Here is a 57,671-nt window from a genome sequence, read left to right on the forward strand (position 1 = left end):
GTACCTGTTCCCGTTTCTGTACCGGTATTTGTAGTTGTACCTGTTTCTGTACCTGTTCCCGTTTCTGTACCGGTATTTGTAGTTGTACCTGTTTCTGTACCTGTGTTTGGATTCTTATTTGGATCTTTGTTTGGATCTTTGTTCGGATCTTTGTTTGGATCTTTGTTCGGATCTTTGTTTGGATCCTTGTTTGGATCTTTGTTTGGATCTTTGTTTGGATCTTCGTTTGGATCCTTATTTGGATCTTTGCCTGGATCTACAACTGTTTCGTCCTTAATTTTTGTATTCGTAATGTCATAGCCTTTTACTTCTGATTTATATCCATCTACTGGCTGTTCTTTTACTTCATACTTATATGCTTTGCCGTTTGCATCGTACGCAGCTAAGTCTTTGAATTCATATTTCCAGCCTTTTTCCGCTGTTACTTCTTGCGTTGTAATCACTTGACCATTTTGTAGTAAGTCTACTTTGATTGTTTTCGGACGATCTGTCGCATTGTCGTCTTTCCACGTCTTTGTTCCTTCTACTTTTGTTTGACCTACTTTTGTGTTTGTAATGTCATAACCGTGTACTTCTGTTTTGTAACCATCTACTGGTTGTTCCTTTACTTCATACTTGTAAGCAGTGCCATCTGCATCGTATGCTGCTAAATCTTTGAATTCATATTTCCAACCGCTTGCTTCACTTACTTCTTGTGTGTTGATGACCTGACCATTTTGTAGTAAGTCTACTTTAATTGTGCTCGGACGATCTGTCGCATTGTCGTCTTTCCATGCTTTTGTTCCTTCTACTTTCGTTTCGCCTACTTTTGTATTTGTGATGTCATAACCTTTGACTTCAGATTGATATCCAGCTACTGGTTGTTCTTTCACTGTATACGTGTAAGCTATTCCATTCGCATCGTATGCTTGTAGATTTTCAAATGTGTACTTCCAATTTGTTGCCTCTGTTACTTCTTTTGTGTCTACTACTTTACCGTTTTGTAGTAAATCTACTTGAATCGAGCCTGGGCGATTTGTTGCATTGTTATCGTTCCAAGTCTTTGTTCCTTCTACTTTCATTTCGCCTACTTTTGTATTTGTGATGTCATAACCACTTACGCTGGATTGGTATCCCGCTACTAGTTGTTCTTTCACTTCATACTTGTACGCTACTCCATTCGCATCATATACTTCTAAATCCGCGAATATATATTTCCAACCCATTACTGCTAGTACGTCTTGTGTTTTGATCACATTTCCGTTTTGTAGTAAGTCTACTTTGATCATTGCCGGACGGTCTGTTGCATTTCCGTCTTTCCACGTCTTCGTTCCTTCTACTGTTAATTCCGCTATTTTTGTGTTTGTAATGTTGTAGCCATTTACTTCTGATTTATATCCTGCTACCGGTTGTTCTTTTACTTCATACTTATATGCTTTGCCGTCTGCATCATACGCAGCTAAGTCTTTGAATTCATATTTCCAGCCTTTTTCCGCTGTTACTTCTTGTGTCGTAATCACTTGACCATTTTGCAGTAAGTCTACTTGAATTGTGCTTGGACGATCTGTCGCATTGTCGTCTTTCCACGTCTTTGTTCCTTCTACTTTCGTTTGACCAACCTTTGTATTCGTGATGTCATAGCCATTTACTTCCGATTTGTATCCTGCTACCGGTTGTTCTTCTACTTCATACTTGTACGCTTTGCCGTTTGCATCGTACGCAGCTAAATCTTTGAATTCATATTTCCAACCGCTTGCTTCACTTACTTCTTGTGTATTGATGACCTGACCATTTTGTAGTAAGTCTACTTTAATCGTTTTCGGACGATCTGTCGCATTATCGTCTTTCCACGTTTTTGTTCCTTCTACTTTTGTTGTTTGGACCACTTTTGTATTTATAATGTCATAACCATTTACTTCTGATTTATATCCATCTACTGGTTGTTCTTTTACTTCATACTTATATGCTTTGCCGTTTGCATCATACGCAGCTAAATCTTTGAATTCATATTTCCAACCGCTTGCTTCACTTACTTCTTGTGTATTGATGACCTGATCATTTTGTAATAAGTCTACTTTGATTGTTTTCGGACGATCTGTCGCATTATCACCTTTCCATGTTTTTGTTCCTGTAATGGATGTAGATTTCACTTTATTCGAAATCGGTAATTTAACTCCGTTTACAGTATTTGATTTCACTTCAAAACTTACTTTTGTCTGAGGATCGAAATCAATATAGTCTGGAGCTGAAACTTCTTGCACATAGTATTTACCTGGTTGTAAATTAGGAATTTCAATTATCCCTTTTTCATCCGTTACATATACATCTCCAACTTGTTCACCTGACTCTTTATACAGCTTAAACGAGACATTCGATATTACTTTTTCTTCATCACCTTCAAGATGCTTAACAATTCTTAACGTTCCTTTAGGAGGTAAATCACCTTGAGCACCACCGTCAGATGTTATATTGTTGACTTTGGCACTACCCGACTCAGAAACCGGTTGTTTGTATAGAATTTGATAATCGATCTTATAATCATTATTAAAAGATTCTTGGCTCTTTCCGCTTTCCGTTATAGTACTCGTATAAGAAACAGTAAAAGATCTAGCACTTCCCATAGACCAGTTAATCACGACTTTAAATGAATGACCGTCGTCATTAAACTGAACATATCCATAACGTTGCTCTTCAAATTGTTTAATAGTTAAAGTTTCTCTGTCATTAACTGTTATCCGAAAACTATCTTTATTAAGTGTTTGACCTTCCTGTAAACTATCAGACACAACAATATCTCTATTTAAATATTCTTTGTTTAAGTTTATATTCAAGAACCAACGCACTTCATTAGTGTTGTTTGGTTGAATATCACCAGTTTTATAGAAAAACGGTTTAGAGCCTGTACCACCACCACTGGTTGGACCAGCAATCGTTACAGTTTGCTTATCTAAAGTTGTCCCTAAATTTGTTGCAACATCTTTCGTTTGATCCGTTCCTACATTACTAGCTTGAACTGTAAAATTAAAATGCCCTCTAATATTGTGAAGTTTCTCAACCATATCATTAAATGTGCATATCACATTACCTGTACTTACTTTACAAGTACCAAAATTATTACCTTGCTCATCATTTAATGGAATCGTCCCATTAAATCCTGTTAATTCCGGAGGCAGTGTTAACGTTAGTGTGTCTCCAGACTTCATCTTATTTCCAGATTTATCACTAAAAGTTACATTTATTTTAGCCTGTTCTCCGTATTTTAGTTTCGTTTTATCAATCGTAAAACTATCCACAAATCCTGTTGTACTTAACTCTTGTGCATTCGCTATTATAGGCATTAAACTCTGGCCTATAGTAAACATTAAAATCATTATAATTGAAAAAATCGAAAATACTTTTTTTGAATGTATATTCATAGCATCCTCCTGTAGGTTATATTTATAGTCATATCGCATTATCGCGATATTTAACTCAATTTGAATATTCCTTTTCTTCAACCAATCCATAAGGCTTCACGTAAGTCTGTATCACCTCTCTCAAAAGAACTATTGTGGTATTGAACTATTTATGTAATCTTCTTCTCAAATAATATACAGCTCATTTTTCATTATTGGAGCGAAGTTATTCCTATATTTGTAATTTTCTGTATTTTAAAAACATATTTCACTTGCTTAACCTAACAAATCTATTAGAATAATTAAGTAAAATCTTTATATGAACCTTGATTTACAAATTTTAAATTTTTTCATTAAATATAGAATAGTAATTTGGGAAATAACACCGTCTTCACTTTTAAACGGTATTTAATAATTATTATATATTACTTTAAAGAATAGTATAACGTAGCGTGGTAGAATATAATTTGATTCTATTTTACAAAAATGCATATGCTTTAAAGGCAATATTGTAGAATTTTCACTATTAAGCAAGAGGAGTATATATCGTGACTCGATAAAAACAATTATTAGTAGTGTCGCATTAACTTCAGAACAATATTATAAATTCCCATTTTCTGAATATAGATTTCAATTTAAGATATTTATAATATTATCACCTCGAATAAAAAACCAAGAATTTCATTATTTTCTCGACAAAATAATTACTATACATTAGAGGATATTTTTAATTTCACTGAATTTCTTCCCTTTACATTCTTCATCGATTACTATAATAGACAATAAAGAATGGAAATAACACACTTGATGATGTTAATATAAAGCCAATTCAAAGTCAATTCTTTCTGCTTTGTTTTTATAAAAAATGTATTAATCCAAAAGTTTTTTCGACATTTCACGACATTCTATGTACTTCCATTAATTATTAGATTAAAATGATGATACGTAAGGAAACATATTACACAACATGTACTATCAACTTCATGGAATATATATTTACTAGGGATCTATATAGAGTGCAATTACAAAAGAAAGTCCGACATTCCCTTTTGAAAACATAAAATTTTATTCAAGTATACTTCACCATCAAGACTTGTATTCGATATATAATAAAAAACATGCCAAGTGCTTTTCAGCATTTGGCATGTTTTTTTATTGACCTCGTTGACGGCCAAATAAGAATACTCCACAGACTAACAACAACATACCTACAAGTATCGAAATAACTTCCGTTGGTGTTCCCCCTGTTTTAGGAAGTAACGCTGTCGTTTTATCATTTTCTTTAGTAGGTGGAACTTTTGAATCGTTATTTGCACTTGTGTTTGTATGTGTGTTTGTATGTGTGTTTGAATCCTTGTTTACATCTGTGTTTGTATGTGTATTTGAATCCTTGTTTACATCTATGTTTGTATGTGTATTTGTGCTTGATTCTTTGATTGTAATTTTGTTTGTATTTGGATCTTTATTTGATTCTTTGTTTGAATCTTTGTTCGGATCTTTGTTTAGATCTTTGTTTAGATCTTTGTTTGGATTCGTGTTTGAATCTTTGTTCGGTTCTTTGTTTGGATCTTTGTTTGGATTCGTGTTTGAATCTTTGTTCGGATCTTTGTTTGAATCTTTGTTCGGATCTTTGTTTGGATTCGTGTTTGAATCTTTGTTCGGTTCTTTGTTTGGATCTTTGTTTGGATTCGTGTTTGAATCTTTGTTTGAATCTTTGTTTGAATCTTTGTTTGGATCTTTGTTCGGTTCTTTGTTTGGATCTTTGTTCGGATCCTTGTTTGGATCTTTGTTCGGTTCTTTGTTTGGATCTTTGTTCGGATCTTTGTTCGGATCCTTGTTTGGATCTTTATTTGGTTCTTTATTTGAATCTTTGTTCGGATCCTTGTTTGGATCTTTATTTGGTTCTTTATTTGAATCTTTGTTCGGATCCTTGTTTGGATCTTTATTTGGTTCTTTATTTGAATCTTTGTTCGGATCCTTGTTTGGATCTTTACCTGGATCTACAACTGTTCCATCCTTGATTTTTGTATTCGTGATATCATAACCTGTTACTTCGGATTGATATCCCGCTACTGGTTGTTCTTTCACTGTATACGTGTAAGCTACTCCATTCGCATCGTATGCCGCTAAATCTGCAAATGCATATTTCCAACCACTTGCCTCTGTTACTTCTTTCGTGTCAATCTTTTGACCATTTTGTAGTAAATCTACTTGAATCGTTTTCGGACGATTTGTCGCATTGTCGCCTTTCCACGTCTTTGTTCCTTCTACTGTTACTTTTCCTACTTTTGTATTCGTGATGTCATAACCTGTTACTTCGGATTGATATCCTGCTACTGGTTGTTCTTTCACTTCATATCTATAGGCTACTCCATTCGCATCATATTGTGATAAATCTGCAAATGTATATTTCCAATTGTTTGCTTCTGTTACTTCTTTCGTGTCAATCTTTTGACCATTTTGTAGTAAGTCTACTTGAATCGTTTTCGGACGATCTATCGCATTGTCGTCTTTCCATGTCTTTGTTCCTTCTACTGTTGTCTTTCCTACTTTTGTATTCGTAATGTCATAACCTGTTACTTCGGATTGATATCCTGCTACTGGTTGTTCTTTCACCTCATACTTATACGCTTTTCCATTCGCATCATATGCCGCTAAGTCTTTGAATTCATATTTCCAGCCATCTGCCGCTGTTACTTCTTTCGTGTCAATCTTTTGACCATTTTGTAGTAAGTCTACTTGAATCGTTTTTGGACGATCTGTCGCATTGTCGTCTTTCCACGTTTTTGTTCCTTCTACTGTTACTTTTCTTGTATTCGTAATGTTATAACCAGTTACTTCGGATTTATACCCATCTACTGGTTGTTCTTTTACTGTATACGTATAGGCATTACCGTCATTATCATACGCAGGTACATTTGCAAACGTATAGTTCCAACCATTTGCTGCTGTTACATCTTGCGTTTGGATTACGTTGCCATTTTGCAGTAAGTCTACCTTGATTGTGCTTGGATGATCTGTCGCATTGTTATCATTCCATGTTTTTGTGCCTGAAACAGATGTCGTTTTCACCTTATTCGGAATCTTAAGCTTTACACCTTTTTCAGCATTTGCATCAACTGTAAAGTTTATTTTTGTTTGAGGATCAAAATCCACATAATCTGGAGCTTTAATCTCTTGCACATAGTAATTTCCTGAATCTAGATTAGAAATTTCAGTAATACCTTGTGCACCTGTTGTATATGTATCTCCGATTTGCTCACCCGATTCCTTATACAACTTAAACGTAACATTTGGGATGAATTTTTCTGGGTTTCCTTCAATGTGCTTAACAATTCTTAACGTTCCTTTAGGTGGTAAATCACCTTGTGCACCGCCACCCGCGTTTATATTTTTAGCCATTGCATTCTTTGAAACGGTTACCGGCGGCTCATTTAAAATTTGGTAACTAATTGTATAATCATTATACAAATATTCTTCGTTCATTCCACTTTCAGTTATAACCGAGCTATAATGCATACCGAAATACTTCTTACTTACATAATCCTTATAGCCTCTAATATCGAAAGAGTTACCGTTAAACGCAATCGTTCCATAGCCTTTATCCATAAATTGTTGTGGTGTTAAACTCTCACTTCCAACAATTATAGTAAAGCCTTCCTGCTTAAGTGTTTGACCCGATCGTAAAGTATCAGTCAAAATAACATCAGAACTTAACTCTTTCGTACCAGTCGTGTTTACATTCAGCTGCCACTTAATTTCATTTGGACTATCTGGGTAAATTTGCCCTGTTTTGTAGGTAAATGTTGTTGTACCCGTTCCCCCAGTTGGACCTTTAATTGTTACCGTTTGTTTCTCTAAATCTGTACCTAGATTTGTATCAACTGTTATCATTTGATTCGTTCCTACATTATTAGTTGCTTTAAATTCAAAATACAAATAGCCTCTAATATTTTGAAGTTTCTCAACTGTATCATTAAATGTACATACAACATTAGTTGTCGTTACTTGGCAAGTACCAAAACTAACACCTGCATCGTTCTTTAAGTCAATCGTTCTACCATATCCCGCTAACTCTGCAGGTAACGTTAATGTTAGTGTGTCTCCAGCCTTCATTTGATTTCCAGATTTATCACTAAAATCAACTCTTATTCCCGATCGTTCCCCATAATCTAGAACCGTTTTGTCGAACGTGAAACTATCAACAAATCTACTTGTATTTAATTCTTGTGCTTTTGCTATTATAGGCAGCAAACTCTGGCCTATAGTAAACATAAAAATCATTATAATTGAAAAAATCGAAAATACTCTTTTTGAGTGTATATTCATGGCACCCTCCTGTAGATTATATTTAGTTAAACTGTATCATTAAAATATTTAACTTAATTTGAATACTCCTTTTCTTCAATCACTCAGTCTTTATCACCTCTCTCAAAAGAATCCTTGCAACATTTAATCATTTATATAATCCTCTTCCCCAATCATATACAGTCAATTTTTCATTATAGGAAAGAAACAATTATTGAATTTCTGATTTTTCTGTATTCTCAAAACCCAAAAATTCATCTTCTCAATCTATTACTAGATAATTAAGTAAAATCTTTATATGAATCTTGATTTACAAATCTTTAATTTTTTCATTAGGTATAGGATAGTTTTTCGAAAATAACACCACATTTACTTTTAAATAAAATCTAGTAATTATTATATTAAATTTTAAAGGATATCATAACGCAATATAGTGTAGTGCAATATAATTTCACTCTATTTTACTAAAAATGTATATGCTTTAAAGGTAATAGGGTTTTAACTATTAAGTAAGAGGAGTATGTAGCATGATGCGGTTAAAACAATTATTATAAATGCCGCATTAACTTTAGAAAACTTTTAAAATTTTTCATTTTAGGAATATATAATTCAATTTGAAGCATTCATAATATTATCACCTTGAATAAAAAAAGCAAGCTTTTTTTACTTTTTTTGACATTTTATGACAAATAATTCATTTTTATTCATTCTCTAATTAGAATTATTCTATCTAGATAATGATACTAATATAAATGCAATTCAAAGTCAATTCTTTCTGCTTTATTTTTATAAAAAATGCGTTAATTTATAATCTTTTTCGACATTTTTTGACAACTTATTTACTTTCACTTATTCTTTAATTATAATAATTATGTTTAAATAACCATACTACATAACATGTAATAACAACTTCATTGAATATATTTACAAGGAGAGAGAGATCTATATAGATTTCAATTTTTTGCACTTCTGACATATAAGAAAATCTCGTGGAATCCCTAATACAAACCGACAACCTTCTAAAGAGCCCCAAACTCCTTCTTCTTCATCCTACAATATCTTTTGCAACGAATACAAAACTGCCTTCTTCATATCTATATAAATACAAGTTAAAAAGCTGACCTAAAAATCCCTTTCTTTTTAGCATTTGCCATGCATGAAGCGGTCATGGTCTTTTTCTGTCGCCTGCTAGGATGAAAACAAAGGGAGAATGCGGGTGCAGGTCGTATTTTATGCTGCATCACAAAAACTTGTATTCCATATGTAATAAAAACATGCCAAGCGCTTGTCAGCACCTGGCATGTTTTTTTACTTAATGACTATAATACTAGTATCGTAGTACCATGAATGATTTATTTTTTTATTAACCTCGTTGACGACGGAATAAGATTACCCCAAAGACTAACAACAACATACCTACAGACATTGAAATAAATCCCGTTGGTGTTCCTCCTGTTTTAGGAAGTAATGCTGTCTTCTTATCGCTTCCTTTAGTCGGTGGAACTTTTGAATCGTTATTTGTATTTGTGTTCGATTCTTTATTTATCTCTGTGTTTGTACTTGTGTTTGATTCCTTGTTTATCTCTGTGTTTGTACTTGTGTTTGATTCCTTGTTTATCTCTGTGTTTGTACTTGTGTTTGATTCCTTGTTTATCTCTGTGTTTGTACTTGTGTTTGATTCTTTGTTTATCTCTGTGTTTGTACTTGTGTTTGATTCTTTGTTTATCTCTGTGTTTGTATCTGGTTTTGTATTTGTATTTGTATTTGTATTTGTATTTGTGTTTGAATCCGGTTTTGGATCTGGTTTTGGATCCGGTTTCGGATCTGGCTTTGGATCTGGTTTTGGATCTGGTTTTGGATCCGGTTTTGGATTTGGATCTGGCTTTGGATCCGGTTTTGGATCTACAACTGTTCCGTCCTTGATTTTTGTATTCGTGATATCATAACCTGTTACTTCGGATTTATAGCCCGCTACTGGTTGTTCTTTCACTTCATACTTGTAGTTAGCGCCATTCGCATCATATGCCGCTAAATCTTTGAATTCATATTTCCAACCATTTGTTGCTGTTACGTCTTGTGTGTTGATAACTTGACCATTTTGTAGTAAGTCTACTTTAATTGTGCTCGGACGATCTGTCGCATTATCGTCTTTCCACGTTTTTGTTCCTTCTACTGTTGTCTTTCCTACTTTTGTATTCGTGATGTCATAACCATGTACATCAGATTGGTATCCCGCTACTGGTTGTTCTTTCACTTCATACTGATAGGCTACTCCATTCGCATCGTATGCTTGTAGATTTTCAAATGCGTACTTCCACTTTGTTGCCTCTGTTACTTCTTTTGTGTCTACTACTTTACCGTTTTGGAGTAAGTCCACTTTAATCGAACTTGGACGATTTGTCGCATTGTTATCATTCCATGTTTTTGTTCCTTCTACTCTCGTCTCGCCTACTTTTGTATTTGTGATGTCATAACCGTTTACGCTGGATTGATATCCTGCTATCGGATGTTCTTTCACTTCATACTGATAGGCTACTCCGTTCGCATCATATGCTTCTAAATCTGTGAATATATATTTCCAACCCATTGCTGCTAGTACGTCTTGTGTTTTGATCACGTTTCCGTTTTGGAGTAAGTCTACTTTGATCATCGCCGGACGGTCTGTCGCATTTCCGTCTTTCCACGTCTTCGTTCCTTCTACTGTTAATTTCGCTACTTTTGTGTTTGTAATGTCATAACCGCTTACGCTGGATTGATATCCCGCTACCGGTTGTTCTTTCACTTCATACTTGTACGCTTTTCCATCTGCATCGTACGCAGCTAAGTCTTTGAATTCATATTTCCAGCCTTTTTCCGCTGTTACTTCTTGTGTCGTAATCACTTGACCATTTTGTAATAAGTCTACTTTGATTGTTTTCGGACGATCTGTCGCATTGTCGTCTTTCCACATTTTTGTTCCTTCTACTGTTGTCTTTCCTACTTTTGTATTTGTAATGTCATAACCTTTTACGTCAGATTGGTATCCCGCTACTGGCTGTTCTTTTACTTCATACTTGTAGGCAACACCATTCGCATCATATTGGGCTAAGTCTGCAAATGTATATTTCCAGCCTTTTGTCGCTGTTACTTCTTGTGTATTAATAACTTGACCATTTTGTAGTAAGTCTACTTTGATTGTGCTTGGACGATCTGTCGCATTGTCGTCTTTCCACGTCTTTGTTCCTTCTACTGTTGTTTTTCCTACTTTTGTATTCGTAATGTCATAACCGTTTACTTCGGATTGGTATCCTGCTACTGGCTGTTCTTTTACTTCATACGTATAGGCAACACCATTCGCATCATATTGGGCTAAGTCTGTAAATGTATATTTCCAACCGTTTGCTTCTGTTACTTCTTGTGTATTGATCACTTGACCATTTTGTAGTAAGTCTACTTTAATTGTGCTTGGACGATCTGTCGCATTGTCGTCTTTCCACGTTTTTGTTCCTTCTACTGTTGTCTTTCCTACTTTTGTATTTGTAATGTCATAACCGTTTACTTCGGATTGGTATCCTGTTACCGGTTGTTCTTTCACTGTATACGTATAGGCAGCACCACTTGTATCATATTGGGCTAAATCTGCAAATGTATATTTCCAACCGTTTGCTGCTGTTACGTCTTTCGTCTGGATGATGTTACCGTTTTGTAGTAAGTCTACTTTAATCATCGTCGGACGATCTGTCGCATTGTCGTCTTTCCATGTTTTTGTTCCTAAAACGGATATCATTTTTGCATCTTTTGTATTCGTAATGTTGTAGCCAGTTACTTCTGATTTGTATCCTGCTACTGGATGCTCTTTTACTGTATACGTATACGCGTTACCGTCATTATCATATGCAGGTATATTTGCAAACGTATAGTTCCAATTATTTGCCGCTGTTACGTCTTGTGTTTGGATTACATTTCCATTTCGTAACAAATCTACTTGGATCGTGCTTGGACGATCTGGTGTATTGTTATCATTCCATGTTTTTGTACCTGAAACGGATGTGGTTTTCACCTTATTTGGAATCATCAGCTTTACACCCTTTTGAGCATTTGCATCAACTGTAAAGCTTATTTTTGTTTGAGGGTCAAAATCCACATAGTCTGGCGCTTGAATCTCTTGCACATAGTAGTTTCCTGGATCTAAATTAGGAATTTCAGTAATACCTTGTGCACCTGTTGTATATGTATCTCCGATTTGCTCACCCGATTCCTTATACAACTTAAACGTAACATTTGGGATGAATTTTTCTGGATTTCCTTCAATGTGCTTAACAATTCTTAACGTTCCTTTAGGCGGTAAATCACCTTGCGCACCGCCACCCATGCTTATATTCTTAACCCATGTACTATTTTCATCTGATACTAGGGCTTCATTAACAATTTGGTAATTAATCTTATAATTATTAAAAAAAGATTCTTGAGTCTTTCCGCTTGCAGTTATAGCAGTTGTATAGCCAACCGTAAAAGAATTACCGCTTGCTTTATCCTTATAAATCAAGACATCAAATGAATTATCACCAGTAAAAGTAATCGTTCCATAGCCTTGATCTTGAAATTGTTGAAGTGTTAAATTTAAAGACGTAGTCCCATTATGAATTGCTATATAAAAACTATTCTTATTAAGTGTTTGCCCCGACTGTATGTTATCAGACAAAACAATATCAGTATTTAACTGCTGTTTTTTATTATTTATAGCCAAGAACCAACGTACTTCATCGGTGTTGCTTGGCTGAATATCGCCTGATTTGTAGAAAAACAATGTAGGTTCTGTACTACCAGTTGGGCCGCTAATCGTTACCGCTTGCTTTTCTAAACTTGTACCTAGATTTGTTTCGATTGTTCTTGTTTCTCCCGTCGGTACATTCATTCCTGAAACTGTAAAATTAAAATGTCCTCTAATATTTTGAAGTTTCTCAACCACGTCAGTAAATGTACATACGACATTGGTTGTCGTGATTTGACAAGTACCAAAATCAGTCCCTTCGTCATTTTTTAATGGAATCGTTCCACTAAATCCTACTAATTCCGGAGGTAACGTTAATGTTAGTGTGTCTCCGGCCTTCATTTTATTTCCGGATTTATCACTAAAATTTACATTTATTTTAGTCTGCTCTCCGTATTGTAGTTTTGTTTTCTCAATTGTAAAACTATCCACAAATCCTGTTGTATTTAATTCTTGTGCATTTGCTATTATAGGCAGCAAACTCTGGCCTATCGTAAACATAAAAATTATTATAATTGAAAAAATCGAAAATACTCTTTTTGAATGTATATTCATGGCATCCTCCTATAGATTATATTTAGTTAAACTAAATTATTAAGATATGCAACTTAAATACTCCTTTTCTTCTACCGATCAGTCTTTATCACCCCCTCTCAAAAGAATCCTTGCAATATTTAATCCCTTATGTGATTCTCTTCTCTAATCTTTTTCATTATAGGAAAGAAGTAATTATGCAATTTCTGATTTTTCTGTATTTTCCAGAGAACAAAATCCATTTGCTCAATCTTTCACTATATAATTAAGTAACATCTTTATATGAATCTTGATTTACAAATTTTAAATTATTTCATTAGATATAGAATAGTTATTGAGGAAATAATCCTACACTTACTTTTAAATGGATTTTAATAATTAATATATTTTATTTTAAAGGATAGCATAACGTAGTGTAGTGCAATATAATTTCATTCGATTAAAACAGCTATTATAAGTACCGCATTAACTTCAGAATACTTTTAAAAGTTTTCGTTTTATGAATATATAATTCAATTAGAATTATTCATAATATTACCACCTTAAATGGAAAAATCAAGCTTTTTTATTACTTTTTTCGACATTTTTTTCACTATCCATTAAAGTATATTTTCCAAAGGTTTTACTGAATTTCTTCCCTGTACATTTTTCATTGATTATTGTAATAAACTAGCGGAAAAATAGTACATAACACCCTCGAATAATACTCGTATAAACATAATTCAAAGTCAATTCTTCCTGCTGGGTTTTTATGAAAAATACGTTAATCTAGAGTTTTTTCGACATTTTACGACAAACTGTTTAATTTTATCCATTCTTTTTTTATAATAATTCTATATAAATAATGATAATAATATAAATCTAATTTAAATCAAAGTCAATTCTTTCTGCTAGGTTTTTATAAAAAATGTGTTAATTTAGACTCTTTTTTGATATTTCATGACAACTTATTTACTTTTATTCATTCTTTAATTAAAATAATCATATTTAAAGAACGATACTACACAACATGTAATAATAACTTCATTGAATATATACGAAGAGAGCTATATAGATTTTAATTAAAACAGATAGCTTATTCTATATAAGTACAAATTGAAAAATCGACATAAAACCTTTCTTTTTAGGTGGGAGGGAGAATCCGGCCATGCATAGAAGCGGTCAGTTCCTTTTCCTGCCCCATGCCAAGTAAAAACAAAGAGAGAAAACGAGTGTAGATCACCCTTTGTTCTTCATAGCCGTGACTTATATGTTGGAAAATCAAAATGGATATATATATATAAAGGGAGAGAGCTTAATGAAAAAACCAGAAGAAAGTATTCATACATCAGATAACAACAAAGATAATATCGTTACGTTATATATTACTAGACACGGTAAAACAATGTTAAATGCTAGTAATCGTGTGCAAGGGTGGGCAGATTCTCCATTAGTAGAAACAGGTGTTGAAGTTGCTAAAGGTTTAGGGAATGGATTAAAAGATATTCATTTTGTTGATGCTTATAGTAGCGATAGTGGTCGCGCAATTGAAACTGCTAACTTGGTATTACAATATAGTGGACAATCAAATTTAAAACTTGAACAAAGGAAAGACTTACGTGAATTGAATTTTGGTTTTTTTGAAGGCGATAAGGTTGAAAACATGTGGAAAGCTATTAGTTCATCTGCTGGTATTAAATCAGCAGATGAACTAATGAAGTTATCTATTGAAGAAATTGTTAACTTCATTGCAGCGACAGACCATACGAAACAGGCTGAAGATTGGAAAACTCTTTCAGCCCGTATAAAAAAAGAGATTGATACAATTAGTGAAGCGGCTGCCAAAAATGGAGGGGGTAACGTTTTAATTGTATCTCATGGACTTACGATCACTGTATTAGTAGAAATACTTGATAGTAGTAAAATAAAATTGGGATTGGAAAATGCAAGTGTAACTAAAATTCTCTATAAGAATGGACAATATAAAGTCGAATCTGTTGGTGATATGAGTTATGCTGAAAAGGGAAAAGAAAGTGTAAAATTATAATGGGATGTATAAGTAATAGAATGAGAAAAAGGCGGATTCCTTACGAGGGACTGCCTTTTCATTCATATATTCATAACATTGATTGTGTGAATAAGAACCTTCTATATATACATCAATTAAAAAAACGATATAAAACCCTTCTTTTCAGGTGAGAGAGAGCATCTGGCCATGCATAGAAACGATCAGTTCCTTTTTCTGCCCCATGCGAAGTAAAAACAGAACGAGCAAACGAGTGTAGGTTACTTTTTATTCTGCATAGCAAGGATTTAGATGTCGAAAAATTAAAATGAATTTATATAGATACATGGAATTCTAATAAGTGGAATTACAGCAATAAAAAAAATGTCGAATTTATAGAAAATTTGTTTTTTTTTGTTGTTTTATTTTATTTTTAATGTTAAACTCATAATTACAAAGAAAGAGTAACAAAAAAATACCCTTTAGCGATTGAGAATTTTCTGAATCTTTAATTTTCTTAAAGATTCACCCTATTCCACTTGATTGACATTTTGCGTGTTCTCCGCTCTTTCTTTGTTGTACCCTATGGAAAAAAGCCTAGAGAAAAACAACTTGTTCTTATGCAAGTTGTTTTTTTCTGTGAAAATTTAATTTTTCAACATATCAGTTGCTGCTATGCAAAATAAAATATGATCTGCGTTGCGCTCACTTTTCCCCTTTGTTTTCACCCTTACATGTGGCAGGAAAAGGCACTGACCGCTTCTATGCATGGCCAGATGCTCTCGTCCCCCCTAAAAAGAAAGGGGTTTTTTATGTCGGTTTTTCAACTTGTATTTATCTACCTTCTAATCGGTAACACAATCTCAACCGTAGTTCCAACCCCAACTTCACTCTTAAATTGTATTGTACCTTGATGTTCTTCAATAATCTTGTATGTAACCATTAATCCTAAGCCAGTTCCATCTTCTTTCGTTGTATAAAAGGCTTCACTAAGCTTTGGAATCTTATCTTTTTGTATGCCGCATCCTTCATCTGTAATACGAATGATCATTACATCTTGAAAAGTTACTTGAATGGTAATTGTTCCTCCTGATGGCATAGCTTCAATTGCATTTTTTATTAGATTTACAAATACTTGTTTTAATCGTTTTTCATCACATTTAATAAGCGGGATATTCTCATCATAATCCGCATATACGTTAACACCACTTTGCTTAGCAAATTCACCAATTACGACTTGTACATATGAAATAATATCTCTTATATCATGATTCTGATGTTCTTTTTCCCTTGAATTTCCGAGTATCATTAAATCATTTGCGATAATATCAATTCTTTCAATTTCTTTCATCATAATCTCACTATATACTTTATTCTCATCCTCTGGATATTTTTCTTGCTGATTTTGGACAAGTTTCCTTAAGACTATTAGAGGTTTACGTATTTTATCTCCAATAACTGTTGCCATCCTTCCAACTATAGCCACCTTTTCTTTCTGCTTCCATTCTTGATGCATCATTTCGATTGTTCGAATATACGATTGAAATCTCAATAAAATAATCCAACTTATAATTGAAAACAAACTACAAAGAATGATAGGAATAAGAACAATCAACGACTTCACAACGATTCCCATTAAAACATACTTAAGAATCGTTCCTCCCGCCACAAACCAAAAATAACGCTTATTCACAAAAATCGGTGCAAAAAGAAAGAAAAAGCCCTCGACTATATTTCCTCCATCAAACTCTAAACCTGTTTCATAGTAAAGTATAAAATTATGAATGAAATCTAATATGCTATATCCTATGAAAATAATGTATTTCACAGTATACGGATTCTTTCGTTTCATCACGTATATGCTTACAAATACTAATATCATCATACAAATATACGACCATACTCCTAAGCCCCTCTCTAGAATAGGAATACCACTTGCTCCTTCTAACTTAGGCATAACATAATAACATGCAATATCGTATACGAAACAAGCCACAAAAAATAAACTTAAAAAAAGGTTTAACGTTCGAACTTCTTCCTTTGTTAATGTATAAATACTGCTCATGTAGCAAACCCCTTTATTTCCAAAAGCCATATTACTCCCCATTCTGCTCTTTAGGTAAAATAATGTCGACTTTTGTTCCTACATTTCTTTCACTTGTAATGTGGATTTTCCCTTGATGTTCTTCAATAAGCTTACGAGCTACAGTAAGTCCTAAACCAATCCCATCTTTCTTCGTCGTATAGAAAGCCTCTGTTATACGACTTAAATTCTCTTCCTGTATTCCACATCCACTATCAATAATACTTACTATTACATAGTCTTCATCTTGCTCTTTTATCTGTACCCAAAGCGTTCCACCATGTTCCATTGATTCAATCGCATTTTTTAGTACATATAAAAATCCTTCTTTTAACTTTCGATTATCACACTCTATTTTTATTTGATCAGATTCAGTATCATAAATGAGCTGTAGCTGTTTTCTTTTTATGTCTTGCTCCATTTCTTTCATTACACTCGATACAACTTCTCCTATAAATTGACTACTATAAATAGAGTGCTTACAAGAAGCAATCGCCATGAGTTTACTTACCATATTATTTATATGCTCAATTTCATCAATCATATATTCGTAGGTTTTATCATCTGCATGTTTTTCTTTCTGCAATTGCGTAAATCCTTTTAATGATGAAAGAGGGTTTCGAATCTCATGTCCAACAGATGCCGCCATCTTTCCAATCACCATCGATTTTTCAGACTCCCTCGTCGCTGTCATTACATCATTTATAGTAGAAAGATACTGTGAAAATCGGTTTAATAGAAGATATGATACAAATAATAAAAGACTATACATGATTAATGACATAAATGCTTGCTTGTCTCCTAAAACAACAAATAACATGATATACTTTCCCATAATAATTGAAGATAACCATAGGAAATATCGTTTACTCATAAAAATTGATACAAAGAAAATGAAAACAAATTCCAGTACATTTCCATCATCAAATGCTACTTTGTTATGCATCGCATACCAGTATAAATTAAAACTTTCCGCACACATATACGCTATCAAATAGACATGCTTAATGCGATCCGCCTTCTGTTTTTTCATTAAATACACACTAAATCCTATTAATCCTACTCCGTACACAAACTTTGGAATAAGAACGTATAGCCTTACAAACGCACCAGAATCTTTTAGTATGATTGAATACACAATTTCATATGAAATCCACACAATATTAAACACCCACAAAAAGAGATGGGCATTTTTCTTTTCTTCTTGAAACAGGATAAAGTTTTCTTTCACTTTAGCACTTCCTCAAAAGCCATATACTTTTCATAATCTTGCTACTAACTTTCATTATTATAATAAACGCTTACAACGTTTTACCACAAAAATATCGAATAATAAGGAAAAGTTAACTTCATTTATCCAATTTCATTATAAAATAAAAAGAATTTGCCTCCTCAGCAAATTCTTTTTATTTTATTTATCACAAGCAATCCCATCTCCATCACGATCTAACTTAGCAGAATATGCCGGATGTCCCTTTGGAATGTTTGAAAACCCAGCAGCTTTTGCTTCTTTACAACTTTTGAATTGACCGCTTTCTTGTGGTAAGTTTTCATTAGGTTGTTGCTGTACAGGTTGTTTTTGTTCCTGCTTTTGTTCTGGTTTCGGTTGCACCGGTTGTTGCTGTTCTTGCTTCGGCGCAGTGGCTACAGCTTCCTGCTTTTTCTCAGCTGGCTTTGGTGCCTTGCTTTTGTCAAAGCCACTATCAGTTGCGTAATTTTCAACGCTCCAAATTCCTTTTTTAGCAGCTTGTGCTTTTTTCTGTGCTTCTCTTAAATAATCTATATACTTCGTATTTGGTGCATATACATATGCAACACGAGCCAATCCTTGATCAATTAGCATACGATTTAACATTTGCCCATCTACCCATACATACGCTAATAAACGACCGTACTTTTCACGCTCACTTACATCTAATTCAAGCTGAATTTGCTTGCCTACACTTGCATATTTTTTTGTAAATGCGCTTGCTTCAGGCCCAAATGGTTGTACACCTAAACGGGGATGTTTTGTTTCAGGTGTATCAACAAGAAGAAAACGTACTGTTTCTTCTTTACCGTTTTCTAATTTCACCTTTAATGTGTCGCCATCTATATTTTTCACAACAGTTGCATTTACAACACGATTTTGATTCATTTTACGCTTCTCATCTGCAACTTGTGTACTCGCATCATTAACTAATGCAGCGTTCTGTACTTTATTTTCAGTCGCATTTGGCGTATAGTTCTCACGCTCTTCTACAGGAATTTCCTCATATGTACTGCTCTCTTGTTGTTTCTTTAATTCTTCTGCTTTCTTTGCTTCTTCCTCTTGTTTTGCTTTTTCTGCCTGCTTAACTTCTTCTGCTTTTTTAACATCTTCTTTTTGTTCTGTCTTCTCTGTTGCTTTTGCTTGATTATCCGCACCTTTGCATGCTGTTAAACTCACTGCACATAAGCTGCTCAGCAAAAGTAAAAATAGCTTTTTTGACATGTAAAATCCTCCCTATATAGCTGTTAAACATAACGAACTTACCTAGGATAACAGATATATAGATATCTAATTGTCGAATTTTGCCGAATCACTACTCTATTTTATCCCGAATACAAAATCATCTGTAATTATAAAAAAGATTGACCATTCCAAAATTCACATAATTCTCACAAATAGATTGATAAAACGGTTACAATTTGGTTTATACTAAATTTACAAGTAATACTCCCTGATTGATCCAGCTTGTCTAGTTATACCCCGTTATGAATATACTGAAAAAAGAACTTGTAGCCTATCTACAAGTTCTTTTTATATACACAATATTCTGCCAGAATAACATCTCTTTACTATATTGCTTTCCTACCAATAAATCATATTGAAGTAGTTTATATTGACTCAACATTTCTTTTTGCTTTTTGCTTGTCGCTTAAATTTTTTATTACTTTTCCATCTTGATTTATCTTTAGTTCATCTCTGAGTACTGGGATTTCTTGATGTAACTTCGATAAGAATTGATAAAACGGTGATTTATTTAATCCCGCATAATCAAACACAAGGTTTGAGAAATAGATAGGACTTACCATTTCGTCTCCATACGCGCCTCTATTATACATATGGCTTCTTAAGTATTCCTTAAAATATGGTTGAAATTTGTTTCACAGGGCATTACTGTAAAACCTCGCTGATGGAAGTTTCACTTTATGATATAATGCAATTATGTTTTGGATAGGCTTAATGATGTTAGGACTTTATCACGAAATAAATACAAAAGTAATGAACAAAGGAGATGCTTATTTTTGTTAGCCAAGTTTAAAAGTTTGCCTAAAGCGGTATATGTAATTTTGGCGCTTTCTTTTCTCCTGCACGTTTTTTGTTTAGTAAAACAACCAGGATTAGATGGAGAGCTAGTAAAAGTAACATATGGCGCGAACGATGCATTTAACTATTCGTTAACAGCTGAACAGTTATTAAAACATGGTGTATTTGGTTATGTATATTTAGAGCCTAGTGAAGTACCTGGGAAAAATGCATACATAACACCTGGTCAACCGCTATTATTAGCTGGCGCAATGATCATTTCTGACGTAACACATATTCCTTACTACTACGTAGCAACTATCATTAACATGTTGCTCAATCTCGGTACAGTACTATTAGTATTTTTAATCGGAAAAGAGTTATTTGAAAAGAATATTTATGGAATTGTTGCAAGTATTTTATACGCTATTTATCCAAGTAACTATACATACTTCCGTACATTATTAACAGAAGTTCCTTCGATGTTCCTCTTGTGCTTAAGTGTGTATGTATTTGTTCTTGCGTGGAAGTACAATAAAGTGAAATTCCATATATGGTTCGGAGTTGTTGTATCTATTTTACTCATGTTCCGTCCAAATCCGGCTCCGATGCTGCTGATTCCTGTTCTTGTTGTCTTGTTTACATATGGATTCAAGGACTCTATTAAAATCGGCCTGTTATGGTTTATTGGGCCATTCTTTATCATTGGTGCATGGGTCGTTCGTAACTATTTAGCACTCCATCAATTTATTTTGTTCTCAACACAAGGTGCTGACCCATTAATTGCCGGCGCAGATCCATTTAACAAAATTGGTTACGAAAACGTAGTAAACCAAATGAAAGCAAATGGATTTACAGATAAAGGTGCGTATGCGAAAGAATTAATCAAAAATGGATTTAAGACAGATTTCACGTATTGGTTCTCTTGGTTTACTCTCGGGAAAACAATCGAGTTATTCAAAACGGCTCCTGCTGTAGATCAATACCGCATTCATAACTTTATGCAGCTTTGTCATAGAGTCTTTATTATCGGTACATTCTTAAGTAGTTTCTGCTTCATGCTGAACTCATTTAAACATAAGCGCGTAATGATGTTAGTAGCTAGTTGTGTTATCTACATCATATTCTCAAATTTATTCCTAGCGATTAACCGCTACGGATTCTTCATTAATCCTCTTATGTGCTTAATTCTTGCATACGGATTAGTTTATGTTACAACAAAGCTTCCATTTTTAGGAACAAACCGCGCGTAATATATGAATTCAAAAGAGGTTGTCCATTTCCGGACAACCTCTTTTTACGATAATTTCATTTTTTATATGTAATAGAATATATTATGTTCAGTCTCATTTTCCCCATGCTATGCATAGCATGAGGAAAATGAGACAAACTTCAATAAGGGAATACATCCTTTTCATTGTTCCAAAGGATGTATTTCCTTATTAGACTTAACTGTAGTTGTAGAAAATCTATTTTTACGAGAGTGCTCTAAGCTCGCTTTCATATTTTCACCGCTAAAGATACCATTTAAAGACTGTGTTAACAGGTCCATATTATAAATTGAGGGGAAAATATAAGCCATGAACTCTAGTGCATCCTGTAATTCTTCAATGAAGGGGAAAAATGATAGGATGTTTCATACTATATAAATCCATTTTAATTTTTCGACACCTAAATCCCTGCTATGCAGAATAAAAGGTAACCTACATACACTCGTTTGCTCTTTCTGTTTTTACTTCGCATGTGGTAGAAAAAGGCCCTGATGGCCAGATGTTCTCTCCCACCTAAAAAGGGGGTTTTATATCGTTTTTTTAATTGATGTATATAGTAACTAGTTAAAAGTAGTTTGGATAACTTAAACTTTTTTACTGCTATCCACTATTGAATGAGAGGAAGAAGCCAAATTTTCCATATGATGCATACAATCACGATGAATGTATAATCACCAAAATCTAATTTAGGGCCTTTCTTTATATGCATATCTAACCAAATATGCATAAGTTTCATTTCCTTATATTTATGGATATTCTTCTTTGCGAAGCGGTAAGAAAGGGACTGTAATATCATACAGCCTATTACAAATATAAGTAACAAAATCAGAAAATCGCCCACGAAACGCCTCCCTATTTCTGCATTGTCTTTTCTAATATACGGTGCTTCAAAAGCCATTCTTCAAACTTAGCACTGCCAAATTCCCAGCTTAAATCATTAGCATGTACAGAAAAAACACGATACCCGGAATAGTCATCCATCCATTCATTTTCCTGCACCCCAGTTGGCGTAATCCCATAAAAAGCAAAGTTGAAAAAGACATCCCATACATCTTCTTGTTTTCTTTTATACGCAATCGATTCCACATCGTACTCATCTCCGAAATAATCGAGATGTAAATGCATGTCATCATATTCATACTTCATTTTTATCACCCCTTATATTTGTACTTCTTTATGATCCAAAAAATTCCTTCTATGTCCACTCACATCTAGGCACTTACCTACATATTATGTCAGTAGATTGATTTCTAGGAGGTGTCTTGTATTGAAAAAATTCATAGCTGTTTTCTGTATACTTGTACTTACTGTTTTTACGTTTGTCGCTTGTAGTAAAAAGGAGAACACAAAGCAGCAAACACAAAAAATTCACATTGGTGAAGTAACACATTCCCTCTTTTACGCACCGTTATATGTTGGGATTGAGAAAGGATTTTTTAAAGATGAAGGTCTAGACATTGACTTACAAACAACAGCTGGTGGCGATAAAACGATGACTGCACTGTTATCTGGCGGAATTGATATTGCACTCGTCGGTTCTGAAACATCCATTTATGTTCACCAGCAAGGAGCAAAAGATCCGGTTATTAATTTTGCACAGCTTACACAAACAGATGGTACCTTTTTAGTTTCACGTAAAAAATTAGACTCTTTTAATTGGAACGATGTCAAAGGCGTTACTTTCCTTGGTCAGCGTAAAGGCGGTATGCCGCAAATGGTTGGAGAATACGTTTTGAAGAAAAATGGAATTGATCCTCATAAGGATACAAATTTAATTCAAAACATCGAGTTTGCGAATATTGCCAATGCCTTTGCATCCGGCACAGGAGAGTTTGTTCAGCTCTTTGAACCAACAGCGAGCATCTTTGAAAAAGAAGGAAAAGGTTATATCGTTGCTTCTTTTGGGATGCAATCAGGAACTGTTCCTTACACAACATTTATGGCAAAAGAAAGCTTTTTGAAGAAAGATAAAGCTGCGGCTGAAAAATTTACACGTGCCTTATATAAATCACAACAATGGGTCGATACACATAGCCCAGAAGAAATTGCCGACGCTGTTACCCCGCTTTTTAAAGACACTTCAAAAGATATTACGGTAAAAGTAATTGATCGCTACAAAAAACAGCATTCTTATGCAACAAATCCACTATTAGATGAGGAAGAATGGAAACAATTGCAAACAATTATGAAAGAAGCTGGAGAATTACAAAAAGAAGTTCCACACGATGCACTCGTCAATACAAAAATCGCTGAAAGCGTTATCAAGAAATAGAGGCGAATACGATGAGTTTCTTACAAATACGTAACGTTTCCCACTGCTTTTTTGCAAAGGACGATGCTCGGCTCGTTTTAAAGGATATGAACTTACACGTAGAAGAAGGAGAATTTGTTTCCTTTCTTGGCCCAAGTGGCTGCGGAAAAACAACGCTTCTTTCTATTATCGCAGGACTGTTAAAACCAATTGAAGGCATCGTCTTTTTAGAAGATGAGCCAGTGAAAAAATCGACTTCTTCCATGGGGTATATGCTCCAGCAAGATTACTTGTTTCCTTGGAAAACAATTGAAGAAAATATCATGCTGGGACTGCACATTACAAAAATGTACAGAGAAGAAACGAAAGAATATACATTACAGCTTTTAAAACAAGTTGGTTTACAAGGGGTGGAAAAACAATCCCCACGTGAACTCTCTGGTGGTATGCGCCAGCGCGCTGCACTCGTTCGAACACTCGCAACAAATCCGAAAATCCTTTTGCTGGATGAACCATTTTCAGCACTTGATTATCAAACGAAATTAAAATTAGAAGAGCTCGTCTTCTCATTATTACAAACGTATAAGAAAACATCGCTACTCGTTACACATGATATGGAAGAGGCCATTGCGATGAGTGATCGGATTTACTTGCTTCAAGCTAACCCTGGAAAAATTGCGAAGACTTTTATCGTCCCAGAAAGTATTCGCTCCTTATCTCCATTAGCAGCACGGCATCATCCTGACTTTCCAGCCCTTTTTCAAGACATATGGAAGGAGCTGGAACGCCTTGGATAATATAAAACAATTACACGCACAGTTTCGAAAAAAAGAACGACAGCGCACATGGATTGCTCGGCTCTTACAATTGCTGCTTCTTATTCTCTTCTTTGCATTATGGGAAATCTCTAGTAAGCAAGAATGGATTGATCCTTTACTCTTTAGCTCTCCTTCTAGCATTTGGGGATTGTTTCTAAGTAAATGGGGAGACGGATCTCTTTGGATTCACATCTGGACGACACTGCTTGAAACAGGGGGCGGCTTTATCCTCGGCACAGTCCTTGGAACAATCATCGCAACCATTCTTTGGTGGGTACCTCTCTTAGCTCGCGTATTAGACCCATACCTTGTTGTCCTAAATGCCATGCCAAAAGTAGCACTCGGCCCAATTATTATCGTTATTTTTGGTCCAAACATTTCATCTTCTATCGCAATGGGTGTAATTATCTCCATTATCATTACCATTCTCGTTATTTACAGTGCCTTTCAAGAAGTTGATTCTAACTATTTAAAAGTAATGGATACGTTTGGTGCAAATAAATGGCAGTGCTATAGGCAAGTTATTTTACCATCTTCCTTCCCAGCAATTATTTCAACACTAAAGGTAAACGTTGGATTATCCTGGGTTGGAGTTATTTTCGGAGAACTCCTCGTCTCTAAACAAGGGCTTGGTTATTTAATTAGCTACGGATTTCAAGTCTTTAACTTTACACTCGTACTGCTGAGTGTGCTACTGACATGTGTCCTTGCCACTCTTATGTATGTATTTGTGGAAGGATTTGAGAAACTAATGATAGGAAAACGAAAAAAAAGCTGACTCCAAACAGCATGCCAGGGGTCAGCTTCTTTTTCAACTTACTATTCTTTTACTTTCTTTGAAATCTCATATAATCCAGATAATACTTCTGCTCTCATTTTTACAAGCTCAGGAAATTGATAGAAGAAAGCAATTTTTTTATACTTCAGTTCTGTTCCTTCTTTCACTTTCTTTGAATCTTGTAAAATGAATGCTGTAAATGTATCTGCAATATCTTCTGCTACATTCGTTGTTCCGTACTCAGAAACAAATTGATCGTGCTTCTCTTCAAAAAATTGTATTTGTGCATCTTCATTTGTTTCAATTTGTTTTTCTTTCCATTCCTGCTCAATTGGTTTCCAGAAAGAATCATAAAATTGATTAATATATGAATCTGCCTTCGCGCACCCTTCTTGTAAGAAAAGGGTTTTACATTTACTTTGATAAGATGAAATATCTTTCTCCTCTTCAAATGCCTGTAAATACTTTTTATCGACTGGAATTTGTTTATCACTAAGCGTCAATACGTGAGCCGTCTCATGAATTAACGTCTTTATCACTTCATCTATATTCACACTTGAATCAAGCGTATCTAAACTTAACACCCAATCTTTTGGATTATCCATATTAGGAGTCACATGGGCAACAATTCCATCATATCCATCTGTCACAATATCAAACTCTGTTATATTCTGTCGGTACTTAGATGGCATTAACGTACGATAAATGTCCCATAAGGTTTTGTGATAATCTATATCCTCATGCTGCTTAATGATTTCTTTCTTTGCTTCTTGATCATCAGCGAACACTTTATTTAAACGCTTCTTATCTAGTTTTTCAAAATAAGGATCTATAATATCTTCATCATTAATATAATAGGACGCTAAAAAGAAATAGTTTTCCTCATCATTTTTCTTTTTTTCAGCTTCCTCTATATTGTCTACATTTGCAGAATTCCCTTCAGTGCTTTCTTCTGATCCTTCTACATTTCCCTCTGGTTCCTCAAGCTGAGACAGACTTTTCATCTTTTTATGTACCTTTTGAATCATCTTATCCCCAATTCTCGTACATTCTTCTTCTGTTTCACATACGTCTTTCCTTTCGGCGACTTCTACCTCTTTACTGCATCCCGCTATAAAACTAATCGCCATAATAAAACATACTAACTTTCCATACCGCTTCCCCATAACAACCTCCGCCATTCTATTCTACAAAGATATCATAAGCATTTTCTTAAAAATATGCGATACTTATTTCTAGGAAGGGTTTTTATTTATAGAAGGGAGAGAAAGTATGATTCGTGCTGCACTATTTAATTTAGATGGAACTTTGTTAGATCGGCGGTAATCTTTGGAGAGATTTTGAGTATCCTCATGTGGTTGAGGATTTGATAGAGGTACTATCTCATATATAAAAAGAGGACATATTCATAAGATATGTCCTCTCTTCATTCATACACCGTAAACTGCGGTTTACTTGGGTGATCAATAACCATCGCATCATTCGGGAATTTTAATAATTTTTGATATAAGACTAAGTCTCCTATACAACCCGCCGTTAATAACACACCAAGAAACGATAAAGCTGGAAAATTCAACACAACTCCAATGACTAATGGCAAAATCCCTGTTGGTACAAGCGGAAGCAATAAAGCCTTTTTCATATGCTCCACTGTAATCGGCTTTTTAGAATGAGCGTAAGCAACACCTAATTTTAAATTTATACCCCACGCTAATTCACTCCAGGGCACTCCTCCAATATAACGAAATCCGATTAAATGTAGTGCTTCATGAATACAAATAAGAACAATCATTGCAACAATTAAAAAAATCATTATAGGTAACGTAATGGTTAAGTTAAGCTCTTTAAAAAGAAACACATGCAAAAAACCAACTCCAAGTATCATTGCAATTGTTAAAATTAATAAATAAATATTTAACTTTACCATTGAAATGGAGACGATCGTTTCTTTTGATTGTGTCATATTCTTCCCCCTATAAAAGTAAAGATATCTTTACATCGAATTGTATATGGCTCTCCAAAAAATGTAAAGATATACTTACACCTTAATTTAGAAAAATATCCAAAAGTTGTTTTAAACAATGAAAATATTTATGACTTCGCATGATAAGATTCATGTAATGCATCACACTCGTTGAAAATCGATCAATTGCGTTATAGGCTCCTTGTATCATTCCGCCAATGACTTTTGGATTTACGACATGTTTCATCGGCTGAAAGGTAGCTATTGCTTCCTTACCAAATTTCACTAATTTTGAACCTTTGGCTATAAATTTTAATAGTCCGGTAAATGTGAGCCCCATCATTCCGACGCCCCATAAACGGTCGCTCCAGCCTACTTTTTCTCCTGTTGCCGGATCCTATTCTGTGCAAATACGTATGAAGTCATCTCCCTCGATACTTTCACTGAATTTTGAGGTGGGAGTATTATTGCCCGCGAATAGCAAGATAAGTCTTCATGCGTAATAAATAAAACAGAAATTCACATAGCAATGCCTTAGAGAATTAACGCCCAATATGCAATTTATATATGTCACTATGTAATTTATATGTTACAATAAAGTTGAGGAGAGATCATATAGGTGAGAAATAAAGTAAAGATAGCTCGTGTTCAAGCAGACTTAACACAACAACAATTGGCCGAAAAAGTAGGTGTCACTCGGCAGACCATTAGCTTGATTGAAAAAGGCACATATAATCCCACGCTAAAATTGTGCTTAGAGATTTGTTATGTAGTGAATAAGACGTTGGATGAAATATTTTGGATTGGCAAGGAGGAGTAGATATATGAAGAAGATTAAAGATGAACGATTGCAAATGCAAAATTTGAAAAACATTCGGATTGCCTTTATTGTTCAAACGATAGGGATATTTGCCATTTTACTTTATGAGGTGATAACAAAAGGAATTATGGAAGCTAGAACTAATCCATTATGGGAAGTACTTATGCTTACTGTTGTTGTTTTTACTTGGCTGAATCTCAAAATTAACGTTGATGTGTATGATAATGCACATCACCAGAAAAAGCCAGGTCCCTATTACCGAATTGTCATCCTTACAGCATTGGTTGGCACTGTTTTTGCACTTCTGGCAAAGTTCGGTCCAGATCACAGTAGTAATAGTGAAGCCTTACTCGCAGGAAGTGTGGTTTTTGTTTGTTTTCTCATCCCTTTTTCTTTTGTTTACTATTTACGAAAAAAACGCTTAGAGGATAATGACGTATAATATGAAATTCTTCTATGGTAACTGATGAGTTATTTTTATAGTTCAACTTTATATTTTTTTATAAAAATTGGCTTAAAGATGTTCCAAAAGAATTGTTTCCCTATTTTAAAGCACTAATTAAATCCATTACCAATTGGGAAGAAGAGATATTCAATTACTTTAATTTTCCTATCACGACTGCCTATATGGAATCTGTACTCTAACAATTCCAATATAGGCATCTTTTCTTTTACATCGCTAAACAAAAAGAAATCGGCCACTTTATTTCGTAAAACAGCCGATTTCTTCTATATGTTTCATCGTACGCGCTAATACATCATCGCGCATAATAAAGCTAAATTTCCTATCGTTTTTAATGTTAGCTGGAATCTCTTCTAATAAAACAGACCCTTTCGTTTCCTCATAGTGTGTATGTTCTTCAACTGCACTAATTGTTGCGAAATAAATGTTTTTAATGATTATTTTGTCTTTTCCAGATACTTTATATTGTCCTAAGTAAGTTAAATTAGAAACAATCCCGCCAGTTTCTTCATGAACCTCTCGAACTGCCGCTTCTTCCGGTGTTTCCCCAATTTCTACTTTACCACCTGGAAATTCAAGACCGCGGCGCAAATGATGCGTTAATAACCATTGATCCCCGTACCGGCATACAACCCAAACATGCTTTGGCTCAGGAGAAAATGGATAACGTTCAAACGATAATTGTACAGTATTGTGGTAATAATCTTTAAATTTGTACATGCCATTACTCCCCTATTGATGGTTACAAGTTTTTCCTACCACAAATTGTAGCATATTCTCGCTTTTCTGCCTAATGTTATCCAACTATAATCCATTGATTATTCCCATTTGCGCGACTAATTCTTTCGTTTCATGATTTCCTAAATCATAAATCATCTTATATGCTTTCTGCAGTTGTTCATCGTAACGGTCATTATTAGAATCATGATGATACTCAACAAACGGAACATGAGAACGCACAAAAGAGCCGAGATCTTCACGGTATGCTTGATCAAAATACTCCCGAAGCTGAATAATTTCCTCATCATTCGCGTGGATTTCAAAGTTATATGTATCCGCCGTTTTCACCTGCGAAATTTGACCGTTTCCTACTGATATATAGTAAGTTTTCTTATTATCCATATAGCGCCCTTCTTTCACCCTTTTACTTTCTATTGTTTTCAACAATTACAAAATTATGTAAAATAAAGAAGTGGACACTCCTTGCATAACAAATAAAAGGAGGAATACAATGTTAGCTAGATTAAGTATTTTCTTCGTTCTTCTCACTCTCGCCCTTTGTATCTATTCTCTGTCTACCAATAACTTCGCGCTCATTCCTTACATACAACTTGGTTTAAGCTGTACATTTATCCTTATCGGGATGAATGAGATAAAAGCAGGACGAAAGTCAATGAGCATTCCGTATTTTGGTATTTCTGCTCTTATGTTTTTCATTATGATATCGAATATTGTTGCTAAATAGGAACAATACTCCCATATTTACTCATTTATTGACCAAATTGTTTAGGAAGCTCTCTAATATGCTTAGGATCTTCACGCCAATCATACGTTTCGTTCTTTGAAATATGTAACGTTTGATCCCCAATTCTAACTCTATCATTATCTATCCATTCAATATAGGGATCTGTATCTGGATAATTCCAATATATATTTTTTGCAGAATTTGAATGGAGGTTAACTAATTCACCCCTAACAGCATCCGCACTTAATGATCCCGCATTATGAAAATATGTTTTAATGAGGTGTTTTCCATCTGGAGATTTCACAGTGTGAATCAACTCTCCTTTTGGAACACCTTGCAAACTAAAAAATTTCCAATATCCAAAACCAATTATAATTACAAGTACAGAAAGCAATAGTATAGCTACTTTTGTTTTTTTTGTTTTCCTCCTTGTATATATAGTACTCATTTACATCCTCCTCATCCTTTTAACAAAATCACAAAACCATATTATACCATTTAAAAAAGCAAATTCTCATCTAATAGGCTATAATCGCGCACCTGTCTTAATAAAAAATCCCCTGTTTCAGTTCAATAAACAGGGGTTCCTCGTTTCTTACATATTGCACAATTTCTTTTGCAATTTCATCAATTACCTTTCTATTTTCTTATCCTAATTTCAATGTTTAAAAAATGACTTGTTACGATATCCACTTATTACTGAAGGTCTAAAAATACTGTCAAGTTCCTTGGTACTTTTATGGTTGAAAATAAACAAAAGATTAAAATTCAAAAAAATGAAAATTAAATTACATGTCATTTCATATTTATAATAGAGGATTCGAAAATTTCAAACTATCACGATAACGTAAAAATAAGTGTGGGGGTGTCAAATGGGAGTAATACTTTTCTTTTTAGGGATGGTACTCTTAATAACATGGCATTTAGTAAGCCACAGAAGAATAGATTCAACCAAAAAGAAGTTGTATTTTATAAGCCTGATTTTTGCTATTGTTTTTGCCTTTATACCTACAACAGGAGAAAATAATGATGATTTTCTTCACTTCGGTATACCTGCAGAAAATTTCACTTATTATGGTAGATGGGAATTTTGGTTTAATCCATTGGGTTTTTTCTTCAACTTTTTTGTGTTTTATTGGTTTTTTAAACTAATACTAAAAATGTGGGGAAACTCTGTCAAAAAAAAAACGAAGGATTAACAGAATATGTATTATAGCGGAGCAATAAATTTGAAACGATATTAAAGGAGAGAATGAGTTTTGCCAAATATCAACGCTTCGATACCATATAACATGTACAACGACTAAAAAAGCTACCCTTTCACAGGCAGCTTCCTCATCTTTTATCCAAATACTTTTTCAAGATCATCTTTATCCTGGCTTAACCAGAAGTTCATCAAGCGTTTCGCTCCTTCTAAATCATGAAGCTTCGCTTGACCGCACTGCGTTTCGTTTGCAGCTGGAATTTCTGTAATTTGAACCGCATCTTTTAATGTAAGCTCTAATAAATCAATTACTTCACGAACTGTTGGTGTTCCACTTACAACAAGGTAATACCCTGTTTGACAGCCCATTGGTGAAATATCGATAATATCAAAATGCGGATAACGATCAATATATTTACGTAAATTAAATGCTAATAAATGTTCTAACGTATGAATGACATCTGGTTTCATCGCTTGTTTGTTTGGTTGGCAAAAACGAATATCGAATTTATTAACAATACCGTCACTACCTACTTTATGAACACCACAATGTCTTACATAAGGTGCCTTTACAATCGTATGATCTAATTCAAAGCTTTCTACTGATGGCATAAAACATCTCTCCCGCTTTAATTTTAATTCCGTTATATCCAATATGATATAACGGAATTCCACATTAGTAAAGTATTATGTGCGTTCGTGCTATAATAATAGAAGAATATGCTGAGAAGGAGACCGTTATGAAACAGATTTTTATTGGCATCATACGCTTTTATCAAAAGTTTATTTCCCCGATGACGCCACCTACATGTCGCTTCCATCCAACATGCTCACATTATGGATTAGAAGCATTCCAGAAGCACGGTGCTTTCAAAGGATTTTGGCTCACATTAAAACGCATATTAAAATGTCATCCTTTTCATCCAGGAGGATTCGATCCCGTCCCGGAGAAAAAGGAAAAAGAGCATAAGCATTAAGCTTCGTAGCCATTCATAACTAGATCTAATTTTCCTGTCTCAGGATGAATAACAAGACCATGAACAGGTACTTCTGCTGGAAGTAACGGATGGTTACGAAGTATTGAAACGCTGTGCTCTACACTTTCTTCAACGCTAGAGAATCCTTGTAAAAATCTTTCTAAATTGATTCCAGAATAGCGAAGTGTATCTAATTTCTCTTCCGTTACACCGCGCTCTTTCATTTTTTCAATTGTACTGCTCGCCTCTATTTTTGCCATACCGCAGTCATGATGACCAACAACGCATACTTCATCTGCACCAAGTTCATATACAGCAACTAAAATACTACGCATAATACTACCAAATGGATGGGAAATAACAGCGCCTGCTACTTTAATAATTTTCACATCGCCATTACGCATATTCATTGCCTTTGGCAGTAATTCAACAAGGCGAGTATCCATACAGGAAATAATCACCATTTTTTTGTTTGGAAATTTCCCTGCTTCATACTCCTCATATTTTTTCTCTTCAACGAATTTTTCATTGTACTGCAAAATCTCTTCTAATGACTTCATAGTAAAAAACCTCTTTTCTCTCATTTACGTTATACATTCAGTGTATCAAACTCTAAAAAATACCAAAAGTATATTACTTTATCGTAATTTTATATTTTTCAGACAACCGACATAATTCTTTCATAATATACACACAGCTCTGTAACAACTCTCCCATACTTTTCTCACGTTTCCACTATAAACTAAATGTAGATAATGTTAAAAAGGAGTGAAACTTTATTATGTCCGACGTTCTGTTACTGAGTCGTTTTCAATTTGCAATTACTGTTTTTTATCACTTTTTATTTGTACCTTTGACAATCGGACTTGTTATTTTAGTAGCGTGTATGGAAACACAATACGCACGTACATTAAATCCGACTTATCGGAAAATGGCGAATTTCTGGGGTAAGCTATTTACGATAAACTTCGTAATGGGTATCATAACCGGTATTACAATGGAGTTCCAATTTGGGACAAACTGGTCAGAGTACTCAAAATATATGGGGGATATCTTCGGATCACCACTCGCAATAGAAGCACTTGTTGCTTTCTTCTTAGAATCTACTTTCATGGGAATTTGGTTATTCGGTAAAGATAAAATCTCACCAAAGTTCCGTGCTTTTTCTATGTGGATGGTTGCACTTGGAACAAACATTTCCGCTCTTTGGATTATTACAGCGAACGGTTTCATGCAAAACCCAGTTGGCTACGTGGTACGTAACGGCCGTGCTGAATTAAATGACTTTTGGGCACTAATTACAAATCCATACGCATGGCATATGTTCTTCCATACTGTTGTTGCTTGTTATATCGTTGGTTCATTCTTCGTTATGGCAATTAGCGCTTACCATTTATTACGCAAAAACGATGTAGAATTCTTCAAAAAATCATTTAAGTTTGGTTTAATACTTGGTTTATTCGCAGCAACGGCCACACCTTTCATCGGTCACGAATCCGGTGCTTTCGCAGCGAAAATGCAACCTGCAAAAGGTGCAGCAATGGAAGCTGTTTGGGAAACTGGGGAAGGAAAAGGGTTCTCCATTATTCAATTCCCTGATGTAAAAAATGAGAAGAACTTCGAAGCATTAACAATTCCAAAACTCGGCAGCTTCTTCTATACAAATTCATTTGATGGAAAAATCGTCGGTTTAAAAGATATTCCAAAGGACGAACGTCCAAACGTAAATCTAGTTTATTACAGCTTCCGTTTAATGGTTGTACTTGGCACATTCTTTATGGCACTTACATGGTTTGGTTTCTATTTAAGCCGTAAAGGAAAACTAGAAAACTCAAAACGTTTCTTAAAAATTACAATGTGGTCTGTATTACTTCCATACATTGCGATTAACGCTGGATGGATCGTTGCTGAAGCTGGTCGTCAGCCATGGACAGTATACAAATTGATGCGTACAGCTGAATCTGTCTCACCGATTTCTGTACCGCAAATTTGGTTCTCATTACTTAGTTTAGTATTGTTCTATACATTGCTTTTAATTGCCGATGTATACCTGATGCTGAAGTTTGCTAAAAAAGGACCAGCAGCTTTAGAAGAACCTACTAAGGGAGGTGCAGCTCATGTCTCATGATATGCTTGCAGTCATTTGGTTTGGTTTATGGGGCGTGATTTGGACGGTTTACTTTATTCTCGACGGTTATGCACTTGGTAACGGAATGATTTTCCCGTTCGTTACGAAAGACCGAAAAGAACGAAATCAAATGCAAGAAGCAATCGGCCCATTCTGGGGCGGTAACGAAGTATGGTTAATTACAGCGGGCGGTGCAACATTCGCTGCCTTCCCAATCACATATGCAAATATGTTTAGCTACTTATATACACCGTTATTTTTAGTATTACTTGCTCTTTTCGCTCGTGCAGCTGGGCTTGAATTTATGCATAAGGATGATTCACCAATTTGGCAAAGTGTTTGTAAATGGGCATTTTCAATTGGTAGCTTCCTGATCGCCTTCTTATTCGGTGTTACATTTGCAAACCTATACTATGGACTGCAAATCGGAAAAGATGGTTATGAAGGAACATTACTTAGCTTATTAAATCATTATGGTATTTTAGGCGGTCTCTTCTTCACAGCAATCTTCGTCGTATCCGGTGCACTTTGGGTTATGATTAAAACGACTGGTGAAGTATCCGATCGTGCTTATAAAATTGCAAAACCATTTTCTATGGTAGCTGCTATTATTTTAGCTATCTTCTATGTGGCAACTGCAAACCGTACAAACTTATTCCAAAACTTTACGGAATATCCAGTACTATTTATCATTCCTGCACTTGCAATGTTGATGAGTGTTGTAGCAATCGTTATGGTATACAAACATAAAATCGGTTTCGCATTTACATCTGTCTGCTTAACAATTGCTCTGTTTATGGCAACTGGATTTGCAGGCATGTTCCCAAGAATGCTGCCATCACGTATTAACGACGCTTATAGTACAACGTTATACCAAGCAGCAGGTAGTGAATTAAACTTAAAAATTATGTTCTTTGTGGCAATGGTCATGGTACCAATCGTTATTGGATATCAACTATGGAGCTACACAATCTTTAAAGATAAAATTCATAAAGACTCTGCTAAAGGGTATCACTAGAATGAAAAAAGACACTCCTAAACGAGTGTCTTTTTTTGCTTACACGTATGTTTTTCGATAAGATGTTAAGTTTCCAATTTAACATCTGTGACAAAGAAGAATTACTAGCAGCTTTCATCAAGATTGTATCATATAACATATACACAAATTCTATGCAATTTTACATATTGAGCTTATAACGAAAACTGGATTCCTTGATCATTCCCATCGTTGTCATTCACATCTGCCGTACTAATCCCATTAAAGGCATTCACAGTAAATCCTGTATTGCCTGCTCCAGAACCGGCATATGTTTTCGCTGCCGATATCGGATGTACATTGTATTTATCCCCTAAATTAGCCATTCCATTACAGTTTTCAATAATTATCCCCTCAATAACTGCAGGCATCGTATCACTCACTTTCATTATGTTATTTTCAGTTTATGAAGAGTTCCTAAAAAAATAGCCTGTTTCGTAAAAAAAGAAAAAGCACTCAAATGAGTGCCTTTCCTTACTTGTTACGTCCTTTATTTCGCTCACAGGCTATTCCGTCACCATCTTTATCTAAATGGGAACCGTAAGCCGGGCTATCTGGTGTAATATCATAATATCCAGCAGCATTTGCCTCTTTACAGTTAGCAAAATATTTTTTTTCTGGCTTAACTTCAGGCTTCGTTTCTGGTGTAGCTCCTGGTCTTTCTTCCAAAGGTAACGTTGCATTATACAAGAATTGAACATATTGCTCACGGCTTACATGCATCTTAGGTGAAAACATACCATTTCCTGTTCCAGCAGTAATATAATTAGACTGTACTGCACTAATTGCAGTATTTGCCCATGATTTTCTATCTACATCTGAAAAAGTGTTTTCTGATTTTGCTTCTAGTTGAAATGCTCTTGTTAAAATTTGCGCCATTTCTTCACGAGTTAAAGAATCTTTCGGTCTAAAAGCACCTGTATCGTCTCCCGCAAAAATCCCCATTTCCGTTAAAGCCAAAATTTCTTTCTTAAACATAGTTGAATGATCATTAACATCTGTATAAGGATTGTTATAATCCTCTTTTAAAGCTGGTTTAAAATGACGGAACATAAGAGCTGCAACTTGCTCACGAGTAACATCGTCTCCTAAACCAAAGATTCCATTTCCATATCCAGCAACAATGTTTTTATTTGCTAAATCCATAATCGCTTTAGACGCCCAATGGTGATTTGGAACATCCTTGAATTGGTTGATTTCTGCTTGTACATTTCCAAGAGAAGTGAATGTTGTTGTCGCGACAATTGCACCTGTCATGATTATTTTTTTGAAATTCATTGCTAAGTCTCCTTTATTTATAAGTTGCTATTCGTTTTTTTCTTACATAATAACAAATTATATATATCAATTTTGTCATATGTTGTCGAAATGAAAAAAAGACACTCCACAGAGTGTCCCAAACCATTTTACTTTTAATAATATCGCTTTAAATATATTTTACCATATTTATCTATATTTTTCGTTGAGAAAATTTAAAATTTTACTTTATTTGTTTTTATAGACATTTTTTATCAATATTAAAAAATATCATATATAATGAAACAGAACTTATTAAACCAGTAAAAATCATATACAAATTGAGGTGCTTACAGAAGTTATGTTTTTCGAAATCATTACACTTATTTTACTTGCTATTTTTCTGTTCTTTTATTTAAAAGATCCTCGAAGTTTAATAGTCGGATTTTTATTTAACCTATTCTTTTACTCATTTCTTATTCTTTCCCTTTATCTAGGTTTCAGCTCAAATTATACGATATTTAGAATTATTGCCATTATACCATTTTTAATCATTTTCTTTATGTTAACCTTTGGTATGTTCGCTTTAATGATTGGATTGTTTCTTAATGCAAGAACTTTGATGAGAAAAGAAGGTCGACGTCTTTCTAACTGTTTAACTTTGATTGCTGGACTAGGTATTTTACTCAGTATCATATTCCCACTCTTTGACCCATTACGATTTTTATCTCCTCATTTACGGCCGATTTTTACAGGAGTCTTTTTGATTATGATCTATTTCTTTTTCCACTTATCAACTTTCTTAACAGCTTATTTTCTATATCAATTCAATAGACCAAGACGCAATCAAGACTTCATTATCGTTCTTGGCAGTGGATTAATTAATGATAAAGTGCCACCACTTTTAGCGAGTAGAATTAATAAAGCAATCGACTTTTATTGGAAACAAGCGGCTGTTACTTCTCCGCCTACAATCATTTTCTCCGGTGGACAAGGCCCAGATGAGAATCTTCCTGAAGCGGAAGCGATGCAAATGTATGCTGTTGAAAAAGGGATTCCTATCGAACATACAATACAAGAAAATCGTTCTGTAAACACGTACCAGAACATGCTCTTCTCAAAACAAATTATGGATTCATTAAAAGACAAATACAAGAGCATCTTTACAACAAACAATTTCCACCTGTTCCGTGCTGGCTTATATGCAAAACAAGCTGGTCTCAATAGCCAAGGGATTGGTTCAAAAACCGCTTTCTACTACTGGCCAAATGCGATGATTCGAGAGTATATTGCGATCGTTGTGATGGGGCGTAAGCGTCATATTAAAGTAGTAGGCATTATTTTAGGGTTCGCTGTAATTTTAACAGGGATTAGTTTTTTTATTAGTTAATTTAAATAAACAAAAAAGAAAGTGGCTTTCCTAAAATAGTACTTTTGGGTCAGCCACTTTCTTTCTAGCTATGCAGAATCATAATTTCTTTCATTTCCTTAACCATTGGTAGGGGAATTCCCACCCTTTGTTCAATTGCCAAAGGGTGATTCGTCGGTTCTATATAAATCCATTTTAATTTTTCAACATCTAAATCCCTGCGATGCAGAATAAAAAGTAACTCACACTCGTTTGCTCTTTCTGTTTTTACTTCGCATGTGGCAGAAAAAGGCACTGACCGATTCTATGCATGGCCAGATGCTCTCTCCCTCCTAAAAAGAGGGGTTTTAATCGATGTATATATAATTAGATAAGAGATCAATCCATTTCTTATACAATCCTAGGACTAAATCGACAATTGATTACATGTTAAAAAGGCATCAATTATCGGCGAACGTTCTTTAAACGCTAAATGAATGTGCCGATATTGTTTCTGCTTTAATTTTTTTATTTCAATATTTTTATGTGATCTAAAAAATAACTCAGGCCCCATTGTAATCCCAATATTTTGCGAAACCATATTAACAATCGTTTCGCAATTCAATACTTCTAATATAATATTCGGACGTACTTGGTAATCAGCTAAATTTTTTATTACTAACGGCTGGTACGGACCTTTCGGCATGATAAAATCCATTCCATCGATTTGCTGAACATCCACCATTTTTTGATTCGTTAACGGATGATTTTTCGGTAATCCTAATACGATTTCATCTTTGCTAACTGGGATTGATTTTATTTGTTTATTTGTATTTGCTTCTAAAACAAATCCTATATCAACTGTACCGTTATCAATCCATTCCACTACTTCCTTGTATGTCCCCTCAAACAATAAAACTTTAATACCCGAGTAACTCTGTTTAAGTTCTAATAACATAGACGGTAATATTTGTGCTGCTGCACTTGTAAATGCCCCGATTTTCAATGTGCCTTCCAATCGATTATTCTGCATAGATACTTCTTGTTTAATAGCCGCTTCACTCTTCAATACATTTTGAATATGAGGGGAAATACGATTTGCAAACTCAGTTTTTCTAATTTCAGATTGCTTATTTCGGTGCAACAAAGGATATCCCAACTCTTTTTCTAAACTAGCAATCGCATGACTAACAGCTGATTGCGTCATATTCAATTGTTCTGCCGCTCTCGTAAAATTACCTAACTCTACTACCTTTTGAAAAATTTCATATCTAGCTATCGTCATGAATTTTACTCATACCTCTCATGTAAAATATGAATTTCATTAATTTCATTATACCCGTTACGATAAAAAGAGAACAATTCATCAAAAGGAGGATTCACATTGAATAAAATATTTTTATTAACATTCGGGATGTTCGCACTAGGAGTAGATGCTTATATAATGGCAGGAATCTTACCTCAAATCGCTGATGATTTTCATGTTTCGATTGGGACTGCTGGTCAAACCGTTAGCATCTTCACAATCTGTTATGCCATTGCTGCACCTTTGTTTGCTACATGTATGAGAAGAACAAATACGAAACATACATTACTAGCGGCATTATTCCTTTTCACAGTCTCTAACTTCCTAACTGCTATGACTCATCATTTTATGATTTTATTAATTTCTAGAGGCTTAGCCGGTATAGGTGCTGGCCTATACTCACCATTGGCGGCAGCTGCTGCTGTTACATTCGTTTCTGAAAAACGACGAGGAAGAGCACTCAGCACCGTTTTGCTTGGAATGAGTGCTGGAACCGTAATTGGCGTTCCATTCGGTATATATATTGCTTCCATTTATAAATGGCGCATAGCGATGTGGTTTATCGTCGCAATTGGAGTAATCGGGATATTTGCTCTCTTCGCTAAGTTCCCTACGATAGAATCTAGCCCTTTGCCAACATTAAAAGAGCGGCTAAGTATGTTCAAAAACAAAAAAATTTCTCTTGTCATGTTTATTACAATGATATTAAGCTTTTGTAGCTTAGGCTTGTATACATACTTAGATTCCATCATTATTGCATATGGATTCCAAAAATCTATCATGTTTATTTGGATGTGGGGAATCGGTGGAATTGCTGGAAGTTTTATCATTGGATTTATAATGGACTTTTATAAGAAGCCAAAGATTATATTACTGTACTTAATGGGAATCATGTTTTTCTCATTTATATGTATGGGAATTTTTCATGAAACTGCGTTATTGTTAGCCGTCTGTTTAATTCTTTGGGGAAGTACAGGATGGGCGGCACTAGCTACCCAGCAAAAAACACTCTTAGAAATGAGTCCAGATCATGCTACTATTTCCATTGCTTTACTTAGCTCTATTAATTATTTTTCAGGTTCCATTGGGACAATGACAAATGGAATATTTTTAGAAAAAGGAATAGACCCTATCACTTTGCCTTATATAATAGCTGGTATACTGGTTTTGGCTATCGGAGGACAATTCCTATTTATAGGTGAAAAAATTGTAAAAGTACGTGAATCTCACTAAATTACTATTCACATAATCTCTTATGCTCTTCCCCACTTTCCACATACTTATGGAACATGGGTATTTTAATTTTTCGACATCTAAATCTCTGCTATGTAGAATAAAAAGTAACCTGCACTCGTTTGCTCTTTCTGTTTTCACTTCGCATGTGGCAGAAAAAGGCCCTGACCGCTTCTATGCATGGCTAGATGCTCTCTCCCACCTAAAAAGAGAGGTTTTATGTCGGTTTTTAAATTGAAACGGAATATACAAGAAAAGAAGGTATAGCGGTATATAAGTAATTTTATTTGTTACTTATATCATCATGCTCACAAAAAAGCCCAAGAAGCATCTACTCTGCTCCTTGGGCTTTCTTTTACTTTCTCTTCGTAACTTTCCCTGAACCACCAACACTTGTTTTAGGGGGAGAGGTATTCTTTGGCGGTGTTTTAATTGATGATTTTGGCTGTACATCAGAACCGCTGGAACCACCCGGTGATTTAATGATTTTCCCTTTATCTTCCGTAGATGGTGAAACCGGTTTACTTCCTTTTTCTGTGATTTTCCCTGTATCACCTACAGATGTGTTTGGATCAACCTTATCGCTTCTTTTAATAATAGAGCCTTTACCTTGTTTTGTAATAGGCGGCGGTGTTTTCTTTTCTTCTTTTGTAGGTGGTCGTTCTGGGGTAACCGATTTATGATTTTGTCTGTCGTTATATCCACGATAATCACCATGATATGATTTTCGTGAGTCAAATATATCGTTTAATATACTCGCCATAATATATCCTTCTAAAAAGGATGGTTGATAATTTTGGCGAACATACTCATTATTACTTATTTCAATTAATGTATCAGATGGCTTCTCCTTATCCTTTTGAATATTATATAGTTTATCAGGATAGACAAGGAACATCTGGTTTTCATCTTTTTTAGACGATTGCTTTGGCTCTTTCTCATCAATCAGTTCCTTCGCAACATCTGGAACTGACCGATTGGCGGCCCTATACACATATGATTCTTGCTTACCATCTTTTGCAACAGATTCTAATGGGTAGCGGTCTTGAATAGACTGTTCATTTCCCCCTCCCAATAATATATAACCAGCAACTAGAAGTATCCCAACGATAACAAAAATAGCGATACCGAGCGATTTAATCATGGTAAACAATCGGTTTGACATGATTATCGCCTCCTTATGTTGCCCTTATAATTTGTACATCCGCAGAAAGAATTGTTTCTCCCTCATACATCATTGTGCGTCCATCTTGCCATTCGATACGAAGCAATTTTCGATTATCTGATTGAAATTCCCACACGTACTGTTCATCTGAAACAGCAAACGGTGTTTTTCCCGTCACAACAACACGTCCGTTATATTGTTCCTCCATATGGTACTCTATATTATCCATTTCAATCGTTGTTGGAATCTCATTTATAGAATCCAATCGCCCATCAATTGGTGTATATAGCTTATAGTAAGTGCTTTCACGGTTTTCGATTTTTAAGTAGCGAATTGTTTTCCCGTCTCGTAATGTTAAAACTATTTCATTACGAGAGTGCATACTTGTTTTTCCGATCAATTCATACATCACTAATGAAACTTCGATCATATCCCCAGGTGCTAACGTTAATAGGCTCTTCTCTGGTTTAACAGGCTCTGGGCTTTTCATTATATTTTTAATACGTTTGAATAAACTCATAGTCTACCCCTCCTTTTTTCGTTATAGACAAGCTGCTAAAATGAAGGCTCCGACAATATGTAACGAGCCAGCTAACAAAGCATGTGCGACATGTCCTTCCTTTGTTCCCTCTTCTAAATCTACTCCAACTGCTTTTTTCAAAACCAGTTCAACAAACATTTGGACAACTAATAAAATAACGAATGAAACAGCCGACGCAAGGAGTGCCTGCCATAAGTCATTTGATTTCGTAATCGATTGTGACAAAATATAACCTTGCGCAAATAACTTCATAGTAAAGCGCGTTGTCACAGCCATATTTCCTTTTTTAATTTCTGCTAAATCGTTGTATTTTGTAAAAATAGAATCAATCCACATAAGTACAAATAAAAGAACAGCACTTGCTCCTGTCCATACAAGCATGGCTAACACATTCATCCATGTCATTATGTAACCTCCTCTAAAAGATAATAGAAAACCGACATGATTGGTTTCCAGACATGTCGGTTCCTTTGTCTATTCTATATTATTTCTCATACTGCTTCATAATACGGGCTAATTCATCATCCACAGCTGAATTTTTATTTAAGCTTGCAAATTCGTCATCTAATGATTTTTCTTTTTTGTAGATTTCGCCGCTTGCCTCTGCTTCAGCTTCTAATTGAAGTGCTTTTTCTTCCATACGGCTTAGGCCAGCTTTCGCTGTATTTGCATCAAATCCAGACATTGCCTGATTAATATTCTTTTGTGCTTTCGCTGCATTTACACGCGCTACAAGTGTTTCACGTTTATTACGTAATTCTGTTAATTGCTTACGCATTTCTTCTAGTTTTGCACGAAGGTTATCAGCAGCAGCTTTATTTTGCTCATAGCTTGCTTTATACTCATTCATCTTTTGCTCTGCACTTTGTTTCTCTTCTAGAGCACGGCGAGCAAGGTCAATGTTATTTGCTTGAACTGCCATATGCGCTTGTTCTTCACGTTTCTTTACAAGTGCTTCTTGCTCTTCAAACAATAATTTGAATTTTTTCTCAAGAGCGATTTGAGCTGCTACGCTTTTCTCCGCTTCTTGTACATCCTCTTGCATATCACGTAAATATTGATCCGTCATCTTAACTGGATCTTCCGCCTTTTCAATTAATGCATACACATTTGACATCGTTAAATCTCTTAATCGTTTAAATACAGACATTTAAATTCCTCCTATAAACTGCTTCATATTTCAAATTCAGTAACTGGGAATCTCAAAAAATTTCCTTTACAGTAAGAATATTCATTTCTAAAACCTATGTGTACATTATATCAAAAATAAAACGCTCTTACATCTTGTTTTTCAAATATACAAGCGATAATCTGACATTCCCAGCACAACATCTATCTATACTATATACTTACTTTCGATTCCCTCTAAATCCTCTCCCTTTTATCAAATTTTTAACTCTTTTCACTAAATTACATCATTGTAATGTTACTGTAAGCGAACTCGATAGTTTGAAGAACATTATTCTTATAAAATAAAATCAGAAGCGGAGGTTAAAACATAGACACTTTCACTTCGCTAAATTTTAAAAATAATACAGTGTATTTACTATAAAAAGGAGAAAAGAAAATGAAAAGATTAGTAGGAATCGGGTTAGCAGCAGCAATTTCATTCGGAGCATTATCAGGTTGTTCTTTATTAGGAGAAAAAGCAAATGGCTTAGTATTATACGGAACTGAGCAACAAGTTCAACAAATAGCGGATAAGAACAAAAATGATGTAAAAGAAAAAAATGTATATAAAATGAAACTTGCAACATTAGAAGATAAAAAAGTACTTGTCATGGATAAGAAAACTGGTGAAGAACTAGTGAAAAAAGAGCTACTAAAGAAAGTAGAAAATGATGATAATACAAAAGCAATTGAGAAATTACCAGCTGTAACAGCGGATCAAGGTGTATTATTTGCGAAAGAAAAAGTAGAAAATGCGAAAATTGATGGAACAAAATTAAAATATGAAGGTAATACCATCATTGGTGATGGACGTCGATATGTGGATATGTTTGCAATCGTTGATGATACTGCATATGGAAACGTGAAGGGTGAAGAAAAATCTGTAGGTGTACTGAAATTTGATAAGGACCCTAGCAAAGAATTACCTGGAAAAAATGGGGTAGAAGCATCACAACTTGTTAAAATTAAAAAGTAATCCATAAAAAAAGCTTTGCGAATTTCGCAAAGCTTTTTTCTACTTATTCACGACTTGTTCCATATCAGGGCTACAAGTATTTGACTGACACGATTTACTTAAGGCACATGCTGCACATTTACCTTTTTTACTTCTCTTTACAAAATTAATTAACGTATATCCTGCATATCCAAAAATGACAGCTCCAATTACAATATTGACTATCATTATGATACATCTCCTTCTAGAATCCGAGTAAGGATCCAACTTGATATATAATGAGTGTTAATACATACGCAATAATAAGCGGATAAACAACAGAGAAAATTGTCCATTTTACAGAACCTGTTTCACGGCGAATTACAGCTACTGTCGCTAAACATGGAACGTATAATAAAATGAAGAACATAAACGCATATGCTGATAACGCAGTATAGTGCGCCCCCATTATATTTCCTAACGCATCTTCTTTCACCGCATAAATAATTGCCATTGTGGAAACAACAACTTCTTTTGCTAAAAACCCTGTTAAAAGCGATGCTGCTGCTTGCCATGTTCCAAAACCAAGCGGTGCTAATATTGGTGCAACAAAGCCACCAATCATCGCTAAGAAACTATCTCCCATACCTACGCCAAATCCAGATGGACCAGCATAGTTGAGTAACCAAATCACAACGGAACCACCGAAGATAAATGTACCTGCTTTACGAACAAAGCCTTTTCCTTTTTCCCATGTACTAAGCCATAACGTTTTCGCTTGCGGTATACGGTAAGGCGGAAGCTCAATTACAAAAATAGATTTTTCTTCTTTTAAAACTGTAAGAGACATTACTTTTGTAACTAAAAGTGCAAGCACAATCCCTACAATGTATAAAGAAAACACAACCAGCGCTTGACTATGAGGGAAAAAGACTCCTGCAAATAATGCATATACAGGCAAACGTGCTGAACAAGACATAAATGGTGTTACTAACACAGTAAGTAATCTTTCCTTCTCTTGTTCAATCGTTCTTGCTGCCATAATTCCTGGCACATTACAACCGAAACCGATAATCATTGGAATAAATGCCTTCCCGTTTAATCCAAAGAACTCCATAACACGGTCCATAACAACCGCAATTCGGGCCATATACCCTGAGTCTTCTAATAACGAAATAAAGAAGAACAATGCAAAAATTTGCGGAACGAATACTAATACCGCACCAACGCCGGCAATAATCCCTTCCGTAATAAGTGCCTGTATAAAATCAGATGCACCCATACTTGTAAGGCCTGCTGTCACCCAATCCGTAAACTGTCCACCAATAAATGCATCAAACAGATCCGATAAAGGTGTCCCAATCCACGTAAACGTAACCTGAAAAATAAAAAACATAACAGCTAAAAAGATCGGAAGACCTAAAATTTTATGTGTAATTAACTTATCGATTTTTTCTGAGAATGGAATTTTCCCTTCTTTTTCATACTGAATAACACTTGTTTTTAACTTTTCAATATACGCTGCACGTGCATTGTAAATATGCTGTTCTAGCGTGCCATCAATTGCTGCTTCTAAAGTAGAACGAATTGCTACTAGATCCTTATAGATTGGTAATTGTTTTACCTCTTGCTCTACTACTTCGTTATTGCTTAAAAATTGAAGTGCTAGCCATCTTGGATGCTCATAGTTTTCCTTAATGAGAAGCTCCATAATGTCTGCAATTCCCGCATCTACTTGTTCACCATATGAAAGAATGAACGGCTTTTTCTCTTTCTTTTCACTCTCATGAAGAGCAGCAAGTAACTCTTCGCAGCCTTTTCCACTTCTTGCAATGACAGGAACAGCCGTTACCCCTAATATTTCTGATAATTTTTTTACATTAATAACGATTCCGCGCTGCTTCGCAACATCGATCATATTTAAACCGATAGAAACTGGCTTACCGAATTCTAATAATTGCAGCGTTAAATGCATGTTACGCTCAAATTGAGAAGAGTCAACGATATTCAGCATATGTTGAAATTCTTCTTTTAATAGAAAGTTTGTAACCACGCCTTCATCTCGAGAAACAGGGTTTAAATCATATACACCTGGTAAATCAATTAATGTTCCTTGCCTATCCTTTAACTTACCGACCTTCTTTTCTACCGTTACCCCGCTCCAGTTTCCTACATATTCATAAGAACCCGTTAGCGCATTAAATAATGATGTTTTCCCTGTATTCGGGTTCCCTAGTAACGCAACCTTATTCACGCTAATTCCACCTTTATCATTTCCGCGTCACAATGACGAATACTAATTAATTGTCCACGGCACTCTAATGTACATGGCCCTTTAAACATCGCTTTTTGTTTTAAACGAAGTTCACTTCCTTCAGAAAGACCAAATGCAGCTAATCTACGTTTTAATAATGTATCTAACGATTGTATATTTTTTACTAATACCATTTCACCTATTTTAATATCAACTAAGCTCATAATTTACCTCCCTAGAAGATAATGATAATTATTTTCATTAAGATTATAACACATTCTATGAATCAAGTACTATACCTTTTTTTTTACATTTATTAGCGCTTTCATAAAATGATGCTTACATACTATAAATCCATTTTGATTTTTCAACATCTAAATCCCTGCTATGTAGAATAAAAGTAACCTACACTCGTTTACTCTTTCTGTTTTTACTTCGCATGGGGCGGAAAAAGGCACTGACCGCTTCTATGCATGGCCAGATGCTCTATCCCATCAAAAAGAGGGGGGTTATGTCGGTATCTAAATCCCTGCTATGCAGAATAAAAAGTAACCTACACCCGTTTGTTCTTTCTGTTTTTACCTCGCATGTGGCAGAAAAAGGCACTGACCGCTTCTATGCATGGCTAGATGCTCTATCCCATCAAAAAGAGGGGGGTTATGTCGGTTTTTCAATATATGTTTGTCATTCTTATCCATTTCGATTACAATGAACCTAGCAAATAAAGAATCTCGTTATCACAGGGGGAGCCTCGTTGCTGAGAGGGAACACTTCGTTCCGACCCTTAGAACCTGTTAGTTAATGCTAACGTAGGAATTGTGCAAACGTCGAAATACATATACCTCATTATTTTCTATTTACGTATTTCATCTCTCCCTATGGTACATTATTCTTTTTTGTGCAACTTAGATTTAGGGGGAATGACAAGATGCGTAACACCAATTTACAAGCGATGATTGAATCTGCAATCCTTGCAGCCTTCGCCTTGATCATCGATATCTTACCACTATCAATTAAAATTCCAACAGGCGGTTCCATTTCATTTGCTATGATTCCTATTTTTATTATCGCTTATCGCTGGGGATTCAAAATGGCTTTCTTAGGCGGCTTAATTTGGGGACTATTACAAATCGTAGTCGGCGATGCTTCTATTTTAACGCCTATGCAAGCATTCATTGAATACTTCATTGCATTTGCTTTTATCGGCTTTGCTGGTTTATTCCATCGCCCAATTCAAAAAGCACTCGGAACATATAGCACTAGTAATGAACAATCTGATCTTGGCAGCCGCAAAGACAAACCTTCATCAAAAAGTAACCAAGGAAAAAAAGCACTCGTTTATATGATCCTTGCTACATTCGTTGGTAGCTTTGCACGTTACTTCTGTCACTTTATTGCTGGGATTATCTTCTGGGGACAATATGCACCGAAAGGTCAATCTGCTGTCCTATATTCATTGATCGTAAACGGTAGTACAATGCTTGCTTCTTTCGCACTATGTACAGTGCTACTAATCCTTTTATTTACAACTTCACCACACTTATTCAAAAGCGCTGGTGCATATTATATGAATTCAAAAAATAAGAGCGCCTAAATGGTGCTCTTATTTTTTATTGTCATAATCCAAAAGGTGAACATATAATCCGTGAAGGTTCTTCATTTTTACTCATCTTTTTTAAAGATAAAAATTCCATTCTTTCATTCCTCTTATCCATATGAAACCCCCTTTAGATCTCCTAAAGGGGGTTTTTCCACAAAAACAAATTAATCTATCTAATATGATTAATTAATAACCACGCTCATGATTTGATCCGCTGAACTTGTATCCAGACACTATTATTTTTTTCCATTATATATATCCATTTTGACTTTCCAACATATAAGTCAAGGCTATGAAGAACAAAAGGTGATCGCTACTTATTTTCTCTCTTTGTTTTCACTTGGCATGGGGCAGGAAAAGGATCTGACCGCTTCTATGTATGGCCGGATTCTCTCTCCCACCTGAAAAGAAAGGTTTTATGTCGATTTTCCAATTTGTACTTATATATATTTAATCGATACTTAAAGATTTTTTCCCCATTTGATTATAAATGCTTACAAACCAGTCCTTACTCGCTCTTACATTCTTCGTTCCGTAGAATGGGTCATTATAATACACATAATTATCATCTACTCCTGTTAGAACTACAGCATGTGTATTCATTCTTGCATAAATTGTTTTCCCTTCTGGCGTTGTCCATGTTATCGTTTCTCTCGGATTATTTAACGCGACTGTAACCCAAGTAACGACAGGTTTTCCATTTCGTACATAGTTTTCTAAAACAGAAAAATCGTTTCCTGTTAAATTTGTTCCTCGTGCATATTTATCTAATAATTGTTTCAATGGTTCAGGATTAATTGAATACCCTGGTGTGTTTCCAGTTACATCTCCAACAAACCCTACATCCGGATCTCCCCAAACTTGAAATTTTCCATTATACTTCTGTAATCGTGTTGTATCAAATGGCATTTCAAATGCAAATATCACTTTATTTAATGAACGACCAATATAATGTTCTACTAACATTTGTAAAGAAACAACTTCACAGCCATTATTCAGCTCTGGAAATTGATAAAGTGAAGGTACATTTAAGATGACTTGATTGCTATTCACATAGCTTGCATTTACCCACTTAGGTCCATTATCTGTCTGAATCTGAATCCAACCGCCTTCTCCTTCCTCATATACCTCTACTGTTTGAGGGCCATACTTTCCTGATACCCTAGAAGAAAAATTAGGATTATCATACGCAAAAAACACTCTAGATAAATCTCTTGTTTCTCTTTTTGTATCCAACCATTGATATCCTGCATACGTACGTATACGAATCCATGTTCCTTGTTCTTCTATAACCGTTACCGTTTGCGGTCCATAGTTATCTAAAATAACCCCAGACCGAGAAGGAGTATTATATGTGATAAAATTTCTATCTATATATGCTCTTTTTTCATTAAGCAGTACCCATTTAAGTCCCAGGCCTGTACCAATTCGAGCCCAGCCACCTTCTCTTTCTTCATATACTGTTACTGGCTGTGGTTCATACTCATACGCAATACCTGATGATAACGATGGCTCATTATATGTGATAAAACTTCTATTTATATCTATTTTCCTTTCATTTAAGCAGACCCATTTAAGCCCCAAACCTGTACCAATTCGAATCCAGCCACCTTCTCTTTCCTCATACACAGTTACTGGTTGTGGTTCATACTCATATGCAATGCCTGATGATAATGATGGACCATTATATGTGAAAAACTTTTTATCTATGTTAATTTTCTTTTCATTTAAACAAACCCACTTAAATCCCAGCCCTGTATAAATTCGAATCCAGCCACCTTCTCTTTCTTCATATACTGTTACTGGCTGTGGTTCATACTCATACGCAATACCTGATGATAACGACGGGCCATTATATGTAAAAAAGCTTTTATCCATATTGATTTTTTTTAGTTTCACTTCTTTATCTTTAGATGTATCAGTCATCGCAACAAATTGAGCTGCCTCTGCACGAGTTACTGATTTATCTGGTTTCCAATTATTGTCGATACCATTTGAAATGCCGAGTCCTACTAAAATATTAGCGTACCTTTCACCCCAATGTCCTTTCAAATCAGTGAATAGTGTTGGTAATTCCCCACTAATTTTTGCATCTAATTGATATGCTTGAACTAACATGGATGCCATAGCTGCCCTTGTTATTTCCCCAGATGGATTAAAGTTACCATTTCCTTCCCCTTTAATAACACCAGCTTTTTCAACCGCTGCAATATACGGAGTTGCCCAATGATTTTGAGAATCTTTAAAAGATGGTTTCTCCTCTGGATGAATTTCTAATCCTAAAATCTTAGCCATGATTGTCGCTGCCGATGCTCTGTCCAATACTAAATTAGGCGAAAAATTACCATCTGGCATTCCCGTGAGTACATTTTTATTTACTAGATAGTTAACAGACTCCTGTGCCCATTCTGGAACATCTGGAAACGTTCGTGGCGATGCCTGCATATTTTCTTCTTGATTATGCTGCTGTTGTTTTAATTCCGCTTCTTTCTTTTGCACATCTTCCTGTTGCTTTAATTCAGCTAGCTTCTGCTCTAGTTCTTCTTGTTGTTTCTTTAATTCATCTTGCTTTTTTTGTAGTTCCCCCTCCTGCTTTTTCATTTCTTCACGTTTCTTTTGTTCTTCTTTTTGTTCTAATTCATTTTGATCCGTTTCTTCTTGATTCTGTATAACCTTTTCATCATTTATTTTTCCCTTCGGTTCTAATTCATCCTTTTTCTTTTGCAGCTCTTCTTGTTGTTTCTTTAATTCGTTTATTTTCTTTTGGATTTCTTCTTGTTGTTGCTTATATTCACCTTGTTCATTTCTATCCTTTTGTTTCAATAACTCTTCTTGTTGTTTTTTTAAATCATCTAGCTTAACAAATAACTCTTTCTCTTGTGTAAGAATATATTGTTGCTTTTGTAGTTCTACTTTCTCTTTCTTTATATCTTCTAATTTCTTTTGTAACTCATTTTGCTTGTTAACAATATCGTCTAACATTTCATTATGTACAACGTCCATACTTTGTTTTGTTTTATTTTCAATTTCTGCTAGAGAAATAGAGGGAAATGTTAATAGATTTGCTGCTAAAATACTTGCTGCCGCAATTGCACTATATTTCTTCAAAGCCTTCACACACTTTCTTTTGTTTTTTTGATTTATTGCTAATCACTTCACTATGAGAGAATTGATAAAAATCGTTTTCCCGTTTAAATCCTGCCTTCTCCTCTATTCTTTTCTTCTAATGACTTTTTGCCTGACTTTAATCCTTGTATTTCATTTTTTAGTTACTGGGTTTCTTCAAAATGCTTATCCAATAACTTGTTATATTCTGCTTAAGATACACCACCTTTTTCACTTGCACCCGAACTGCCTTTTGTTACGAATAATATTAATGATTACAATTGCTATCCCAATTAAAGTGCCAATAATCTTCTTTTTATCCATTCATAAATCTTCAAAATGTAAAATTCCTCAACAATCATAACAAATGCAGCTGCTTCGATTTGTCATATTTTGTCGGTAAACATAAATAAAAAAGCATTGTAGATTTTCTCTACAATGCTTTTTAAGTGTCTCAGTGTCTAATTGTTACTTTCCTGTGATTTCAGAATAGGAGAGTCCGAAGCGGTAACTAACTGTCTTGTCTCAGTTTTCTTTAAGTGATTTATGACGTTACACTTACGATGTTGAAAGGCCCATGCTTTAATCGGGTTTGTGAAGATGATTCTTTGCTCTTTATTAGGGGTCTCTTCTTCAAATTTACAACTTTCGCTCCATTTGCACCATTTCATTGTAAACTGTGAAGAAAAATGATCGTCTTCTCGATCAAACAAGTGCGAAAGGCTCATCTCTTCATCTAGTATCACGGTGTTACTAGTTAATAAGCAAGCAAAGGTCGTCCAACGTCTCTCCATTCCCTCCTACTCCTTTTCACATGTAGTGCCTAAAGTTTACTTTACCTAAAATGTATTTGCCTTTTTCTTTACACTTATAAGTTTATCCAAAAAACTACTACTCAACTATCGATTTATCTTACAAATTACCTTACACTTTTGTAAGAAATGAAAAAACCTCCATTTTTATAAATGTAACACTTGAGTACTGTTTCTTTTTCATGATTCCCACCCTTTATGGGAGCGTTTTCTACACTTTACTTTCCTACTATCTTTTTTGACTTTTCTCCCACTATCCTTTACAGTCGAAATGTTGACAAGTTTTACATCGTAGGAGGATTATAATGAAAATCGAAATAAAAGACACTTTAATCTCTGAAGAAGCATTGCAAGCAAAGGTTAAAGAACTAGCACTTCAAATTGAGCGTGATTTTGAAGGAGAAGAACTCGTTGTTATTGCTGTATTGAAAGGTTCTTTCGTATTTGCGGCTGATTTAATTCGTCACATTAAAAATGAAGTAACAATCGATTTCATCTCTGCATCTAGCTATGGTAACCAAACAGAAACAACTGGAAAAGTGAAATTATTAAAAGATATCGATGTAAATATTACAGATAAAAACGTAATTGTTGTAGAAGACATTATCGATTCTGGCTTAACACTTCACTTCTTAAAAGACCACTTCTTTATGCATAAGCCAAAAATACTAAAGTTCTGTACATTACTTGATAAACCAGAACGTCGTAAAGTCGATTTAAAAGCAGAATATGTAGGCTTCCAAATTCCAGATGAGTTTATCGTTGGCTACGGCATTGACTGTGCAGAAAAATATCGTAACTTACCATACATCGCTTCAGTTGTAACAGAAAAATAAACCATATATAACTTCCATCAAATTTTGATGGAAGTTTATTCATATCATCCACTGCTCATTACAATCATTTCATAAAGTGAAACTTTAATCAGTGGTGGTTTTCTTCATCCCCAACTGATTATTAGCCCTCACCAATCGGGCTTTTACGGGCAGTTTATCTCCCACCTCACTTCTTTACTTTTACCTAATTTTGAGGTGGGGGTAGTACTGCCCGCGAATAGCGGGATAAATTTGCATACCTATAATCCCAAGCCACCATAAAGTGAAACTTCTATTACACGTATACCCTCCCAGCCTTTTTTCTACAACTAAATACATAAGCTGGCGGAAAATTAAACCAAACCCTTTTCAATAAAATTTCTGGGAAAAAGGTTTGGATAAACCCTTTTTTTACAAGCGAATATTGGAATGTGATAAACTCACCATTCTCTTGTAATGCCTCCATCACATTATTTAAAATTCGTAACGATACTTCTTGTGGTAATGAAGTAAACGGTAACCCCGATAATACATAATCAACCTTCTCTATTTGTAATGCCTTTATATATTTCTTTATGTTTTCAGCTGATCCATGTATAACCAAAACATTTGGATCATCCGTGAACTGCTCCTGTAACTTTTTGAAAAAAACTTCATTAATTTCAATTAGAATAAATATTGTATGCTCTTTTTTTCTTTTTATAATTTCTCTTGTGAATGCTCCTGTTCCAGGTCCTAATTCTACAATGTACTGCGCTTCCTCAAAATTGATCGCATCGACCATTTTTTTCGCTAATATGTGAGAACTAGGTGCGATAGCCCCAGTTTTTTTCGGATGTTTAATAAATTCGGTTAAAAACGTAATAAGTTTCATCTAACCTCTCTCCGTTCATTCGGTATTGTCTAATACGCCTCCAAATATAACTATTATTTTTTAAGAAATATCATGGAATTTTTTTAATATTTTATGAAGAAATGTAAAAAAGCTTTGTGCATTTACACAAAGCTTTTTCTCTATTTGCGAATAAATAAAACAGCTATTGCTCATCACAATAGCTGCTGCTTTCATTACTTCGCACTCACGATCTTATAATAAGAACGAACTGTTAAGAAGTAATATCCAATATAAATCACGCTATACACACCGATACTCATGAATAATGGAATTAGGATTTCATATGGCATTAACGTTGATAAACCTTTTAATGCAAATAAACTGTGACAAATCCCTACTACTAATGGAATTGCAAAGATAAAGCTTACTTGTTTTGCAATTGCCTTTTTCATTTCTCGTTTTGTAACTCCGACTTTGCGAAGTACAATGTATCGATCACGGTCTGCATTCGCTTCTGTTAATTGCTTGAAGTAAATGATAGAACCTGTTGCTAGTAAAAAGACTAAACCTAAGAACAGACCGATAAACATCATTAATCCTGTTGCTTCCAACATACTGTGGAAACCAGTGTGAAAATCATTGAAAGGTAATGCAACTTCTGACTCTCCGATTGGCATCACTTTCTTTAATTTCTCTGTCAGCACTTTACTATTTTTTTCATCTTTTACATCAATATTTTTAACAATACGTGTCTCGGCTACTGCTTTTGCACTGTTATATGCTTCATCTGGTACAACGACGAATAATTCACCTAAGTTCGTTATATTACGCCCTTCAGCACCTTGAATCGTTAATGCTTCCGCCCTATTTCCAATTGGGAATACCGCTTTATTCCCTTTATATACCGTACTAAATTCATGGCCTTCCATATACATGCCATCATATACAAAAGCTTCATCGGTAGCTAGACTTACCTCATCTATATCCATTTTCTTTGCCAATTTATTAAATGCTGATTGCGATACAAGCTGATATTTTTCAGTAACTAAATAATTCGTATTCATCCCCATATCTGCTTTTTCGCCTTCAAACTTACCTTTCACAGGAACCATTTCTATTTCGAATTGGTTCGTTACGGGATGATTTTCCTTCTCTTCATCTAAAATTGCATTTACTTTATTATCAAGTGCCGCATCCTTTTTCTCATAAGAATAACTGTGCGGCGCATAATCTTTCGTTTGTTTAAATGTATTGTAATACATCGTTACAGATGTACCAACCGCTGTTAATGTTACCGCACTTAATACGGCAATTGTTGCTAATGACTTTGCATTTCCTTTAATACGGTACAACAGCTGCGACGTTGTTACCATGTTCATTCCATTATAGAATGACGACTTCTTGTTTCTTGCTCTTTTTAAAACGAATACTGTAAAGAACATAAACAATAAATACGTGCCAAGTACTGTTGCAAGTAAAATATAAAATGCAACCATCATAAAGTCAGCATATTTAGCGGCCTTCATAAATGTTAGTGATAAGAAATAACCAGAACCAATTAAGAATACTGAAATTAATGCCATAATAAAAGAACCTTTTGGCATCGCTTCTCCTTCACGCTCTGCACGGAAAAGTTCGATTAATTTAAAGCGATAAATTAATCGATATCCTTGAAGTGATGTATACAATATAATTACGAAGAAAATGATTACTGTATCAATAATTGCGGATATTGGCACTTCAAAATGAACATGTAAGTTTAATCCCATCATGCTTATTAACAATTCAAGGAATAACTTCGAAAGTACACTACCAATTGCAATCCCAATTACTAATGATATGAATCCCATTAGCATATTTTCATAAAATAACATTTTCCCAATTTGTCTTTTACGAATTCCTAGTAATGAATATAATCCAACCTCTTTTTTACGCTTACGTGTAAAGAAGCCGTTAGAATATATAATAAATACCGCTACGAAAATAATAAGCATCACACTTGATACTTGGAAGGCTCCACTAATTTTCTTAGAACCTTCTGCTGCTTTTTCCATTTGTGAGTTATACTCTAGCGCCTTAAATGTAAAATAAATAACGATGCTAAAGATCATAGATGCAAAATATAAAAAGTAATCCTTAAAATTCCGCTGTATGTTGCGGAGGGCAATGCTAGATAACGTCATCCATTGCACCTCCGGAAATTGCGGACATTACGTCGACTACTTGTTGGAAAAATTGTTTGCGAGTTAATTCCCCGCGGTGTAATTCTTTATATAACTCGCCATCTTTAATGAAGATAACACGTTTACAATAACTTGCGGCAAATGCATCATGCGTTACCATTAAAATTGTTGAGTTATCATATTCATTTAATGACTTCATACTTTCTAATAAATCTGTTGCTGATTTTGAATCAAGAGCTCCTGTTGGCTCGTCTCCAAAAATCATACTTGGATTTGTAACGATTGCACGTGATGCTGCGCAGCGCTGCTTCTGGCCGCCTGACACTTGATATGGAAATTGACTTAAAATATGATCAATACCGAACTTCTTCGCTATTTCAAGAACACGGCGATCAATTTCACTTGTTTTCACTTTTGATAGTGCAAGTGGCAAGGCAATATTCTCTTTCACCGTTAGTGTATCTAATAAGTTATAATCTTGGAAAATGAATCCTAAATGATCACGGCGGAATAATGCCAATTTATCATCATTCATTTTCACAATGTCTTTTCCATCAATTAAGATTTCACCGCTCGTTGCATGATCAATTGTAGAAAGAACATTTAAAAGTGTTGTTTTACCAGATCCAGAAGGTCCCATAATTCCAACGAACTCACCTTCTTGAACTTGTAAGTTAATGCCTTTTAATGCTTCAAATTTATTTCCGCCTGTATCATATACTTTTTTAATATTTTTCGCTTCTAATACTGTTTTCATCTCTATATCCCTCTCTTCATCTATTCTCTATTTTTACTATATCTAACTTCCACTCTTGCCACTATCGATGTTTCTTACACAAACATGACAGTTATGTAAGGCCATTTAGTAGAAGAAACTTAAACTTAAACTTAAACTTAACTTTATGAAATAACCACTTTGTTACTATAGCATTGGGATAACATACCATCTATTCATTCTCCTTACATGAATATTACATTTCTGTAAGGTAAAAAAAATCGGTGCTGATGATTCAGCACCGATTTCCTTGCGAAAGAGTAATACAATTGTTACAGCGATACACAGGAATAGTATTCTTTTTCATCATCTTGATTTTCCCTCATCATTCTTTAATAGGTAATTGTACTTGAAACGTGGTTCCTCTACCTACTTCACTTTCTACATGAATTGTTCCACCGTGTGACTCGGCAATCCATTTTGCTATCGACAAACCGATGCCATTGCTGCCTAAATCCCTTGATCTTGCTTTATCTATCAGATAAAACCGATCAAAAATACGTGGCAATTGCTCTTTTTGGATGCCTATTCCTGTATCCTCTACGATCATTTCTACTATTTTTCCTTTTTGATGAACTTTTAAATAGACAGAGCCGCCTTGTTTGTTGTATTTTACAGCGTTATCTATCAAAATGTATAGCAATTGTGTAATTCTTTCTTTATCTCCTATAACAGGACATGACGAAGATGTTACAAGAACAATCGTTATTTCTCTTTGATCGGCCAATAGTTGAAAAGAACGGACTAGCTGTTCTAACACTGTATACAAATTAAAGGAAGTCAACCGAATGTCTAATATTCCTGAATCCGAACGAGCAATCGTCAATAAATCCGCTACCAACTTCGTCATTCTTTTCACTTCATCTTTCATATCATGAAAA

50 protein-coding genes, 1 pseudogene and 1 riboswitch (1 of these 52 cut by a window edge) are annotated in these 57,671 nt (G+C 34.7%); of the genes and pseudogenes, 18 read left to right on the plus strand and 33 right to left on the minus strand.

Translation table 11 applies throughout. The features are described from left to right. The 3 genes from ACIQ7L_RS09365 to ACIQ7L_RS09375 all read right to left on the minus strand — a co-directional run. The coding region (locus ACIQ7L_RS09365) for a Cna B-type domain-containing protein (protein WP_400568474.1) at positions 1 to 3,395 on the minus strand (3,395 nt) is incomplete at its 3' end. Positions 3,396 to 4,526: 1,131 nt separating this feature from the next. Continuing rightward, positions 4,527 to 7,703 (minus strand): Cna B-type domain-containing protein, encoded by a 3,177-nt coding sequence (locus ACIQ7L_RS09370; RefSeq protein WP_400568475.1) that lies wholly within the window; start codon positions 7,701 to 7,703, stop codon positions 4,527 to 4,529. A gap of 1,342 nt (positions 7,704 to 9,045) precedes the next feature. Next, positions 9,046 to 12,987, minus strand: coding sequence for a Cna B-type domain-containing protein (locus ACIQ7L_RS09375; protein WP_400568477.1), 3,942 nt, complete (start codon positions 12,985 to 12,987; stop codon positions 9,046 to 9,048). Positions 12,988 to 14,263: 1,276 nt separating this feature from the next. On the opposite strand from ACIQ7L_RS09375, the gene ACIQ7L_RS09380 reads away from it, so the two are divergent. Beyond that, complete coding sequence (locus tag ACIQ7L_RS09380) at positions 14,264 to 14,992, plus strand: histidine phosphatase family protein (protein ID WP_400568622.1); 729 nt, start codon at positions 14,264 to 14,266, stop codon at positions 14,990 to 14,992. A 796-nt stretch (positions 14,993 to 15,788) separates the two neighbouring features. On the opposite strand, the gene ACIQ7L_RS09385 is transcribed toward ACIQ7L_RS09380, so the two are convergent. The 4 genes and pseudogenes from ACIQ7L_RS09385 to ACIQ7L_RS09400 all read right to left on the minus strand — a co-directional run. After that, positions 15,789 to 17,015, minus strand: coding sequence for an ATP-binding protein (locus ACIQ7L_RS09385; RefSeq protein WP_400568480.1), 1,227 nt, complete (start codon positions 17,013 to 17,015; stop codon positions 15,789 to 15,791). 31 nt (positions 17,016 to 17,046) lie between these two features. Then, positions 17,047 to 18,264, minus strand: coding sequence for an ATP-binding protein (locus ACIQ7L_RS09390; protein WP_400568482.1), 1,218 nt, complete (start codon positions 18,262 to 18,264; stop codon positions 17,047 to 17,049). Positions 18,265 to 18,444: 180 nt separating this feature from the next. Then, the gene (locus ACIQ7L_RS09395; protein WP_400568484.1) at positions 18,445 to 19,506 is read right to left on the minus strand and encodes a thermonuclease family protein; all 1,062 of its coding nucleotides are present in this window, start codon (positions 19,504 to 19,506) and stop codon (positions 18,445 to 18,447) included. Between the two features lie 292 nt (positions 19,507 to 19,798). Then, positions 19,799 to 20,090 (minus strand): annotated as a pseudogene (locus ACIQ7L_RS09400) (hypothetical protein); the annotation flags it as partial. A 213-nt stretch (positions 20,091 to 20,303) separates the two neighbouring features. On the opposite strand from ACIQ7L_RS09400, the gene ACIQ7L_RS09405 reads away from it, so the two are divergent. Continuing rightward, on the plus strand, positions 20,304 to 21,557 hold the full coding sequence (locus ACIQ7L_RS09405; protein ID WP_400568486.1) for a glycosyltransferase family 39 protein: 1,254 nt from the start codon (positions 20,304 to 20,306) through the stop codon (positions 21,555 to 21,557). A gap of 625 nt (positions 21,558 to 22,182) precedes the next feature. Here ACIQ7L_RS09405 and ACIQ7L_RS09410 read toward each other — a convergent pair. Together ACIQ7L_RS09410 and ACIQ7L_RS09415 are read right to left on the minus strand one after the other, a co-directional pair. Then, positions 22,183 to 22,416 (minus strand): hypothetical protein, encoded by a 234-nt coding sequence (locus ACIQ7L_RS09410; protein ID WP_400568488.1) that lies wholly within the window; start codon positions 22,414 to 22,416, stop codon positions 22,183 to 22,185. A gap of 11 nt (positions 22,417 to 22,427) precedes the next feature. After that, positions 22,428 to 22,721, minus strand: a complete 294-nt coding sequence (locus ACIQ7L_RS09415) for a DUF3986 family protein (protein WP_400568490.1) — start codon at positions 22,719 to 22,721, stop codon at positions 22,428 to 22,430. A gap of 121 nt (positions 22,722 to 22,842) precedes the next feature. On the opposite strand from ACIQ7L_RS09415, the gene ACIQ7L_RS09420 reads away from it, so the two are divergent. From ACIQ7L_RS09420 to ACIQ7L_RS09430, 3 genes are read left to right on the plus strand one after another with little or no spacing between them, the layout of a single operon-like run. Beyond that, complete coding sequence (locus tag ACIQ7L_RS09420) at positions 22,843 to 23,847, plus strand: ABC transporter substrate-binding protein (protein ID WP_400568492.1); 1,005 nt, start codon at positions 22,843 to 22,845, stop codon at positions 23,845 to 23,847. Positions 23,848 to 23,858: 11 nt separating this feature from the next. Then, a complete protein-coding gene (locus ACIQ7L_RS09425) occupies positions 23,859 to 24,623 on the plus strand; it encodes an ABC transporter ATP-binding protein (protein WP_400568494.1) in 765 nt (254 codons plus the stop codon). Then, positions 24,616 to 25,422 (plus strand): ABC transporter permease, encoded by an 807-nt coding sequence (locus ACIQ7L_RS09430; RefSeq protein ID WP_400568496.1) that lies wholly within the window; start codon positions 24,616 to 24,618, stop codon positions 25,420 to 25,422. The genes ACIQ7L_RS09425 and ACIQ7L_RS09430 overlap by 8 nt, the downstream gene beginning before the upstream one ends. 41 nt (positions 25,423 to 25,463) lie before the next feature. Here ACIQ7L_RS09430 and ACIQ7L_RS09435 read toward each other — a convergent pair whose 3' ends face one another. From ACIQ7L_RS09435 to ACIQ7L_RS09445, 3 genes are all read right to left on the minus strand, one after another. Beyond that, entirely contained in the window at positions 25,464 to 26,588 is a 1,125-nt protein-coding gene (locus tag ACIQ7L_RS09435) for a recombinase family protein (RefSeq protein WP_400568498.1), read from the minus strand. A 260-nt stretch (positions 26,589 to 26,848) separates the two neighbouring features. After that, positions 26,849 to 27,385 carry a DUF3267 domain-containing protein gene (locus ACIQ7L_RS09440; RefSeq protein WP_400568500.1) on the minus strand — a complete coding sequence of 179 codons (537 nt, stop codon included), beginning with the start codon at positions 27,383 to 27,385 and terminating at the stop codon, positions 26,849 to 26,851. Between the two features lie 82 nt (positions 27,386 to 27,467). Further along, complete coding sequence (locus tag ACIQ7L_RS09445; protein WP_400568501.1) at positions 27,468 to 27,728, minus strand: hypothetical protein; 261 nt, start codon at positions 27,726 to 27,728, stop codon at positions 27,468 to 27,470. Between the two features lie 276 nt (positions 27,729 to 28,004). On the opposite strand from ACIQ7L_RS09445, the gene ACIQ7L_RS09450 reads away from it, so the two are divergent. The 3 genes from ACIQ7L_RS09450 to ACIQ7L_RS09460 are packed head-to-tail and all read left to right on the plus strand — an operon-like array spanning position 28,005 to position 28,850. Next, complete coding sequence (locus ACIQ7L_RS09450; protein WP_400568503.1) at positions 28,005 to 28,205, plus strand: helix-turn-helix transcriptional regulator; 201 nt, start codon at positions 28,005 to 28,007, stop codon at positions 28,203 to 28,205. Positions 28,206 to 28,209: 4 nt separating this feature from the next. Next, entirely contained in the window at positions 28,210 to 28,647 is a 438-nt protein-coding gene (locus ACIQ7L_RS09455; protein WP_400568505.1) for a hypothetical protein, read from the plus strand. Positions 28,648 to 28,697: 50 nt separating this feature from the next. Beyond that, the gene (locus tag ACIQ7L_RS09460) at positions 28,698 to 28,850 is read left to right on the plus strand and encodes a transposase (RefSeq protein ID WP_400568623.1); all 153 of its coding nucleotides are present in this window, start codon (positions 28,698 to 28,700) and stop codon (positions 28,848 to 28,850) included. A gap of 58 nt (positions 28,851 to 28,908) precedes the next feature. On the opposite strand, the gene mutTA is transcribed toward ACIQ7L_RS09460, so the two are convergent. Then, positions 28,909 to 29,388, minus strand: coding sequence for an antimutator 8-oxo-(dGTP/GTP)ase (gene mutTA / locus ACIQ7L_RS09465; RefSeq protein ID WP_400568507.1), 480 nt, complete (start codon positions 29,386 to 29,388; stop codon positions 28,909 to 28,911). A gap of 84 nt (positions 29,389 to 29,472) precedes the next feature. After that, positions 29,473 to 29,790 (minus strand): hydrolase, encoded by a 318-nt coding sequence (locus tag ACIQ7L_RS09470; RefSeq protein WP_097898549.1) that lies wholly within the window; start codon positions 29,788 to 29,790, stop codon positions 29,473 to 29,475. Positions 29,791 to 29,899: 109 nt separating this feature from the next. Between ACIQ7L_RS09470 and ACIQ7L_RS09475 the strand changes: the two genes are divergently transcribed. Continuing rightward, a complete protein-coding gene (locus ACIQ7L_RS09475) occupies positions 29,900 to 30,133 on the plus strand; it encodes a hypothetical protein (protein ID WP_400568509.1) in 234 nt (77 codons plus the stop codon). Positions 30,134 to 30,158: 25 nt separating this feature from the next. On the opposite strand, the gene ACIQ7L_RS09480 is transcribed toward ACIQ7L_RS09475, so the two are convergent. Further along, positions 30,159 to 30,581, minus strand: a complete 423-nt coding sequence (locus ACIQ7L_RS09480) for a DUF5412 domain-containing protein (RefSeq protein WP_400568511.1) — start codon at positions 30,579 to 30,581, stop codon at positions 30,159 to 30,161. 424 nt (positions 30,582 to 31,005) lie between these two features. Between ACIQ7L_RS09480 and ACIQ7L_RS09485 the strand changes: the two genes are divergently transcribed. Next, a complete protein-coding gene (locus tag ACIQ7L_RS09485; RefSeq protein ID WP_400568513.1) occupies positions 31,006 to 31,332 on the plus strand; it encodes a hypothetical protein in 327 nt (108 codons plus the stop codon). 143 nt (positions 31,333 to 31,475) lie between these two features. Here ACIQ7L_RS09485 and luxS read toward each other — a convergent pair whose 3' ends face one another. After that, positions 31,476 to 31,949: an S-ribosylhomocysteine lyase LuxS gene (gene luxS / locus ACIQ7L_RS09490; protein WP_003201393.1), complete on the minus strand. Its 474-nt coding sequence runs from the start codon at positions 31,947 to 31,949 to the stop codon at positions 31,476 to 31,478. A gap of 128 nt (positions 31,950 to 32,077) precedes the next feature. Between luxS and yidD the strand changes: the two genes are divergently transcribed. Beyond that, positions 32,078 to 32,314, plus strand: a complete 237-nt coding sequence (gene yidD, locus ACIQ7L_RS09495) for a membrane protein insertion efficiency factor YidD (RefSeq protein ID WP_205684579.1) — start codon at positions 32,078 to 32,080, stop codon at positions 32,312 to 32,314. Here the strand turns inward: yidD and ACIQ7L_RS09500 are convergent. Then, on the minus strand, positions 32,311 to 32,874 hold the full coding sequence (locus ACIQ7L_RS09500; RefSeq protein ID WP_400568516.1) for a beta-class carbonic anhydrase: 564 nt from the start codon (positions 32,872 to 32,874) through the stop codon (positions 32,311 to 32,313). The two genes, yidD and ACIQ7L_RS09500, sit on opposite strands and share 4 nt — an antisense overlap. Before the next feature lie 221 nt (positions 32,875 to 33,095). On the opposite strand from ACIQ7L_RS09500, the gene ACIQ7L_RS09505 reads away from it, so the two are divergent. Then, positions 33,096 to 34,442, plus strand: coding sequence for a cytochrome ubiquinol oxidase subunit I (locus ACIQ7L_RS09505; protein ID WP_400568518.1), 1,347 nt, complete (start codon positions 33,096 to 33,098; stop codon positions 34,440 to 34,442). Further along, positions 34,432 to 35,460 carry a cytochrome d ubiquinol oxidase subunit II gene (cydB, locus tag ACIQ7L_RS09510; RefSeq protein WP_400568520.1) on the plus strand — a complete coding sequence of 343 codons (1,029 nt, stop codon included), beginning with the start codon at positions 34,432 to 34,434 and terminating at the stop codon, positions 35,458 to 35,460. Before ACIQ7L_RS09505 ends, cydB begins: the two co-directional genes overlap by 11 nt. Positions 35,461 to 35,633: 173 nt before the next feature. Here cydB and ACIQ7L_RS09515 read toward each other — a convergent pair whose 3' ends face one another. Both ACIQ7L_RS09515 and ACIQ7L_RS09520 read right to left on the minus strand, forming a co-directional pair. Then, complete coding sequence (locus ACIQ7L_RS09515; RefSeq protein WP_400568522.1) at positions 35,634 to 35,867, minus strand: spore germination protein; 234 nt, start codon at positions 35,865 to 35,867, stop codon at positions 35,634 to 35,636. A gap of 85 nt (positions 35,868 to 35,952) precedes the next feature. Beyond that, a complete protein-coding gene (locus ACIQ7L_RS09520) occupies positions 35,953 to 36,756 on the minus strand; it encodes an S-layer homology domain-containing protein (protein WP_400568524.1) in 804 nt (267 codons plus the stop codon). Between the two features lie 319 nt (positions 36,757 to 37,075). Here ACIQ7L_RS09520 and ACIQ7L_RS09525 point away from each other — a divergent pair, with 319 nt between their 5' ends. Beyond that, positions 37,076 to 38,104 (plus strand): YdcF family protein, encoded by a 1,029-nt coding sequence (locus ACIQ7L_RS09525; RefSeq protein WP_400568526.1) that lies wholly within the window; start codon positions 37,076 to 37,078, stop codon positions 38,102 to 38,104. A gap of 385 nt (positions 38,105 to 38,489) precedes the next feature. Here ACIQ7L_RS09525 and ACIQ7L_RS09530 read toward each other — a convergent pair whose 3' ends face one another. Continuing rightward, complete coding sequence (locus ACIQ7L_RS09530) at positions 38,490 to 39,347, minus strand: LysR family transcriptional regulator (RefSeq protein WP_400568528.1); 858 nt, start codon at positions 39,345 to 39,347, stop codon at positions 38,490 to 38,492. Between the two features lie 99 nt (positions 39,348 to 39,446). Between ACIQ7L_RS09530 and ACIQ7L_RS09535 the strand changes: the two genes are divergently transcribed. Then, the gene (locus ACIQ7L_RS09535; protein ID WP_400568529.1) at positions 39,447 to 40,601 is read left to right on the plus strand and encodes an MFS transporter; all 1,155 of its coding nucleotides are present in this window, start codon (positions 39,447 to 39,449) and stop codon (positions 40,599 to 40,601) included. Between the two features lie 355 nt (positions 40,602 to 40,956). Here the strand turns inward: ACIQ7L_RS09535 and ACIQ7L_RS09540 are convergent, their stop codons facing one another. The 4 genes from ACIQ7L_RS09540 to ACIQ7L_RS09555 all read right to left on the minus strand — a co-directional run bounded on the left by ACIQ7L_RS09540 (position 40,957) and on the right by ACIQ7L_RS09555 (position 43,457). Next, positions 40,957 to 41,766, minus strand: coding sequence for a DUF4247 domain-containing protein (locus ACIQ7L_RS09540; protein ID WP_400568530.1), 810 nt, complete (start codon positions 41,764 to 41,766; stop codon positions 40,957 to 40,959). A 13-nt stretch (positions 41,767 to 41,779) separates the two neighbouring features. Beyond that, on the minus strand, positions 41,780 to 42,286 hold the full coding sequence (locus ACIQ7L_RS09545; RefSeq protein WP_097898532.1) for a DUF4178 domain-containing protein: 507 nt from the start codon (positions 42,284 to 42,286) through the stop codon (positions 41,780 to 41,782). Between the two features lie 21 nt (positions 42,287 to 42,307). Further along, positions 42,308 to 42,712: a DUF350 domain-containing protein gene (locus ACIQ7L_RS09550; RefSeq protein ID WP_400568532.1), complete on the minus strand. Its 405-nt coding sequence runs from the start codon at positions 42,710 to 42,712 to the stop codon at positions 42,308 to 42,310. A 79-nt stretch (positions 42,713 to 42,791) separates the two neighbouring features. Then, a complete protein-coding gene (locus ACIQ7L_RS09555; RefSeq protein ID WP_097898530.1) occupies positions 42,792 to 43,457 on the minus strand; it encodes a PspA/IM30 family protein in 666 nt (221 codons plus the stop codon). 417 nt (positions 43,458 to 43,874) lie between these two features. On the opposite strand from ACIQ7L_RS09555, the gene ACIQ7L_RS09560 reads away from it, so the two are divergent. Beyond that, positions 43,875 to 44,453 carry a lipoprotein BA_5634 family protein gene (locus ACIQ7L_RS09560; RefSeq protein WP_400568534.1) on the plus strand — a complete coding sequence of 193 codons (579 nt, stop codon included), beginning with the start codon at positions 43,875 to 43,877 and terminating at the stop codon, positions 44,451 to 44,453. 39 nt (positions 44,454 to 44,492) lie between these two features. On the opposite strand, the gene ACIQ7L_RS09565 is transcribed toward ACIQ7L_RS09560, so the two are convergent. The 3 genes from ACIQ7L_RS09565 to ACIQ7L_RS09575 are packed head-to-tail and all read right to left on the minus strand — an operon-like array spanning position 44,493 to position 46,889. Then, on the minus strand, positions 44,493 to 44,660 hold the full coding sequence (locus ACIQ7L_RS09565) for a FeoB-associated Cys-rich membrane protein (RefSeq protein WP_400568536.1): 168 nt from the start codon (positions 44,658 to 44,660) through the stop codon (positions 44,493 to 44,495). A 16-nt stretch (positions 44,661 to 44,676) separates the two neighbouring features. Further along, a complete protein-coding gene (gene feoB / locus ACIQ7L_RS09570; protein WP_400568538.1) occupies positions 44,677 to 46,665 on the minus strand; it encodes a ferrous iron transport protein B in 1,989 nt (662 codons plus the stop codon). Next, positions 46,662 to 46,889: a FeoA family protein gene (locus tag ACIQ7L_RS09575; protein WP_400568540.1), complete on the minus strand. Its 228-nt coding sequence runs from the start codon at positions 46,887 to 46,889 to the stop codon at positions 46,662 to 46,664. The genes feoB and ACIQ7L_RS09575 overlap by 4 nt, the downstream gene beginning before the upstream one ends. Before the next feature lie 508 nt (positions 46,890 to 47,397). Continuing rightward, positions 47,398 to 47,499, plus strand: a riboswitch (TPP riboswitch). Between the two features lie 94 nt (positions 47,500 to 47,593). Between ACIQ7L_RS09575 and thiT the strand changes: the two genes are divergently transcribed. After that, positions 47,594 to 48,259 (plus strand): energy-coupled thiamine transporter ThiT, encoded by a 666-nt coding sequence (gene thiT, locus ACIQ7L_RS09580; RefSeq protein ID WP_400568542.1) that lies wholly within the window; start codon positions 47,594 to 47,596, stop codon positions 48,257 to 48,259. A gap of 456 nt (positions 48,260 to 48,715) precedes the next feature. Here the strand turns inward: thiT and ACIQ7L_RS09585 are convergent, their stop codons facing one another. After that, positions 48,716 to 51,268: an S-layer homology domain-containing protein gene (locus tag ACIQ7L_RS09585; RefSeq protein ID WP_483861803.1), complete on the minus strand. Its 2,553-nt coding sequence runs from the start codon at positions 51,266 to 51,268 to the stop codon at positions 48,716 to 48,718. A gap of 563 nt (positions 51,269 to 51,831) precedes the next feature. Then, entirely contained in the window at positions 51,832 to 52,164 is a 333-nt protein-coding gene (locus ACIQ7L_RS09590) for a hypothetical protein (protein ID WP_400568545.1), read from the minus strand. Positions 52,165 to 52,487: 323 nt separating this feature from the next. On the opposite strand from ACIQ7L_RS09590, the gene hpt reads away from it, so the two are divergent. Then, on the plus strand, positions 52,488 to 53,018 hold the full coding sequence (hpt, locus tag ACIQ7L_RS09595) for a hypoxanthine phosphoribosyltransferase (protein WP_400568547.1): 531 nt from the start codon (positions 52,488 to 52,490) through the stop codon (positions 53,016 to 53,018). A gap of 274 nt (positions 53,019 to 53,292) precedes the next feature. Here hpt and ACIQ7L_RS09600 read toward each other — a convergent pair whose 3' ends face one another. The 4 genes from ACIQ7L_RS09600 to ACIQ7L_RS09615 form a co-directional block, all read right to left on the minus strand. Then, positions 53,293 to 53,871, minus strand: coding sequence for a class I SAM-dependent methyltransferase (locus ACIQ7L_RS09600; RefSeq protein ID WP_400568549.1), 579 nt, complete (start codon positions 53,869 to 53,871; stop codon positions 53,293 to 53,295). A gap of 194 nt (positions 53,872 to 54,065) precedes the next feature. Further along, complete coding sequence (locus ACIQ7L_RS09605) at positions 54,066 to 56,015, minus strand: ABC transporter permease (protein WP_400568551.1); 1,950 nt, start codon at positions 56,013 to 56,015, stop codon at positions 54,066 to 54,068. Further along, the gene (locus ACIQ7L_RS09610) at positions 56,002 to 56,772 is read right to left on the minus strand and encodes an ABC transporter ATP-binding protein (RefSeq protein WP_400568552.1); all 771 of its coding nucleotides are present in this window, start codon (positions 56,770 to 56,772) and stop codon (positions 56,002 to 56,004) included. The genes ACIQ7L_RS09605 and ACIQ7L_RS09610 overlap by 14 nt, the downstream gene beginning before the upstream one ends. Positions 56,773 to 57,115: 343 nt before the next feature. Further along, positions 57,116 to 57,671 carry the 3' end of a sensor histidine kinase gene (locus ACIQ7L_RS09615; protein WP_400568554.1) on the minus strand. 686 nt of this gene lie beyond the right edge of the window, so only the last 556 of its 1,242 coding nucleotides appear in the window; the start codon falls outside the window, past its right edge — the gene reads right to left on this strand; it ends in the stop codon at positions 57,116 to 57,118.

This window comes from Bacillus sp. NPDC094106 (genome assembly GCF_044764345.1).
Taxonomy (GTDB): domain Bacteria; phylum Bacillota; class Bacilli; order Bacillales; family Bacillaceae_G; genus Bacillus_A.

Excerpts from the sequence above, each read along its gene's own strand:
- ACIQ7L_RS09370 (WP_400568475.1), bottom strand. The coding sequence starts at position 7,703 with ATGAATATACACTCAAAAAGAGTATTTTCGATTTTTTCAATTATAATG.
- ACIQ7L_RS09375 (WP_400568477.1), bottom strand. The coding sequence starts at position 12,987 with ATGAATATACATTCAAAAAGAGTATTTTCGATTTTTTCAATTATAATA.
- ACIQ7L_RS09380 (WP_400568622.1), top strand. The coding sequence starts at position 14,264 with ATGAAAAAACCAGAAGAAAGTATTCATACATCAGATAACAACAAAGAT.
- ACIQ7L_RS09385 (WP_400568480.1), bottom strand. The coding sequence starts at position 17,015 with ATGAGCAGTATTTATACATTAACAAAGGAAGAAGTTCGAACGTTAAAC.
- ACIQ7L_RS09395 (WP_400568484.1), bottom strand. The coding sequence starts at position 19,506 with ATGTCAAAAAAGCTATTTTTACTTTTGCTGAGCAGCTTATGTGCAGTG.
- ACIQ7L_RS09415 (WP_400568490.1), bottom strand. The coding sequence starts at position 22,721 with ATGAAGTATGAATATGATGACATGCATTTACATCTCGATTATTTCGGA.
- ACIQ7L_RS09425 (WP_400568494.1), top strand. The coding sequence starts at position 23,859 with ATGAGTTTCTTACAAATACGTAACGTTTCCCACTGCTTTTTTGCAAAG.
- ACIQ7L_RS09435 (WP_400568498.1), bottom strand. The coding sequence starts at position 26,588 with ATGGGGAAGCGGTATGGAAAGTTAGTATGTTTTATTATGGCGATTAGT.
- ACIQ7L_RS09440 (WP_400568500.1), bottom strand. The coding sequence starts at position 27,385 with ATGACACAATCAAAAGAAACGATCGTCTCCATTTCAATGGTAAAGTTA.
- ACIQ7L_RS09445 (WP_400568501.1), bottom strand. The coding sequence starts at position 27,728 with ATGATGGGGCTCACATTTACCGGACTATTAAAATTTATAGCCAAAGGT.
- ACIQ7L_RS09455 (WP_400568505.1), top strand. The coding sequence starts at position 28,210 with ATGAAGAAGATTAAAGATGAACGATTGCAAATGCAAAATTTGAAAAAC.
- mutTA (WP_400568507.1), bottom strand. The coding sequence starts at position 29,388 with ATGTACAAATTTAAAGATTATTACCACAATACTGTACAATTATCGTTT.
- ACIQ7L_RS09470 (WP_097898549.1), bottom strand. The coding sequence starts at position 29,790 with ATGGATAATAAGAAAACTTACTATATATCAGTAGGAAACGGTCAAATT.
- ACIQ7L_RS09475 (WP_400568509.1), top strand. The coding sequence starts at position 29,900 with ATGTTAGCTAGATTAAGTATTTTCTTCGTTCTTCTCACTCTCGCCCTT.
- ACIQ7L_RS09480 (WP_400568511.1), bottom strand. The coding sequence starts at position 30,581 with ATGAGTACTATATATACAAGGAGGAAAACAAAAAAAACAAAAGTAGCT.
- ACIQ7L_RS09485 (WP_400568513.1), top strand. The coding sequence starts at position 31,006 with ATGGGAGTAATACTTTTCTTTTTAGGGATGGTACTCTTAATAACATGG.
- luxS (WP_003201393.1), bottom strand. The coding sequence starts at position 31,949 with ATGCCATCAGTAGAAAGCTTTGAATTAGATCATACGATTGTAAAGGCA.
- yidD (WP_205684579.1), top strand. The coding sequence starts at position 32,078 with ATGAAACAGATTTTTATTGGCATCATACGCTTTTATCAAAAGTTTATT.
- ACIQ7L_RS09500 (WP_400568516.1), bottom strand. The coding sequence starts at position 32,874 with ATGAAGTCATTAGAAGAGATTTTGCAGTACAATGAAAAATTCGTTGAA.
- ACIQ7L_RS09505 (WP_400568518.1), top strand. The coding sequence starts at position 33,096 with ATGTCCGACGTTCTGTTACTGAGTCGTTTTCAATTTGCAATTACTGTT.
- cydB (WP_400568520.1), top strand. The coding sequence starts at position 34,432 with ATGTCTCATGATATGCTTGCAGTCATTTGGTTTGGTTTATGGGGCGTG.
- ACIQ7L_RS09515 (WP_400568522.1), bottom strand. The coding sequence starts at position 35,867 with ATGAAAGTGAGTGATACGATGCCTGCAGTTATTGAGGGGATAATTATT.
- ACIQ7L_RS09520 (WP_400568524.1), bottom strand. The coding sequence starts at position 36,756 with ATGAATTTCAAAAAAATAATCATGACAGGTGCAATTGTCGCGACAACA.
- ACIQ7L_RS09525 (WP_400568526.1), top strand. The coding sequence starts at position 37,076 with ATGTTTTTCGAAATCATTACACTTATTTTACTTGCTATTTTTCTGTTC.
- ACIQ7L_RS09530 (WP_400568528.1), bottom strand. The coding sequence starts at position 39,347 with ATGACGATAGCTAGATATGAAATTTTTCAAAAGGTAGTAGAGTTAGGT.
- ACIQ7L_RS09540 (WP_400568530.1), bottom strand. The coding sequence starts at position 41,766 with ATGTCAAACCGATTGTTTACCATGATTAAATCGCTCGGTATCGCTATT.
- ACIQ7L_RS09545 (WP_097898532.1), bottom strand. The coding sequence starts at position 42,286 with ATGAGTTTATTCAAACGTATTAAAAATATAATGAAAAGCCCAGAGCCT.
- ACIQ7L_RS09550 (WP_400568532.1), bottom strand. The coding sequence starts at position 42,712 with ATGACATGGATGAATGTGTTAGCCATGCTTGTATGGACAGGAGCAAGT.
- ACIQ7L_RS09555 (WP_097898530.1), bottom strand. The coding sequence starts at position 43,457 with ATGTCTGTATTTAAACGATTAAGAGATTTAACGATGTCAAATGTGTAT.
- ACIQ7L_RS09560 (WP_400568534.1), top strand. The coding sequence starts at position 43,875 with ATGAAAAGATTAGTAGGAATCGGGTTAGCAGCAGCAATTTCATTCGGA.
- ACIQ7L_RS09565 (WP_400568536.1), bottom strand. The coding sequence starts at position 44,660 with ATGATAGTCAATATTGTAATTGGAGCTGTCATTTTTGGATATGCAGGA.
- ACIQ7L_RS09575 (WP_400568540.1), bottom strand. The coding sequence starts at position 46,889 with ATGAGCTTAGTTGATATTAAAATAGGTGAAATGGTATTAGTAAAAAAT.
- thiT (WP_400568542.1), top strand. The coding sequence starts at position 47,594 with ATGCGTAACACCAATTTACAAGCGATGATTGAATCTGCAATCCTTGCA.
- ACIQ7L_RS09585 (WP_483861803.1), bottom strand. The coding sequence starts at position 51,268 with ATGGACGTTGTACATAATGAAATGTTAGACGATATTGTTAACAAGCAA.
- ACIQ7L_RS09590 (WP_400568545.1), bottom strand. The coding sequence starts at position 52,164 with ATGGAGAGACGTTGGACGACCTTTGCTTGCTTATTAACTAGTAACACC.
- hpt (WP_400568547.1), top strand. The coding sequence starts at position 52,488 with ATGAAAATCGAAATAAAAGACACTTTAATCTCTGAAGAAGCATTGCAA.
- ACIQ7L_RS09600 (WP_400568549.1), bottom strand. The coding sequence starts at position 53,871 with ATGAAACTTATTACGTTTTTAACCGAATTTATTAAACATCCGAAAAAA.
- ACIQ7L_RS09605 (WP_400568551.1), bottom strand. The coding sequence starts at position 56,015 with ATGACGTTATCTAGCATTGCCCTCCGCAACATACAGCGGAATTTTAAG.
- ACIQ7L_RS09610 (WP_400568552.1), bottom strand. The coding sequence starts at position 56,772 with ATGAAAACAGTATTAGAAGCGAAAAATATTAAAAAAGTATATGATACA.